We start from the raw sequence: 57,671 nt of genomic DNA on the forward strand, positions 1-57,671 counted from the left end.
TGGACCGCGCCGCAGCGTTGCAGGGCGTCGTCGACCATGTCGAACGGCACAAGCTGGGTCAGCTCACCCAGATGGCCCGGCGCGAACCGGCCCGCCGCGACGGTCCTGGTATGGGTTATGGCAATCTGATCAGGCAGCGGAGCTCCCGGTGTCAAGGGCGTCTTAGAGTGACCACCCTCTATACCGGAGCTCCGCTGTTTTCATGCCTATGACACGCCTTGACGATCGCCCCGTACCGCCTAACTGAACGGCGTTGCAGCTAGATCACGGGCGGAAAGGTCGAGCCGAGGCGCTGACACACCCGTGAAGGCGCAGTAGACGGGCGCAAGAGTCCTGGGCCCGGGCGACGGAGGGGGCATCATGGGGGCATGACCGCCTATTGGATCAACACGTTCACCGCTATCCATGACGATGCCAAGCTGGCTCGCTACGTCGAGCTGGCGGGGCCGGCGATAAGGGCGGCGGGCGGCGTGTTCCTCGCTCGTGGCAATCCGGTGCATGTGCTGGAGGGGTCCGGGGCGCTGCGTACGACCCTCATTCGCTTCGACAGCGCCGATGCAGCAGTCGCGGCGTACCACAGCCGCGCCTACCAGGAGGCCCTCGCGGCGCTCGGTGACGGCGCCGACCGTGACATTCGCATTCTGAATGCCGTGGAGGACTGACGCCATGGCTGGGTGCGGGAGGGCACCGACCGGCACCGTCACCCGGTCAGGTTACGTGTCCGCGAATCGTGTCCGGGCCGCCCTCGATCTCACTAGCCTCCCGTGATGAACGGGCTGTGTGGTCGTGCACCGCGGCAATGCGGCGCTGCCGAACTTTCTTCGCAACCGGCACCCAGCCCTTGACCGCTCCGGGAGCACCATGTCCAATCACTTCAGCGCCGACAACCTCGGGTTCCCCGGCGACGACCGCCGCCTCGAACTGACCGACCTGTACGTCTTCGCCTCGACCGAGGATCCCGGCAAGACGGTGCTGATCATCGATGCGAATCCGACCAGTGCCCCACCCCCGGTACCCGCGCCCACCACCGGCCCGGAGTTCTACCCCGGCGCGGTCTACCGGATCAACGTCGACACCGACGGCGACGCGTACGCCGACATCGCGTTCACGTTCACCTTCTCCGAGTACGACAACGGCAGCCAGACCGGCACCGTCTGGTACGCCACCGGCCCCGATGCCCGACAGCCGGAGCCGGCCGGCCGGGTGCTCGCCGAGTCCATTCCGGTCAGCTTCGACGGGACGGCCCGGCCGGTCGTTATCGACGAACCGGGGCCGATCCGGCTGTTCATCGGATTGCGCAGCGACCCGTTCTTCGCCGACGTCGAGGGTGCCCTGCACGGGATGAAGTGGACCGGGCACGACGACTTCGCGGGCAACAACGTCGACTGCATCGCGCTGGAGGTGCCCAGCGACCTGCTCGGCCCCGGCCCGGTGATCGGAGTATGGGCCTCGATCAGCCGGCGCCACGACGGCGTACTGGAGCAGATGGACCGCGGCGGGAACCCGACCATCAACCCGTTCATCAACCCCGACGGTGAGAAGAACCTGTACAACTCCCGGCAGCCCGCCGACGACGTCGCCAACTACCTGGGCCCGTGGTCCAAGATGCTGGAAAAGGGCGGCTACTCACCGGAGGAGGCCAGGAAGACGGCCCTGCAGTGTCTGCCGGACATCCTCGGCTACGACCGTGCCAAGCCTGCCTCCTACCCCAACGGCCGAGGGCTCGCGGACGATGTCTTCAGCTACCGCTTCGCGTGGCTGACCGATGGCAAGGTCCCCCCGACCGGCCTCCAGCCGCATGACGACCTGCTGTCGGGCTTTCCGTACCTCGGCCCGCCCAATCCCGGCCCGTAGCCCGCCCCGTCCACCGCTCGCATCCCGTACGGGGCCGCGGCGGACCCCTTCCTTGCTCGGCAGGCGTCACCGGACGACCTGTCAGAGCCGGACGTCAGCATCCCTGCACCGACCCGCGACGGGTAGCCGCCGCGTGATCCAAACGGGGGAACTCGGTCAGTCGAGCGAGGCCACGAACTCCTCGGCCCGGCGGGCGAAGAGGTGGGTCTCGCGCTCGGCGGACCAGGCTCGGGCCGCTTCGGCAGCGGCCCGGACGACGTCGACGGGCTCGCCCCGGGCCTGGAGCAGGCGCGCCCGCAGCAGGCGGACGAGCCCTTCGGCGTAGCGCTGGCCGTGGGCCTCGAGCGCCCGGGCCGCCCGGTCGAGGGCGGTGCCGGCCTCGTCCGGCCTCCCGGCGGCCAGCCACATCTCGGCGAGCAGCCCGTTGTGGTACGCGATGCCCCACCTCGGCGGGTCGACCAGCGTCGTGGCCAGCAGCTGTTCGGCCTCCGCCGCGATCCCCGCCGGATCGTCACCGGTGAGGGCCCGCGCCCAGTACCAGTTCAGCCGTACGTAGTGCTCCTGCTGGACGGCGGTGCGGCCGGTGCCCATGGCCATCCACCGCTCGATCGTGCGTATCACCCAGCCCGCGTCACCGGCCATGGAGGCGATGATGGTGATGTAGTAGGCCCAGGTCGCGACCCCCAGCGGGTCGGCCGGGCCGTTCCATTCGTCGATCATGGCGCCCGCCGTCCCGGCGTCGCCGCGCAGTGCGGTCACCACGGCACGCCAGCCGGGCCACTCACCCGAGACGTCACGCCGGACGGGGGTCTCGCTGTGCGATGAGACGGCGCCGTGCAGCACGGCGGGGTCGTTCGCCATGAAGTACCGGTATGCCTCACCGATGTTGCCGATGTCCCACTGGTGCAGGCCCCATGCCTGCCGGCCGTACACCCGCAGGATCGGGTCGGAGGACGCCTCCCCCTGCTCATACAGTCGGCGTACCAGAGATGCGCGGTCCGGCTCCAGGAAGGTGTAGGCCCCGAACAGGCGGGCGAAGAGGAGGCCGGCGGCCTCGACGTCGCGGCCGAGCTGGCGGGCCAGGTGTTCGGCACGCTCCAGCAGATCGAACGTCGTGCCGCCGAACCCGGCCTGCCGGCGCGGGGCGATGGCCAGCAGCGAGAGGGCGGACAGCTCCAGCTCCGGCAGGCCGGCGTTCCGCGCGACCTGGGCGGCCGTCTCCAGGTGCCGGTCGGCGGCGGCGAACGCGAGCTTGGTCGCGGCGCGATGGCCGGCACGCTTGAGCGCCTCCGCGGTCCGGACCGGGTCGGCAAGGGGGCCGGCGGACCACAGGTGGTAGGCGAGGCGCTCGGTGATGGACTCGTCGTCCGCCCGGCTTGCTTCGAGCGCGTCCGCGACGCGCAGGTGCAGCCGGATCGCCCGCTGCTGCGCCGTCGTTTCCGTGATCGACTCGCGGACCAGGTCGTGCGCGAAGCGCAACGAGAACGGATCCTCGGGTCTCGTTTCGAGCAGACCCAGCGCCTGCAACGGTTCGAGGCGTTCGAGGCAGTCCGCGGGATCGGCGTCCGCGGCCCGGGCAAGCAGGCCGAGGTCGACGTCGCGACCGATGAGCGCGGCGATCTGGAGCAGATCGCGGGCGCCGTCGTCGAGCCCGGCCATCCGGCCACGGACGACGTCCCGCACCGTCGACGGCACCCCGCCCCGCACCGGTGCCTCGTCGTCGGCGAGCGCGCCACGGTCGTTGAGCAGCCGGGACAGTTCCCGGACGTAGAAGGGATTGCCGGCGGTACGGGCGTGGATGCTGCGGGCAACGTCGGCGCCGGGCTCGTGTCCGGCTTCGCGGCGGATGAGTTCCGCCACGTCGGCCAGGCTGAGCGGGCCGAGTCGGATCCTGCGGTGGCTGGGCAACCGGCTGGCGACGGCAAGCGCCCGCGAGAGGTCGGAGCCCGGGGTGGGCGCCCGATCGCGAAGGGCGCCGATGATCGCGGTGCCGGTCGGCAGCCGGCCCACCAGGTGGCCGAACAGCTGGAGCGAGGCGGTGTCGGCCCATTGGAGATCGTCCAGGACGAGCAGTATCGGCCGTTCGGCCGAGGCCTGACCGATGACGGTGACGACCTGCTCGAACAGGCGGAACTGGGCGCGACCCCCGGCGACCACCGGCGACCCGTCGTCGTCCCGCGATTCGAGGAGGCTGCCGAGCTCGCTGGACAGCCACTTCTCCCGCGCCGACGCGGGCAGGCTGTCGATGACGATGGTGAGCGCCTGCTCCCACGGCCACATCGAGGGGGTTCCGTCGCCTTCCAGGCAGGAGGCCCAGACGACGCGCGCGCCGTCCTGCTCCGCCCCGTCGGCGGCCTCCTCCAGCAGGCGGGTCTTGCCGACGCCCGGCTCGCCCTCGACGACGGCGAGCCCGCTGCCGCCGGTGAGTGCCGCCTCCATGGATTGCCGCAGCACGGCGAGTTCCTCGGCCCGGCCGATCAGCCCGGCCGCCTTCCGCGCGGGCGCGCCACCGGCCTTACCGGTGGTGACCGAATCGGGCGGGGATGTCGGGGCCTGCGTCAGCACCCGCAAGTATGCGGCCTGCAGCGCCGGGCCGGGGTCGATGCCGAGCTCGTCGGCCAGGCGTTCCCGGAGTAGGCGGAACGCCGACAGTGCTTCGGCCTGGCGTCCGGCGGCGCCCAGGGTGGCGATGAGGCTGGCCTGTACGGGTTCGTGGAACGGTGCCATCTTGGTGGCGAGCTGCAACGCGGGCAGCACCAGCTCCGGTCGGCGTAGTGAGACGGCCAGGTCGGCCGCGGCCGTGCAGGCGGCGTGGAACTCGTCGTCGAGAGCGGCGAAAATCGCCATCGCCGGTGTTGCGTGCGTGAACCCCTCCGCCGCGGGGCCGTGCCAGAGGCCGAGCGCGTCGACGTAGTGCTCGAGTGCCGCTTCGTGATGCTGCTGCGTCAGGGCAGCCCCGGCGGCGGCGAGCAGTTCCCGGAAGGCGACCAGGTCCAGCGTGCCGGTGCCGGCGCTGAACAGGTACGCGTTGCCGCGACGGTGCAGGTACGAGCCGGTTTCCCGGGCGGGGATCCCGGGCTCGAGCAGGCGCCGCAGCGCGCCGACGTACTTCTGGATGATGTTGAGCGCGCTGGTGGGGACGTCGTCGCCCCAGATCAGTTCGATCAACTCGCTCGTCGTGATCGGCTGGCCGGTCCGGGCCAGGAGCAGGGCCAGCAGATACGCCTGTTGCCGGGGGCCCGCATCCAACTCGGCAGCGCCGCGCCACATCCGCAACGGGCCGAGGATCCGCAGGCGCAGGGGATCGGCGCCGGCCGGGGGCATGGGTACGTTCACCCGAGCCCGACCGGCGTCTGTTCACCGGGTACGGACTCCTGGGCCCGGCGACGGGTGAGCAGCCAACCGAACGTGACCGCGGTGAAGAACATGATGATGCCGTACACCGCGCCCGGAATGGCCATCTCGGGGTTGTTCAACAGCGCCGGGCTCAGCGCGATGGTGATGGTGAACGCGGTGTTGTGGATGCCGATCTCGAACCCGGCCGCGATCGCCGCGCGGCGGTCGACGCCGGCGAGGCGCGGCCCGGCGTAGCCGATCAGCAGGCTCACGACGTTGAAGGCCAGCACCGCGAGCCCGACCGAGACGAAATAGCCGGCGAGGTTGGCCCGCTCCCCGTACAGCACGGCGCCGATGACCACGAGCAGGACCACGACGGACAGCGCACGGACCGGGCGGTTGAGCCGCTGCGCCACCCCGGGCGCCCGCGTGCGCAGGAGCATCCCGACCGCGACCGGAACGACCACGATCACGAAGACCTGCACGATCTTGTCGAACTGCAGCCCGAGGCCGGCACCGTCAGGCAGGAAGTACCCGGCCGACAGGTTCACCACGATCGGCATGGTGACCACGACCAACCCCGAGTTGATCGCGGTGAGCGAGACGCTCAGCGCGACGTTCCCGCCGAACAGGTGGCTGTACAGGTTGGCCGTGGGACCACCGGGCGACGCGGCGATCAGCATCATTCCCACCGCCAGCTCCGGCGGTAGCCGGAACGCGAGCACCAGGCCGAAGCAGATCACCGGCATCACCACGATCTGGCACAGCAGTGCGACCACGGCCGCTTTCGGATACCGCACCACCCGCCGAAAGTCGTCCACCGTCAGGCTGAGGCCCAGGCCGAGCATGACAACGCCGAGAGCAAACGGCAGGCTGGATATGATCAACGCGGAACCCACGGTGAATTCTCACCGGGCTACCACAGCCGGTCAATAACCCGTTCCGCCGCTTCTGTGTGGGTTCCTTCACCCTCCTGCGGCTCGGATCGGGTGGCCGATGGTTTTCAGCGCCGCCGGGTACGCAGGACGCCGGTCAGCATCGGCAGGGTGAACTCGCCGCTGGCGGTCTCCGGTCTGCTCGCGAGGAAGGCGCGGATCCGGCCGAGCGTGGCCTCTCGTTCCTGTCCGGCCATGACGAGCATCCCCGCGCGGGTCGCGATGGTCGCGACGAGGGAGTCGGCGGTGCGACGCTGCCCGTGCGGGAACTCGGCCTGCTCCGGCGAGCCGAACCGGGCGACGCCCGTCCCGGGAAGGTGCAGGCCCGCCGTCGCGGCCCGCCAGTTGCCGAGGGTGTCACGTGGGCCGATGGCCGCGCTTCCGCTGACCCGGTCGAGTCCGGCCACCCAGTCGACCCGGTTGTCCATGACGTTCCACAGGCCTGCCAGGATCCCGCCGGGTACGAGGACCCTGGAGATCTCGGGTCCCGCGACGGCCATGTCGAACCAGTGCAGGGCGTTGCCGGCCAGCACGGCATCGACGGACGAGTCCGGCAGCGGTATCGCCTCGGCACTACCCGACAGGGCCCGGACAGCCGGCTGCGCGCGGCGCAGTTCGGCCAGCATCGCCGGGTCGGGCTCGACCGCGATGACGTCGACGCCCAGCGCGACCAGCGTGGCGGTCAGCTTGCCGGTTCCGGCGCCGAGATCCAGCACTCGTGGGCCGGACGCGGGCTCCAGGGCCCAGCGCACCGCGGCCGGCGCGTAGTCCGGGCGGTGCTCGGCGTACGCGACTGCCGCCGCGCCGAATGACGATGCCTCACGTAGCCGCATGTCCCGTTCCATGGGGGACACCCTACTGCGGGTGATCAAGGGATTCGGCCACCCTCGGTGACCTCCGGTGGCTGTACCTCGGCCATTCGAATGGTCGTCACCGGCAGGGCGTCGACGGGAGCGGTGGGCTGAGGGTGACGTTACCGGCGGAATCGAACGAGGCGTAGGCGACCTCGGCAAGCAACGTCCGCAGTCCTTCGAGGATGACGCCGGAGTCGGCAGTGCCGGGCAGACGAAAGGCTATCTGCAAGGCGGTCCATGGGCGCGACAGTAGAAAATTCCGGGAACTCTGACCAGCATGTACCGTGTGCGTCTCCTATGCGGAGTGCTTGTTAGCGAGTGCCGAGCGGGTCGCGTGCAACGACGCCAGGAGTTGTAGCCGGTCCGCGTCGGGGCTGCCCGGCTCGGCGGTGAAGACCAGCATGACCGGACCGGGATTTCCCGGCAGTGCGTACGTGTCCCAGGCCAGGACGATGTCGCCGACCTCGGGAACCCGGAAGGTCTTGGTGCCGCTGACCGACTCGCGTACGTCGTGCCGGGCCCACAGCCGCCGGAACTCGGCGCTGCGGATGCTCAGCTCACCGACGATCGCGGTGGCGCGGGGGTGGGTGGGGTCGGTGGCGACGGCGGCGCGCATCATGCCGATGTAGTCCAGGGCCTGGCGCTCCCAGTCCGGGCAGGTTCGACCGCCGGTCAGCGGGTCGTCGAACATCAGCAGGAGCATATTGAGCCGGTTGGCCGGGTAGGCGTCCGGGGCGCCGAGCAGTGCCTCCGCCAGGGGGTTCCAGGCGAGCAGGTCGAGGTGTCGGCCGAGCACGACCGCCGGGGTGTCCATCACCCGCAGCAGCCGCCGGGTGCTGTCCGGCACCTGTTCCGGACCGTGGTCCGTCCGGGCGGGCATCGGCCGGCGGGCGGCGTGGGCCAGCGTGAACAGGTGCCGGCGTTCCTCGTCGTCGAGGCCGAGCGCGCCAGCGAGCGCGTCCAGGACGTCGTCGGACGGGCGTACCTCCCGGCCCTGTTCCATCCGCTGGTAGTAGTCGGTGCTCAGCCCGGCGAGCAGGGCCAACTCCTCGCGTCGCAGCCCGGTGACCTTGCGTCGGCCGCCCGGCACCAGGCCGACGTCGTGTGGATGCAGCCGGTCGCGTCGGGCGCGAAGGAAATCACCGAGTTCACGCGCGTACGGATGGGTCATGCCGCAAGTGTGGCGCCTCGCCGGTTGCCCAGGGTAGGTCCGGCAGACCTGGGTAACGGGGAACGACCGAACCCGGTCGCGTTGCTCCTAGCGTCGTCGGTCTACCGCCGACACCCCCAGGAGCAGCAGATGACCGGATGGACCGCCGACCGCATTCCCGACCAGCACGGCCGGGTCGCCGTCGTGACCGGCGCGAACTCGGGCCTCGGCCTGGTCACCGCCAACGAGCTGGCCCGCCACGGCGCCCACGTCGTGCTCGCCGTCCGCAACACCGCCGCCGGCGAGGAGGCCGCCCGCCGGATCGGCGGCGACGTCGAGGTGCGGGAGCTGGACCTGGCCTGTCTCGATTCGGTACGGGCGTTCGCCGCGAAGGTGGGCGCCGACCACCCGGCGATCGACCTACTGGTCAACAACGCCGGCGTGGTCCTGCTCGGCCCGCGCCGCACCTCCGCGGACGGCTTCGAGCTGCAGCTCGGCACCAACATGCTGGGCCACTTCGCGCTGACCGGTCTGCTGCTCGGCAACCTGGCCGCAGCCCGGGAGGCCCGAGTGGTCAGTCTCAGCTCGATCACCCACAGGAACGCGCACCTCGACCTGGACGACCTGATGTTCGAGCGCGGCTACCGGGGCGCTACCGCCTACGGGCGGTCCAAGCTCGCCACCACTGTCTTCGGCATCGAACTGGACCGCCGCCTGCGCGCCGCCGGATCGTCGATCGTCAGCGCGTTGGCCCACCCCGGTCTCACCCGCACCAACCTGACTCCGCGTGCCTGGGCGCACCGTGGTCGGTTCGGGCAGGTGATCGCGTCGCTCGGCCTGCTCGTCACCCAGTCGGTGGAGCGGGGGGCGCTGCCGCAGTTGCGCGCCGCGACCGAGCCCGGTGTGCGGGGCGGCCAGTTCTTCGGCCCGGCCGGGCTCTGGGAGACGCGGGGCCCGGTCACCGAGGCCCGGCTCAGCCGGGAGGCCGCCGACCCGGCCGCCGGCAAGCGGCTCTGGGCGGCAGCCGAGGCACTGACCGGCGTCAGCTACCTCTGAACCCGAGTCACCGACCGGCCGCCGGCACCCGAACCGCCGTCGTTGGACGCTCCCCGGCATCAACGTCGGCTGCGGCACGGAGAGGTCGGTGGCGGCCGCAGAGAGGTTGGTTGCGGCGCGGCGAGATCGGTTGCGGCGCGGCGAGGTCGTCGGGGGCCGGCGACCTGGTTCAGTGCCGACCGACGAGGTCGCCCACCTCGGTCCGGGACGAGACGCCGAGCTTCCGCAGGATGTTCGAGACGTGAACGGCGGCGGTTTTCGGCGAGATGTAGAGGCGCCGGGCCAGCTCCGTGTTGGTCAGCCCGTCGCTGATCAGCACCGCCACCTCCCGCTCCCGGGGGGTCAGGGCGGCCGGGCCGGTGACCGCCGGTGCCGCGTCGACCGGCGCCATCCCGAGCCGGACGCGTACCCGGGCGAGCTGGGCCACCCGCCAGCCACGCCACTGCGCCAGCAGGGGAGCGGCGGCCTCCACCTGCGCGGTGGCCTCCTCGCGCCGGTCGTCCGCGAGCAGACAGCGGGCGACGTTGACGCGTACGGTGCCTCGGGTCGCCGGCCCCAGGATGTGAGCCTCGGCGATGGACAGGTAGCCGGCCAGTGCGTCGGCGTGCTGGCCGTGCGCCTCCGCGAGCTGGGCGTCGACCAGTGTCCGGTAGGCGTCCCACACGTTGGAGTCGAGTAGCGCGGTGGCCATCTGGTCGAGCCGGTCCGTCGGCAGGCCGATCTCCAGCGCGGCGGAGATCAGGTCGTGAGCCTGTTCACCGCTGCGCCACGCCTGCTCGTCCATCGCCGCGATCAGCACCTCCAGGCTCGCTTCAGCAGCGGGAAGGTCGGCGCGACGGCAGGCGAGGTGGAACGCCAGCCCGGGAATCGTGGTCGACGGGTTGTTGGGCAGCGCCGCCAGGTCGGTGATGAGCTGCTCGACCTGGTCGAGTTCGCCCGCCTCCAGGTAGAGCCCGGCGAGGAAGACCCCGTGGTAGTCGGCCCAGCGGCCCCGGCGCCGGTAGCTGCGGTCCTGTTCGCGCCCCTCCTCCAGGGCCGCGATCGCGGTGCCCAGGTCGCCGGCCCGCAACGCGAGCCGGGCTCGGCCCTGGAAGTACGTGGCCACCGCGAGTGACTCGAAACCGGCCCGTTCGGCGTTGACCCGCATCCGTTCCAGGGTCTCGGCGTGCTCGACCGGCGAGGTGGGTGGCTCGCCGTGCACCAGGGCGTTGAGGGCACGGGCGGCCAACACCCACTCGCCCGCGGCTTCGGCCTCGTTCACCAGGGTGGACAGGATCCTGCGGCCGTCGGCGGCGGTCTGTGGGCGCTCGGTGAGCGTCGAGCCCTTCTCGATCAGCGCGGCCAGGCGTACGGCTGGCAGGTCGAACTCGTCCGCCAGCGCCAGCGCGCGATCCGACCAGACCAGCGCGGCATCGAGATCGTCGCGCAGGTACGCCGACTGCGCGATCGCGGTCATCGCCCGTGCCTGGTCGGCGCCGGGCGGGAGTTGGGCGATCAGGGTCCCGATGTCGTGCGTGAGGGCGCGCATCTCGTCGGTCTCGCGGGACTCCCACGCGATGCGGACCAGGAGGTAGAGCGACTCGGCCCGGTCGGTCGTGCTGTCGGCGAGGTCACGCCAGCGTCGGCCGTACCGCAGGGCGTCGTCGAGCAGTCCGGCCAGCCAGGCCGCTCGGGCGGCGGAGGCGAGCAGGTCGGTGTCCTCGGGCACCTCGTCGAGGCCCATCTCCGCCAACTGGAGGGCCTGGTAGGCGGAGCCGATGGAGAGGTAGAGGGCGGTCCCGCGCCGGGCCGCGGCGACCAGGTCGTCGTACCGGCCGGCGCCTCGGGCGTGGTGCGCCACCATGGCCGGGTCGGAGGCACCGCCGCTCAGGAGCACGTCGAGCGCCGCCTCGTGCAGCCGGCGGCGCTGCCGGCCGAGCATCTGGTCGGCGATCGCCTCGCGGACCAGGGCGTGCCGGAACGCGAACTCGTCGTCGCCGGACTCGACCAGGACGCCCCGGGTGACCAGGTCGCGCAGCACGGCGATGAGCTCGTCCTCGCCGGCGCCGGTCACGTCGGCGAGCAGGTCGAACGGGATGCGGTGGCCGAGGACGGTGGCCGCTTCGACGATGCGGTGGCTGACCGGGTCGAGGTCGTCGACCTGGCGGCGCAGCACGTCGGCGAGGCTCCACGGCAGCGGTTGCTCGACCAGCGCCTCCACGTCGTAGCTGGGCAGCGCACGCAGCAGTTCCTCCAGGAAGAACGGGTTGCCGCCGGTGCGGTGGTGCAGCGCCGTCGCGGCGCGCAGTGGCGCCGGGGCGCCGGTGGCCGCCGCCAGCAACGCCGCGGTCTGCGCGGGGGTGAGGCGATCCAGGCGTACGTGGGTGACGGTGTGCCGGCGTTCCATCCGGGCCAGCAGGCCGGCCACCGGTTGGCGGCGGGTCACCTCGTCCGGCCGGTATGTTCCGACGAGCAGCCGCGGCCCACGCTGGTCGGCGATCCGCTCGAACAACGCCGCGCTTTCCGAGTCGGCCCAGTGCAGGTCCTCGAAGACGATGACGGCGGGGGAGTCGCCGATCAGGTCGGCCAGGATGGCCAGGCCGGTGTGCAGGCGCTCGACCGGGCTGAGCCGCGGGTCCGCGAGGGCGGTGAGCTGTTCCTCGTCGACCTCCGGGCGTCCGTCGATGGCGTCCAGGAGCACCTCGTACGGGCGGGACAGCGAGCCGGGTTCGGCCTGGCCGACGAGGACCACGGTCTCCGCCGGCACGGTCGTCAGCAGCTCGTGCACGAGTCGGGTCTTTCCGATGCCCGGCTCGCCCGCGATGATCGCGACCGCCGGCTCACGCGCCGAAGCGAGCTGCGCCAGCCGGCGCAGCTCGCTTTCCCGCCCGATCATCACCGGGCTGGCACCGCCGCGGATGGTTCGCACGAGGCCAGGGTACCGGCGGGCTGTCCGCGTACCGCCGTGGCTTTGCGTGCCCGGCGGACCCGGCGGGCGCTGGTGAGCAGACGCCCCCGGTCGGCCTCGGCGATCAACTCACGGCGACGGTCGTTGGCCAGAACCAGCAACGTGTCCGGATGTACAAACATGACGTGCCTCCCTGTCAACCGCTGATGGATCAATCCTCGGTTGACGGAGGTGCTGCCACATCGGAAGCGCTTACCTATCTTCACCGGTCAACGGGGTTCAGACAGGTCGCGGGCCGTCTAGGCATACCTAGACCGGTGCCGTGCGCGCTCCTTCGGGTGGGCGCCGTACTCAGGAGAAGTAGTGGCCCTGCCGGAGGTCGGCGATCAGTCCGGGGCCGTCGGGTTCCCATCCGAGAAGGTCACGGGTGAGCTGTGCCGAGGCGGGCCCGTCGACTGCCCAGAGGCCCCCGAGCCAACCGACGTGGTCGCCGGCTTCCTCGGGGGTGACGGAGACTGCGGGTAGGTGCAGATGTGCGGCGATGGTCTCGGCGACCTGACGGATCGGCACACCCTCGTCGCCGACCGCGTGCAGCACGGAGCCGGCCGGCGCGGACTCGACCGCGAGGCGGAACAGTCGTGCGGCGTCGTCGCGGTGGACGGCCGGCCAGCGGTTGCCGCCGTCGCCGACGTACGCCGCGGCGCCCTTCTGGCGCGCGAAGCCGATCGCGGTGGTGGTGAAGCCGTTGTCGCCCCTGCCGTGGGTGGCGGGTGGGAGCCGCACGATCGAGGAGCGGACGCCCCGGTCGGCGAGCGCGAGAGCCTGGCGGGCGTTCGCCATCCGTCCGCCGGCCCCGCTGATCGGGCCCGTGTCGTCGGAGTCCAAGTCCAGCCCGTCGTTTTCGGTGGCGACGACCCCGGACGGCAGCCCGAGTACGCCGAGCATGCCGGAGGCCATCACGAACGGCTTGCCGGTGCCGGCGAGGGTTTCGCCGAAGGCGTCGATCGCCGCGCGATCGGCGTCGGTGGCCCCGGCGAAGTCGCCGGCGAAGAACATGTCGTGCTTGAACGCGAGGTGGACGACGCCGTCGCTGGCGGTGGCCGCGTCGCGCAGGGCGTCGAGGTCGTCGAGGGACCCCGGATGGATCTCGGCTCCCAGCTCCCGCAGGGATCGGGCCGCCGAGTCCGAGCGGGCCAGCCCGGTGACCTTGTGGCCGGCGGTGATCAGCTCGGGGACGAGCCCTCGACCGACCCAGCCAGACGCTCCGGTGACGAACACGTGCATGAGGACCTCCCAGATCCTAGAACGATCGTACGAGAAACAAACGTAGTACGATCGTTCTAGAAATCGCAATGCGAGAGGGATCACGAGGCAGCGATGACGGGACGGCCGGTCAATCACCAGCGGCGAGCGGACCTGCTCGACGCCGCGGTCGACTACGCGGTGGAGCATGGGTTCGCCGACCTGTCGTGGCGGCCGGTGGCCCGCGCCCTAGGGGTGTCGACGACGACGCTGGTGCACCACTTCGGCACCAAGGAGCAGATGCTCGAGGCCATACTCGGGCGGCTGCGGGAACGGGCGTTCGCGGCCACGAGCGAGGCGGTCGGCGACCAGCCCGACCTGGCCACGGCCGCGCGTGCGGTCTGGACCCGAACCTCCGACCCCCGCCAGGGGGCGGAGTTCCGACTCTTCTTCGCGGTCTACGGACGCGCCCTGCAGTCGCCGCGCCAGTTCGCGGAGTTCCTCGACCGCGTCGTGGCCGACTGGATGAGTGCCCTGGTCGACGCGCAGGGACCGGACACCGACGTGGCGACCGCGGAGCGCACCGCGACCCTGGTGATCGCGACCATCCGCGGGCTCCTGCTCGACCTGCTGGCAACCGGCGAACGAGACCGCGTCCAGGACGCGGCCGACAGCTTCCTGGCGACCCTCGAACACGGCCCGCGACCACGGGGCGGCGTGCATTCACGCTGACCCGGGTCCTGGCGGTCAGCTACGCGTGGCCAGGAACCGGGTCAGGTGGGCGATCACCTCACGGGCGTCGTCCTCGATGCCGTGGATGAACGTGGACTTGCGCCGCCGCAGTACGGGTAGGCCCAGGGCGTACATGCCGGGGCTGTCGACCGCACCACCGTCGTGGCGCAGATGTCCTTTGGCGTCGACCACCGGTACGTCGAGCCACCCGTAGTCGGGCCGGAAACCGGTGGCCCACACGATCGCCCGGATCTCGCCGCTTCCCAGATCGAGCCGCAACCGCGGCGACTCGGGGATGCGGGTGGACGGGAAACGCTCGACCGGGCCGAACCCGGTGTCGGGCCCGTGCGTGTGCGCCCACCCGTCGAACGTGTCCAGCAGGCGTTCCATCTTGAGGTCGGCGAGGGAGAACACGTTGCGCAGGCCCCCGGAGAAGAGTGCGTGACCGTCGCGCAGGGCCGCCCACCGGCCTACCATCTCGACACCCGACGCGGCGAGGGCGTTGAGATCGAGGGTCCTTCGCTCGGGCGTCCCGACGAGCTGCGGCGAGGGTAGACGGCGGGCCCGTACGAGGTCGTCCACCTCGTCGTACCGCTGGTCCCACACGCCCGACGCGTCCATCCACCACAGCACGTCCCGTCCGCGGTACGTACGCGGCAGCCGTACGTGTTCGCCCACCGACAGGATCACCGGCCGTCCCGACCGCCTCAGCTCGGACGCCAGTTGTACACCGGTCGCCGATGCTCCCACGACGAGGACGCCGCCGTCGGGCAGCTTGGTGGGATCGCGGTAGTCGAACGGTGTCAGTTGCTCGACGGACGCCGGCACCGCGTGGCTGAGCTGTGGCACCACCGGCCGGTTGCAGGCGCCGCTCGCGATCACCACCGTCCGGCAGTGGATCTCACCTCGGCTCGTCGTCAGGTGGTATCCGTCGTCGATCCGCCGTACCGAGGTGACGTTCGTGCCGGTCCGGACGGGGGCGCGGGCGACGGCGGCGAAGCGCTCGATGAACTCGACCACCTCGCCGGTTGTCATGTACCCGTCGGGATCCGAGCCCTCGTAGCGATGGCCCGGCAGGCGGCTCTGCCAGTTGGGAGTGAGCAGTCGCAGGGAGTCCCAGCGTTCGTACCGCCAGGAGTTCGCCACCTCACCCCGCTCGAGCACCACGTGGTCGATCGACTGTTCGGTGAGGAAGTGGCTCGCGGCGAGGCCCGCGTGCCCCGCCCCGACGACCACCGTGGTGATGCGCTCGATGGCTCGGACCCCCTCAGGCGACCTCGACGGTGACGTCGGTCGGGTTCGTCAGGGCGTCGAAGACGGCGGAGCGCTTCTGGGACTGGGCCACCAGCGCCTCGATCTCCTGCTTCGACGCGTCCGCGTCGATGTTGAACGTGACCTTGATGTCGTTGAAGCCGTTGCGGACGTCGCTGTCGACGCCGAGGATGCCCCGGATGTCGTGCTGGCCTTCGACCGTCGCCTCCACCGAACGCAACTGGATGCCGCGGTTCTGCGCGACCGACGCCACACCCGCGGTCAGGCAGCTCGCCAGGCCGACGAGGAGGTACTCGATCGGGGTGATGCCGTTGTCCTCGGCCGCGAAGACCTCGGGGTGGTCGGCGTCGAACACCGTCTCGGACTTGTGGGCCTGCTCCTGCCCGAGGCCGAAGAAGTTCCCCACCGTCGTGGTGCTGTGCACCCCGTTCTGCCACTTCGAGGACGCCCGCCAGGTGAACTGGGCGGCCTCGGGTGCGCCCTTCAGCGCTTGCCGTGCGTCGAGCAGTGCCTGGACGTTAACGCCGTTGTCGACAGTCGTCATAATGCGTGCTCCACCTTCCACGCCCCGTTCGCCTAATTACCTACGAAGGTGGTAGACAATACCCCGAGGGGAGGAGATTGGCTATGAGTACACCCGTGGCACCAGCGCGGTCCGCCTCGGTCGGCGCCGTCGAGACGCGGTACCTCGACCTGCCCGAGCCGGTGCGACTCGACTGTGGCCGTGAGCTGGGCCCGATCCGGGTGGCGTACGAGACCTACGGCCTTCTCTCGCCCGAGCGTGACAACGTCATCCTGGTGTGCCACGCGCTCAGTGGCGACGCCCACGCGGCGGGTCTGTCGCAGACACCGTCCGAGGAGAGCACCCGCGACGGGTTCGCGGCGACCGATCGTGACGGCACGGCCGGACGAGGGCTCGGCTGGTGGGACGGGATGATCGGGCCGGGCAAGGCATTCGACACCGACCGGTACTTCGTCATCGCCACCAACCTGCTCGGCGGCTGTCGCGGCACCACCGGGCCGTCGTCGACCAACCCGGCGACAGGCAGGCCGTACGGCGCCGACTTTCCGGTGGTCACCGTGGCGGACATGGTACGGACGCAGCGCGCGTTCCTGGACGTTCTCGGCATCGACCGACTCGCCGCGGTGGCCGGCGGATCACTCGGCGGCATGCAGGCGCTCGAATGGGCGGTCCTGTTTCCCGACCAGGTCGACGCCGTCGTGGCGATCGCCAGCACGCACGCCCTCCACCCGCAGGGCCTGGCCTGGAACGCGATCGCGCGGGACGCGATCCTGCGCGATCCCGCCTGGCAGGGCGGTCACTACTACGGCACGGGCCGGGCGCCGGACGGCGGCATGGGTGTGGGCAGGATGGTCGGCCACGTCACGTACCTGTCCGGGCCGGCGCTGGACGACAAGTTCGGCCGACGGCTGCAGTACGCCGACGACATCCGCTACACGATCACCGAGCCGGAGTTCGAGGTCGAGAACTACCTGCGCCACCAGGCAGACTCGTTCGTCCGGCGCTTCGACGCCAACACCTACCTCTACCTCTCGCGGGCGCTGACATACTTCGACCTCGGACGGCAGCACGGCGGCGGATCACTCGTCCGGGCCCTCGAAGGCATGTCGGCGCGGACCCTGCTGATCGCCTTCAGCTCGGACTGGCTCTATCCGCCGTCGGCGTCGACGGAGATCGAGGACGCGCTTCGCACCCTCGGCAAGCCGGTCGAGTACCACCTGATCGACGCGCCGTACGGGCACGACTGCTTCCTGCTGGAGGAGGCACGGCAGACCCCCATCATCCGTCAGTTCCTGGCCCACGGGCGGGCTGTCGGCGTACACCCAGGAAAGAGGCCTTCGTGACCGACAAGCCCCTGCGGACGGAGGAAGACCACGCGTACGGATTCGAGACCCGGCAGTTGCACGCCGGGCAACGACCCGACCCGAACACGGGCGCTCGCGCGGTGCCGATCTTCCAGACGACCAGCTACGTCTTCGAGGACCCGGAATCGGCGGCGGCCTACTTCAACCTGCAGGAGTACGGGAACACGTACTCGCGCATCATGAACCCGACCGTCGCGGTGTTCGAGGAGCGGATGGCGAACCTCGAGGGCGGCAGCGGTGCGGTGGCGTTCTCCAGTGGCATCGCCGCCCAGGCGGCCGCGCTGTTCACCCTGCTGCAGCCGGGCGACCACGTCGTGTCGTCCACGGCGCTCTACGGCGGGACGGTGAACCAGTTCAAGCACCTGTTGCGCAAGATGAGCGTCGAGCTGACCTGGGTCGACCCCGATGATCCGGACGCGTGGCGGCAGGCGGTCCGTCCCAACACGAAGGCGTTCTTCGGTGAGACGATCGGCAATCCCGCCGGGAACGTCCTGGACATCGAGACCGTGGCGGCGATCGCCCACGAGCACGACCTGCCGTTGGTCGTGGACAACACGTTCGCCACGCCGTACCTGTGCCGCCCGATCGAATGGGGCGCCGACATCGTCATCCACTCGGCGACCAAGTTCATCGGCGGCCACGGTACGAGCATCGGCGGAGTGGTCGTCGAGGCGGGTACGTTCAACTGGTCCAACGGGCGGTTCCCGGTGATCGCGGATCCGTCTCCGGCGTACCACGGCCTCCAGTTCCACGAGACGTTCGGCGCCTACGGTTACCTGATGAAGCTGCGGGCGGAGACCCTGCGCGACCTCGGCGGGGCGCTCGCGCCGTTCAACGCGTTCCTGTTCCTGCAGGGGCTCGAAACGCTGTCGCTGCGGATGCAGCGCCACGTCGAGAACGCGCGTACGGTCGCGGCTTTCCTCGAGTCGCACGACCTGGCGACGAACGTGACCTACCCCGGCCTGCCGACGAGCAGGTACCGGTCACTCGTGGAGAAGTACCTGCCGAACGGGGCGGGCGCGGTGTTCTCGTTCGACTGCGCTGGCGGCCGATCCGGCGGGCAGGACCTCATCCGGGGCGTGACCCTCTGGTCCCACCTGGCGAACGTGGGCGACGCGAAGAGTCTGATCATTCACCCCGCCAGCACCACGCACCGCCAACTGAGCGATGACGAACTGCGGGCGGCCGGCGTCGGACCGGGTACCGTACGCCTGTCGGTCGGCACCGAATCCGTCGAGGACCTGATCTGGGACCTGGAACAGGGTTTCGCCAAGGTCGCCGCAACGGCGGGGGCAGTCGCCGCAACGGCGGGAAATGAGGTATCGGCGGCATGACCACGACAGATCTCGCTCGGTACCAGGACCCGTCGACGATCCAGCGCGTGCTGCACACCACCCGGACCATCGCGATCGTCGGTCTGTCGAACAACGAGCTTCGGGCCAGCTACTTTGTCGGCTACTACCTCAAACGACACGGCTACCGGGTCATCCCCGTGAACCCCCGCGAGACGACGATTCTGGGTGAGACCAGCTACCCGAGCCTGCTCGACGTACCCGGGCCGGTGGACGTCGTGAACGTCTTCCGTGCGCCGAGCGCGCTGCCGGCGATCGCCCGGGAGGCTGTCGCCATCAATGCCGGCGCCCTCTGGTGCCAGTTCGGGGTGATCAACGCCGAGGGCGGGCAGATCGCGGAGGACGGCGGGTTGACGGTGGTCATGGACCGCTGCCTCAAGATCGAGCACGCCCGCTATCGGGGCCGGATGCACTGGCTCGGCTTCAACACCCACCGCATCACCTCGGTCCGCACCGGGCTCCAATAGCCAACGGTCAACGTCGGGACAGGGGTAACCGAACGGGCGGCGGAAGCGGCATCGGGACGGGCTTCGCCTGGAAGGACTGGATCATCAGGGCCGCGAAGCGGCGCGACGCCGCCACCCTCATCTCGGGCGTCTCGGCCTGGATGCCCTCGTTCGCCATCAGCGCCAGGCTGAAGTCCTCCAGCACGAAGTCCTGCCGCAGGGAGCCGGCGTCCTTCGCCCGTCGCACCAGTTCGAGCAGCAGACGCAGCGTGCGGTCGCGGTCGGCGGCGAAGTCGACCGCCTGGGGGAGCTGCGAGGTGAAGGCGCGGGCGAAGCCCCGGTCGAGGGCATGCATCTCCATGAGTTTCCGGATCACCAGGCCGAACCCGCGCCAGGGGTCGTCGGCGGCCAGACCCTCCCGTACGACCGCCGAGCAGAGGGCCAGCTGCTCGGCGAAGGCCTCGGTGAGCAGCGCTTCCTTGGTCTGGAAGTGCCGGTAGACGGTCGCGACACCGACCTCGGCGCGCCGGGCGATCTCCCGGATCGGCACGTCGAGGCCCTCGGTGGCGAAGGCCGCGCGGGCGACCGCGAGGATGCGCTCCCGGTTTTCCCGGGCGTCCGCACGGAGCTGCGTTATCACTTGGGCCGTCACCGCTCTCACTTTAGCCAAACGGACGGGGTGCTCCGTTACGGTCGCCGCATGAGAGCGATCCAATTCACCGAGTACGGCCCGTCCAGCGTCCTGCACGTCGCCGAGGTGGAGGCCCCGCACGCGGGACCGGGCGAGATCCGCGTTGCCGTACGGACCTCCGGGATCTCGCCGGGGGAGGTGTCCATCCGTTCCGGGGCGTGGCGCGAGATGGTGCCCGTGACCTTCCCGTTCCGGACCGGGTTCGACGCCGCGGGCGTGGTGGACGAGATCGGCCCCGCCGTCACCGGCGTCCGGATCGGTGACGAGGTGTTCGGTATGACCAGATCGGCCGTACGCGGTGCCAACGCCGACTTCGCGGTCCTGGCTGCGTGGGCACCGAAACCCGCCGGGTGGAGTTGGGAGGAAGCCGGCGGCGCCGCGGGCAGCGTCGAGACCGCCACCCGTGTCCTCGACCGGCTCGCGGTCGACGCCGGGCACACCCTGCTGGTGCAGGGCGCGGCGGGCGGGGTGGGCACCATCGCCGTCCAGTTGGCGGTCGCTCGCGGTGCCACCGTCATCGGTACGGCGAGCGAGCACAACCACGACTTTCTCCGTGTCCTCGGCGCCGAGCCGACGACGTACGGGACGGGGCTGGTGGAACGGGTCCGGGCACTGGCACCGGCCGGAGTGGACGCGGTGTTCGACTGTGCCGCAGGGGCGTTGCCGGACCTCGTCGCCATTGCCGGCGACCCGGCGCGCGTGGTGACGATCGCGGATCGGACCGCTGCGGCACACGGCGTACACATGTCACACGGTGCGCCGGCAGACGACACGGGCGTGGCCGTGGGAGCACCAGCCGACCCGCTGGCGTTGCACGGCCTCGCGATCGCGGTCACGCTCGCCGACGAGGGCCGGTTGCGGGTGCCGGTCGCGGCGGCGTTCCCGCTTACCGAGGCCGCGGCCGCACACGAACTGAGCGAAGGCCGGCATGCGCGTGGAAAGATCGTGCTGGTGAACTGATCGGGACGGTGGCGAGCGCCACAGGCGCCGTTTCTGGCTGGAACAATTCCGCCCGCATTCAGTAAGCTGACGCAGCCCATCCAGAGCGACTGAGAGACCTGGCTCGTTGACGTCGCAGCAACCCCCCATCGGGTGCGGGTGCTACCGCCAGGACCGATGGAGGTTTGTTCCGTGGGTACGCGTGCCGAGCGAGTGAGTCGGCTGCACGTCACGTGGCATTGGTGGCGTCGGCATGTCGACCTGTGCCGTACCAGCACCATGCTCTGTCGCCAGCACGGCTGAACCCGACTGCCGGTCGTCACACCGCGCCGGCATCTTTTCCCACCATTCCTGAAACGGCTGTAACACGCCGTCCGGGTCAGGCTGTCGCGCCACCATTCCTGCCGGTACTCCGGCGGCGATGCCGCGCGCATTTTTCTGGAGTTCCACACATGCGTCTGTCATCTGTCCTCGCACGTCTGCTGCCCGCCGCCGCGGCCCTCGCGCTGGTCGGTGCTGCTGCCGGCTGCGGTTCGTCGTCGTCCACCGACTCGGCCGACAACCCGTACAAGCTGCTCCAACCCGGTGTCCTCCGGGTCGGTACGCTCAGCGACGCCCCGCCCAACGTCTACCTCAAGGACGGGAAGTTCACCGGCTTCGACAACGACCTGCTGAGCGCCGTTGCCGGCAAGGTGGGGCTGAAGGTCGAGTTTGTCGGCACCGAGTTCTCCTCCTTGCTCGCGCAGGTCAACAACCACAAGTTCGACGTGGGCAGTTCCTCCATCACCATCACCGAGGCCCGTAAGAAGACGGTGGACTTCGGCAACGGGTATGACTTCGGCTACTTCGGTCTCGACGTACCGGCCGGGTCGCCGATCAAGAGTTTTGCGGATCTCAAGGGCACCCGGGTGGTTGTTGTCCAGGGCACGGTCCAGGATGACTATGCCACCAAGGAAGGGCTCGATCCGGTACGCGTCCCGGACTACAACGGCGCAATCAACCAGTTGAAGGCAAAGACCGCGGACGCCTGGATCTCGCCGGCCGAAATCGGGGAGAAGTCCGCCCAGGACAGCGCCGGAAAGATCGTCCTGGTGGAGAAGCAGCTCAGTTCCGCGCCGACCGCGTTCGCGGTCGCGAAGGGCAGCGACGCGCTGCGCGAGGCCCTGAACAAGGGTCTCGACCAGGTGATCGAGGACGGCACCTGGACCCGGCTGCAGGAGCAGTACTACCCGGGACGTCCTGTCCCGGACACCTTCAAGCCCGGCAGCGGCAACGTCGCGTACCCGGCGGTCAGGACGAGTCCCGCCGCCACCCCCTCGGCCTGATCCGAGGGTGACCGGTCAACGGGTTCGAGACAGGTAAGGCGATGGATACCCTCAAGACGTTGTGGGAGACGTTCTTCGACCTGGAGTCGATGCGCGAAGCCCTGCCCGAGATGCTCACTGTCGGCCTGCGCAACACCCTGCTGCTTGCGCTGATCTCGGCCACCCTGGGCACCCTGGTCGGCATGCTCCTCGCTGTCGCCGGACTGGCTCGGACCCGTTGGCTGCGCTGGCCGGCACGCATCTACACGGATGTGTTCCGGGGTCTGCCGGCGGCGGTCACCATCCTGCTCATCGGGGTCGGACTCGCCCCGCTCGGAATGGCCTGGTGGGGTCCGAACCCGTACCCGCTCGGCATTCTCGCGTTGTCGCTGATCGCCGCGGCCTACATCGGTGAGATCTTCCGGTCCGGCATCCAGAGCGTCGAGGCCAGTCAACTGGAGGCATGCCGGGCGCTCGGCCTGTCCTACCGGACGTCGATGCGGCTGGTGATCATTCCGCAGGGGGTCCGGCGGATCCTGCCGGCGTGGGTCAACCAACTGATCGCGCTGATCAAGGACTCCAGCCTGGTGTATTTTCTCGGCCTGCTCGCGAGCCAGCGGGACCTGTTCCGGGTCGGCCAGGACTACGCCGCGAACACCGGCAACGAGTCCGCGCTCCTCCTGGCCGGCCTCTTCTATCTGGTCATCACGGTGCCGCTGACGCACGTGGTGAACGGAATCGACCGGCGGCTGCGGCACGCAGGCGTGAGTGGCCCCGACCAGGAGGAGCCCACCACGCTCGGCACCGGTACGGCGAGTTCTGCGACTGCGGGAGGGGCAGCACGTGTCTGAGCATGATCAATCAGTGGTCACCGCAATGGACCCACATCCCGCCGTGAGCGGGTCGGTGAGTCTGTCGACCCGTGACATCCACCTGGCGTTCGGCCGTCACCAGGTGCTGCGCGGAGTGGATCTGGACGTCGAGCGGGGGCAGACCGCGTGTGTCATCGGCCCCTCCGGGTCGGGAAAGTCCACCCTGCTGCGAACCGTCAACCGCCTGCTGGAGCCCGACCGCGGCGACGTGCTCCTGGACGGGGAGAGCGTGCTGCGGCGCGACCCCGACCGGCTGCGTCAGCAGATCGGCATGGTCTTCCAGCAGTTCAACCTGTTCCCCCATCTGACCGTGCTGCGGAACGTGACGCTCGCACTGCGACAACTCAGGCGACTGCCGGCGGACGAGGCGGCAGAGGTCGCGTTGCACCACCTTGATGTGGTCGGTCTGCGCCACAAGGCCGATGCGCGCCCCGCGCAGCTTTCCGGCGGCCAGCAGCAACGGGTGGCGATCGCCCGTGCGTTGGCGATGTCCCCGCAGGTCATGCTCTTCGACGAGGCGACCTCGGCGCTCGACCCCGAGCTCGTGAAGGGCGTCCTGGCCCTGATGGCGGATCTGGCGTCACAGGGGATGACCATGGTGGTCGTCACCCATGAGATGGGCTTCGCGCGGCAGGTCGCGGACCTTGTCGTCTTCATGGACCGTGGCCGGGTGGTCGAGGCGGGCCCGCCGGCGGAAGTGTTCGACGCCCCCCGCAGCCAGCGGCTCCAACAGTTCCTCGCGCAGGTCCTCTGACGCCGCGCACCGCCAATTCCCGGTGCGGGCGCGGAGAAGCCCCGCTGCCGCCGTCGGCACTGCGGTGAACCGATCACCGACCGGTTGCGGCGCCTTCGACGTCCTGCTCCTGCTCCAGTTGGTCCACCCGACGCATAGCGATCCGCAGGATCGGCGGCGCCATGAAAGATGTCACGATCTGACCCTTATGGACTGGGCGGTGGGCCCGATTGTCCGGCCTTTCCGTACCATTTTCGATTTTGGAAAGGGGTGGGACCGCGCTACCAGTAAGAGTGATCCTGCGGCGGTACGTCCAGTCGGGCGCCAGAGGCCGTCCAGTGCGCCTCGCTAGGTTGCGGCCAGCCGGTCTTCCGTCTTCCCCGATGGGTGACCGCCACCGACTCCGGAGGAGGACACGTGCCCCATTCCCACGTACGAAGGCGCCTGCTCACGCTGGCCGTGGCCGTGACATGCGCCGTGGCCCTACTGCCCGCGCAGCCGGCCGCGGCGGCACCCGCCGATCCGGCCGCGCGCACGCTGTCGCAACGGGCGCTGCCGGACGCCTGCGCACCGGTGCTGGCAGCCGCGACCCGGAAGGCCGCGGGTAAGGGCGGCACCGCGACCTGTGTCGAGATGGGCAAGCCGACCCGCACCACAGCGCCCGCGCAGGCCGCCCCGGACAAGGCCGGTACCGCCGTCACCTGCGGCAACGGAGCGTGGGCGTACGAGCGGTTCGGGGCCTGCGCCACGGCACCGCTCACGCTGTACGTCTACCTCATTCCGTCCGGTCAGTTGATCGGCATCATCGACATGACCGCGACCTTCATGGCGGACCTCGGCTCGATCGACGGGCGGCCACGGTACAACGTCACGGTGCGGGCCACCGCCCTCCTGGGTCAGGTCATCGGGACCTTCGTCTCGCACGAGGGCTACTGCGAGTACGGCTGCAACGGGTTCACCGGCGGCGGGCTCCAGCGCTTCGACTACGTCGGGGCGCAGGCGAACTTCATCCTGAACGCCGGGACGACCGCCACCGCCCCCGGTGCCGTCCACCAGGCCCGGATGATGCTGTACTTCTGGTTCCTCAACGCCACCTGGAGCCCGCCGGAGTCGAACGCGGTCGGCGCGTCGAGCCCGGAGTTCCGCTGCGACAACGCCGTACCCGGGTTGAACCAGCCGGGCTGCGTCTACCCGTCGATCCGGCCGGCCTACCGGCCGAGCCCGGCCAACGGCAGCTATGTGCAGCACATCCGGATGGCCCTCGCCCATAACCTGCCCGGGACCCTGACCCGGATGACCGACTCCTTCAACCAGACCCAGAACCACAACCGGGCCTGCCCCGGCATGTACACCGCCCCGAGCGGATACAGCTGCGACGAGTATCCGTTCGCCTCCACCCTGCAGGGCGCGTTCACCGGTGGGCACTCCTACGGGCGTACCTTCGCCGGCTGCCAGATCGACTGGGTGCAGGTCCGGCAACCCGGCGACAACGGCGGGTGGAACGTCTGTTACATCCCGGCGTTCGAGAACAGCAGCGGGGGCGGTGAGCTGAACCGCTTCTACGTGAACAACCGCGTGATCAACAACGACGTGTTCGACGTCGTGCCCTGAGCGTCCGGCCGGGCGGCGCCTCCCGGGCCGCCCGGCCACCGGTCCGGATGCCCTGCCGGCAACTGCCGCTCAGCAGCACCCGAGAGAGCATCACTGGTCCGCCGGGCGGCCTCGATCGAGGCTCGCGAGGGCGGCAGCGGCACGGCCCCGCTCGTCCTCGTCGCCCGTTTCGGTGGCGATCGTCAGGGCGAGCCGGTGCCGTTCGATCGCTTCGTCGCCCAGGTCCATGGCACGCAGCGCTTCTCCCATGGCGTTCAGGGCGCTCGCCTCGCCGTAACGGTGCTTCATGGCGCGGAAGATGCGGAGGGCGTCCTCGAAGTACCCGAGGGATTCCCGGTGCCGGCCCTGATGGCTCAGTGCGGCCCCGAGGTTGCTGAGCGCCGTCGCTTCGCCCTCGCGGTGGTCGATCTCGCGGAAGAGGTCCAGCGCCTCACCCAACCGGGCGGTGGCAAGGGTCGGCTCGCCGAGCGTGGTGTGGATCCCGCCGAGGTTGGTCAGCGCGATGGCCTGCCCGGAGCGTTCGCCGAGCGCGGCGAAGAGATCGTGCGCTTCCTGGAACCGGTGTGCCGCCCGCCGCTGCTCGCCGACCGCCGATTCGACGTTGCCGAGGTTGGTCAGCGCCGAAGCCTGGCCGAAGAGGTCGTCGATCTCCTGATAGAGCGTGATGGCCCTGCTGTGGCGGGCGATCGACGAGACGAAGTCGCCCGTCCGTTCCTCGATGATGCCGAGATTGGACAGGGCCCGCGCCTGGCCGTGCCGGTTGCCGGTACGGCCGTACAGCGCCAGAGCCTGCCCGAGCTCCGAGGTTGCCGCCGGGTACCGGCCGAGCAGGCGTTGGATCACTCCGGCGTTGGTACGCAGGTGCGCCTCGGCCGCCGGGTCGCCCAGGTCCCGCGCGGCCCGGATGGCGTGTCTGTGGATCGACTCGGCCTCGACACCGTGGCCCGCCTCGAGATATCGATAGAGGGCGGAGGCGATGTTGACGGCGTACTCCGGCCGACCGTTGTTCAGGGCGAACTGACAGATCGTGGCGAACGACAGCAGTTCACTGTCCAACCACGCCAGAGCCGCGGCCGGGGAGATCGTCGTACCGCCGGGTTTGAGGGCAAGACCGGCACGCTGCCAGCTCGCGCTCCACCCCGGGTAGAGGACGTCGCTCGTGGCGACGGCGGTCCCGAGATAGTGCTCCAGCAACCGGTCGACCGTGGCCGCACGCTCGGATTCGCCGTCCACGGCCACGCTCAGCTCGGCGGCGTACGCGCGCAGCAGGTCATGGAGTGTGTACCGTCCCGACGAGTCGCACCGCAGCAGGTGCGCCCGGGTCAGTTGGTCGAGCAGTCGTGCCGCGGCGATGTCGTCCAGGTCGGCCAGCGCCGCCGCGCAGGCCAGCGTCGAGTACGGCGCGGGGTTCAGGCTCAGCAGCCGGAACAGACGCTGCGCCCCGGCGCCCAGGCGCTGGTACGAGCAGCCGAACACCTGCCGGATCGCCGCACCGCCTCCTCCGTCGTCCAGCAGGTCCAGCGGACTGGCCCGCCGTAACCGCGACACGACGCCGGACAGCGGAAGGTGTGCCTGCGCTCCCGCGTACTCGGCGGCCAGGCGCAGCGCGAGGGGGAGCCGGGCACAGATGGCGGCGAGCGAGTCGACGCTGTCCGGGTCCGAGGCGGCTCTCTCCCCGAGCAGCCTGCTGAGCAGTTGGGCGGCGTCCGGTGGCGGGAGCAGGTCGAGCTCGATCCGGCGTGCCCCGTGCAGGGCAACCAGCGCCGCCTGGCTGTCGCGGCTGGTGATCACGACAAGGGTGTCGTGGCTGCCCGGCATCAGCGGTCGGATCTGCCCGGCCGAGGCCGCGTTGTCGAGCAGCACGAGCAGCCGGCGCCCGACGGTCTCGGTCCGCCAACGAGCGGCACGCGACTCGATGTCGGGCGGGATGTCCTGATCGGGCACCGCGACGGCGGTCAGCAGGCGACCCAACGCCTCCTGCGCGGAAATGGCCTGTCCGGGGTCGTCGCCACGCAGGTCGAGGTAGATCTGGCCGTCGGGGAAACGGTCGCGACGGAGCTGGTTCCAGTGCACGACGAGCGCGGTCTTGCCCACACCGGCCGTGCCGCAGACCACGACCACACCGGGGGAGCCGGTGCCGTGGGCGGCGTCGAGCAGGGCGAGCTCCCGCGTACGGCCGACAAAATCCGGCACCGGCGCCGGAAGCTGGTGCGGAATTCCCGACGGGCGGTGGTTGACCGGTTCGTCGAGCAGGTGACGGTAAGCCTGCGCCAGCTCCGGCCCGGGATCCACGCCCAGATCGTCGGCGAGCGCCCGGCGGGTCGCCTCGTAGCGCTCGAACGCGATGGTCCGTTGCCCCATGGCCTGGTACGCCCGGATCAACATCGCCTGTACGGTCTCGTCGAGCGGGTGCGCGGCCCCCTCGACCACCAACGTGGCGATGATCTCGGCCGCGTCGCTCGTCCGGAGCATCAGGTTCCAGTAGGCGAACTGGGCCCGGCGCCGCTCCGCCCGGAGACCCGAGACCGCCGGGTGGGTTTCGAGTGCGGGCACGTCGCAGAGCGGATCGTCCTCCCACAGCCGCAACGCCTCGCTGAGGACGGCCGCCGCTCGGCCCGGGTCACCGTTGCCTTCGGCGGCTTGTGCGGCGCTCACCATCCGGCGAAAGCGATGCAGGTCCAGGGCGTCGTCGGGCAGCCGCAACAGGTACCCGTCGCCGACGGTCGACAGCACGCCGTCCTGGCCGCGCGGGCTGCGCTGCGGATCCAGCAGCCGGCGCAGGTGCTTGGCGTGGGTGTGCAACACGTTGACGGCGCTCGACGGTGGCCGCTCGCCCCACAGTGACTCGATCAGCTCGCGTCGGGTCGTCAGCCGCCCGGCGTTGAGCGCCAGGACGCCCAGAACGAGGCGGCGCGCGGGTGGGCCGGTGTCCAGCTCACGATCACCGTGCCACACCCGCAGGCGGCCGAGCACCTGGACCACCAACACCGCTGACATTGTAGTGGCGGTGGTCGATGAATCACCACGCGCGGCGGGACGCCTACCGCAGGAAATCCAACAGTTGCCGGGTGGTTTCCTCGGGAGCCTCCTCCGGGATGAAGTGGCCAACCGGGACCGGCCCGCCGCGGACGTCGTCGGCCCATCCCCGCCAGATCCCGAGCGGGTCGTCATAGAGCTTCGCGACCGAGCCGCGTTGACTCCAGAGAAACAGCACGGGGCAGGCGATCCTCCGCTTTCCCCGGTCCGCCTCGTCCTGCTCGTAGTCGAGCGTCGAGGCGGCCCGGAATTCCTCGCAGATGGCGTGCACGGTGGCGGGATCGCTGAACTTCCTGACGTACTCGGCGCGTACCTCGGGCGGGAAGGCGTCCTTCACCTCCGGCCACGTGTCGAGCATGAAGTCGACCAGGACCGCCGGTGCCGCGTCGATGAACCGCTCAGGCACCGGCTCCGGTGCGGCCAGGAACGACCAGACCCAGTACGCGAGGCTGAACTTCCGCTCGGCGCGGCCGTACGCGTCCCCGATCGGGACGACGTCCATGACGGAGAGCCGGGTGACCGCACCCGGCTCGTCGAGGGCGAGCCGGTACGCGCACCGGGCACCCCGATCGTGTCCGACGAGCCTGAACTGCTCGAAGCCCAGACTCCGCATGACCTCGACCTGGTCGCGAGCGGTCGCCCGCATGCTGTACGGCTCGTGGTCGGCGGTGCTCGGCGGCTTGCCGCTGTCGCCGTATCCGCGCAGGTCGGTGGCGACCACCGTGTAGTGCTCGGCGAGTCGCGGCGCCACCCGGTGCCACATCAGGTGCGTCTCGGGAATGCCGTGCAGGAGAAGGACGGGTGGACCGCTGCCGCCACGGCGGCCGTGGATCGTCGCCCCCGACGTGGGAATGTCGAACTCCTCGAATCCGTCGAACATGCCGTCGACCCCCCTGAGGTTCCGCGGGATCGTCCGCCCCGCCGTCCGGTGAGAGGGATCGGTCACCACCCCGCGCGACTATCCGGGCATTCGTCCCAACCGTAGCAAGAGAAGGGGGACGGACCGGACCATCGGTGGAATCCGGACGCCAGCCTTCCGGATCCCGAGCGAGGGCCGAAACCGCGGTCTCGTTTTGTCACCCGAAGTTGGCTCATCGGCCAACGTTCGTGATGGAGCGATGTCGGGTTGACGGCGAAAGATCATGATCATGACTTCGTACAACCCCTCGGCATCCCCGTTCCGCCGGGCCGGAGCTATCGCGGCGACCGTCGTCGCGGCGGTCGGCCTCGGTCTGGTTCCGGGCAGTCAAGCCATGGCCAGCAGCGACGTCCTACCGCTGGGCGATACGAACCTCACCGAAACGCGCGTCATCACGCCCCTGACCAGCGGCGTCACGCTGACCCACGTCGTACGCGGGACCGAGCCGGCGCCGGCTGACCAGATCAACACCACCACCCGTGGTCCCTGGGTCGTCAACGTCCTCACCATCGATCCGAAGAAGACCAGCGGGCACCTGGCGGCGACGTACGGGCCGGACTTGGCGGGTGTCGAGACGACCACCGACCTCGTCCGCTCCGCGGGTGCGCTGGCCGGCGTCAACGCCTCCTTCTTCACCTTCACCGCGAGCGCGCAGTACCCCGGTGACCCGGTCGGTCTGGGCCTGTTCGACGGGAAGCTGCTCAGCGAGCCGGGAACCGACGCCGCCGAGGTCGACGTGGTGGTGGACGCCAACACCAACAAGGTCGTCCTCATGGGTCGGCTGCAGTGGACCGGCACCGTCAAGAACGTACGGACCAAGGCCACGCTGCCACTGGAGTTCATCAACCACCCGCCGGTGGTCCCGGCGGGATGCGCCGCCCTCACCGACCAGACCCGGTGCACCGTGCCCGGTGACGTGGTCCAGTTCACCCCGGAATTCGCCGCCGCGACCCCGTCCGGGCCCGGTGTCGAGGTGGTCCTCGACGAGCGCGGCTGCGTGGTTCGCACGTCGACGACCCGTGGCACCGCGCTGACGCCGGACCAGACGTCGCTCCAGGCGACGGGCCAGGATGCCCTGACCCTGCTCAACGTCGCGAACGGTTGCGTCAAGCAGACCAACACCCTGATCAACGAGAAGGGCAACAAGCTCAACCTCCGTCCGGGACTGTTCGGGGTGAACGGCCGCTACCGGCTCACCGCCGGCGGTGAGATCGTGGTGCCGGTCGGCTCGCCCTCGGACAGCTTCTTCGCGCGCAACCCCCGCACCATCGTCGGGACGACCCGCGACGGCAGGATCGTGCTCGCGACGATCGACGGCCGGATGACCTCGAGTGTCGGCACCACGATGGCCGAGACGGCGGTGGTCGCCGACGCGTTGGGTCTGCGCGACGCGATGAACCTCGACGGTGGCGGTTCCACCACCATGTCGGTCGAGGGTGAACTGGTCAACCAGCCGAGCGGCGGCAGCCAGCGGGGCGTCGGTGACGCCCTCGTCTTCGTCAACGGCCCGGTCGGCGCCCAGGCCCGGTAACGCCGTCAGCATCGTTCGAGTGGCCCGGGTCGCGACGGCCCGGGCCACTTCCGTCGGTGGTCGATCCACGCTGGCGCACGAGGATGACGGAACAGCGAGGGAGCGTCACGACGGGGCCCGTGGTCCTCGATAGGGCAGGGGCTGGCTGTAGACGAGATTGGTGGTGGTGCTGCCGAACTGGGCCAGCTCGTCGATGAGCCGTTCGAGGTGGGCCATGGAGGTGGCGCCCACCTTCAGCACGTAACAGTCGTCCCCGGTGGTACGCAGACACTCGAGGAACTCGGGGCGCTCGCCGAGCAGCCGGTGCAGTGGCTGGTGCTGGCTGCCCGGGTACTTCAGACGTACCACGGCGAGGATCGGGAAGCCGGCTCTCACCAGGTCGACCTCCGCACGGTAGCCGGTGATCACCCCGGCGGTCTCCAGCCGCTTGACCCGTTCGGTGGTCGCGGAGGCACTCAGGCTCACCCGTCGCCCCAGTTCGGTGAGCGGGATGCGACCGTCGCGTTGCAGCTCGACCAGGATCGACCAGTCCGTTGCGTCGATATTCTCGGCCATCGGGCAAGAGTACCGGGACACCCACGGCCGATCTTCCCGTACGCCGTGAGAAGTCTCTTCAGTCGCCGGCCGCGCCTGGATAGGCTTTCCGAGCCATCCCAGGGTTGCCCGGCGCCCCCGCAACCGTGGCTCCGCCCGTCGCGACCCGTGGATCCGGTGAATCGACAACCGCCCAACCAGGACAACGGAGCAACCATGAGCCAGGACGACAAGCGGCATCTCCACCGGGCGATCGAACTCGCGGCCGAGGCGAGAACGGGCGGCAACCCGCCGTTCGGCTCACTGCTGGTGGGCCCCGACGGTGCCGTCCTGGCCGAGGAACGCAACACCTCGCTGACCGACGCCGACATCACCGCCCACCCGGAGTTGAAACTGGCCAGGTGGGCGGCCCGGGAACTCGCGCCCGACACGGCGGCGGGTACGACGATGTACACCAGTTGCCAACCGTGCAACATGTGCACCGGCGCGATCGAACGCTCCGGGCTCGGCCGCGTCGTGTACGCCCTGTCCAACGAGCAACTCCTGGCGCTGAAGCCGTCCGGCGGGTTCCCGTCCGTGCCGCACGAAGGACCGGCCCTCCTCGACGAGGCGCGGATCCCGGTCGAGGGCTACTACCGGTAGGGCGTCGGCGAGGGCTGCCGCGACGGTCCCGTCCCCGCACCCGTGGCATGCCACCGGGGCTACTTCAGCCTGGTCGCGACCTCTGCCTGCCCGTCACCGGTCAACCCGGTCAGCCCCGCCCGCCGACCGGTGATGACGAGGAGCAGATCGCCGGCTGGTCCGCGTACCTCTCCGGGGCCGTCGCCCGCCGACCAGTCGGCGTCGGTGGCCACGAACCGCAGCCCGGTGAAGCGTTTCCGGGCGCCGTAGAAGAAGCTCCGCCACACGTGTTGCAGCACCGGACGCGCCCGCTCGACGGGTATCGGGCGCTCATGCCCGAGCGGTCGGGCGATGTCCTGTCCGTGCACCAGGATGTCGGTCAGCGGGTCCAGCGGGCTGCTCATGGGGAACAGTCGGGGCCGCCCGGCCGTTTCCCGCAACTGCGCGACGAGGTCGCCGGGGCTGTACCGCAGGGCCCGTTCGCGGGCCATCTCGGCGGTCACCCGGTCGAAGTCCCCACGGGCCGGGATCAGCCGCAGCATCGTGCTGGTGAACTCGCGGTCGGCGAGTGTGAGGTGGGCGACCACCTCGCGTACGGACCAGCCGGCGCAGAGCGACCGGGCCTGCCACTGGTGGTCGTCGAGGGTGTCGAGGAGATCGGCCAGGTCGAGCCGTTCGGCTTCCACGTCGGACACCATGGCAACCCGGCTGCGGCGGGTGGACGTGGTCATCACGGATCCTCCTCGGTCGAATCCTGCGCGTGCCCCCGAACGAGGCGTGGCCACAGGTCACACTCGCCCGTGCCCCGCGTAGACCCGTTCGGGCACGGGGACCCGGCGTGGGTGGCACGTTACAGCGGGTGCCCGACACTTTTCGATCCGGTGATCAGGAGTACGTCCAGCCGCTGGTCCGCCGGCCTGTTCGGTCCCGTGGTCACCCGACCACCCGGTCCAGGAACCCGGCCAGGTTGGCCGAGGTCCGTTCGATCTGCTCCTGCTGCGTGAGCGACTCGTGCAGCCGCCCGCCGGGCGCGGCCGACTTCTTCCCGCGCAGGTAGAGCGAGCAGGCCAGGTCGGCGCAGATGTAGATGCCCACCGAGTTGCCCTGCTGCCCGCCCGGCCCCGCCTTCCGCGCGGTCATCAGCGAGACGCCGCCGCCCGGGTGGGTCGTCAGGCACAGCGAGCACATGCTGCGTCGTGCCTGCCCGGCGTGCGATGACGCCAACCGCAGCGCCACGCCCGTCACCCCGTCTCCGGATCGGGTGACCAGGTAGGCCCGCTGGGGCGCCGCCTGGTCCCGCCAGCCGAGGAAGTCCAGGTCGTCCCAGGGCCGCTCGGCCAGATCCCGGGGCATGGCCAGGCGTTTCACCTCGCCCTTGGTGCAGTTGACGAACGACGCGCGGATGTCCCGCTCGGTTAGGGGTTCCATAGCCAAAAAGCTACACTCGTTAGAGAAAACCAGCGAACCAATAAGCGGAAACCTAGAGGCTCTAGGTAAGGGAAGAGGCGCATGGCACGCGCGGGGGTGACCGTCGAACGCCTGACGCAGGCGGCGGCTGACCTGGCCGACGAGGTTGGCCTGGAGAACGTGACCGTCTCGGCGCTCGCGCGCGGCTTCGGGGTCAGGGACGCCAGCCTCTACTCACACATCAGGAACGCGCACGACCTCCGGGTGAGAGTGGCGGTACTGGCCCTGGCGGAACTCGCGGACAGGGTCGCCGTCGCCCTGGCCGGGCGCGCGGGCAAGGACGCGCTGGTCGCCTTCGCGAACGCCTACCGGACCTACGCGAAGGAGCATCCGGGTCGGTACGCCGCGATGCAGGTCGAACTCGACCCGGTGACCGCGGCCGGCAGCGCGGCACGCCGGCACTCGGAGATGACCCGGGCGATCCTGCGCGGCTACGAGCTGTCCGAGCCCGATCAGACGGACTGCGTACGGCTGTTGCACAGCACCTTCCACGGGTACGTGAGCCTGGAGAGGGTGGGCGGGTTCCGGCACAGCCCGCGCGAGGCGGACGTCTCCTGGTTGAGGGCACTGGACGCCCTCGACGCCGTACTCCGCAACTGGCCACCGGCCTGACGAGCGGACCTGCGGGCGGGCGTGTGCGGGAAGGTCAGAACGACATCAGCCGGAACGTGCCGACCGTACGGAAGCCGATGCGGCGGTAGACCGGCTCACCGGGCGGGCTGGAGGTGAGGGCGGCCACCCGTACGCCTCGTTCCCGGGCCAGGTCGATCGCGGCCACCGTCATCGCGGTGCCGATGCCCCGACGCCGGAACTCGGGCTGGGTGCCGACGAAGTACAGCGTGAGCAGGTCGTGGCTCAGCCAGGCGACGGCCGTCCCGGCGATCCGGCCGTCATCGAGGCGACCGGCCAGCCTGACCACCGTGCCGTCGCCGGCGAACGTCCGCTCCCGGTCGATCGCGGTTTGCATGCCCGCCGGGGGGATTCCGGACACCCGGCCGTACGCCGGGACGAACTCGTCCAGGTCGGTTGTCTCGCTGATGTGCAGCCAGGCCGGCGTGGGGACGGCGGCGGGCCGGTCGATCTTCATGGTCATGATCGGCAGGTCCGCGAGGTGGACGGCGTCGAGCGAGAGCAGGCCGTCGGCGGTGCCGGCATCGCTGTCCGGCCCGGCCCACCACACCCGGGGTACGCCGTCGAGGCGGTCGCGGGCCTCGGCGAGCGCGTCCTTCGGCGTACGACCGGACACCCGGACCACACCGTTGAGGGTCGCGTGCGGCACCTCGCTGCGGTACGTCAGCAGCTCCGGGTCCGCGGATGTGCCGACGTTCCAGCCGAGCAGGTACGCGCGGTGCGCGGCGAGCAACGTGTCGAGCGACTCCACGGACTTGATCTTAACTGCGCCTGGTCAGGGCCGGGTACTCGCCGGCGAACCCGGCGCGGGCGGCGTCAGCGGCCCGTACCGGATCCGTCGGGGGAGTGCCCGGCCGTCGGCTACGGCAGGACGTAGTTCTCGTTGAGGGCCGCGCCGCGGTTCGGCTTGTACTGGTCGAAGCCCCGGGGGTCACACTGCAGGCCGCCGTTGATGCAGTGCGACGAGAGCGCGGCGAGGGTGGGCGGGTCCCACGCGTTGTATACGTCGTAGTGGAACGAGTAGCCGCGCCCGCTGGCGAAGCGGACGTTGGACATGTTGCCGCTGACCGGCCACGCCATCTTGAACTCGATCATCGGTACGGCCACCGGGTGCGACGACGGGCAGACCCCGATCACCGGGTAGGCCATGTGCGACTTGTGGTCCGGGGTGTCCAGGTACCGGCCGTCCCAGCAGCTCGGGGCCTGGAACCGGAGGTTGAGTTGGCTGCCGGCGACACAGTTCGCCGGGATGTCCCAGTTGCGGACGCTGTCGCCGCACTCGAAGCCCTCGACGGCGCCGGGTGAGTTGCGGAAGTCGTCCAGGGTGGCGGACGGGCTGCCGACCACGTACCGCAGGCCCGGGGGGAACGGTCGGACGCTGCGGTAGTCGATGACACCGCTCTTGTAGTAGATGACCTGGCGTCCGACCGGCTGGACGGCGGCGTCACCGTTGTAGAGCGTCGGCATCCAGTAGCCGGTCTTGTCGCCCGGGGTGATGCAGGAGGTGCCACCGGCCTGCAACGACGGGAGCGTCGTGTTGGCGTTGGTGGTGGTGTTGCCCATGAAGGTGTGCGAGTGCGAAGCGCCGGGCAGGCCGAAGAACACGATCGGGTCGTCGTTGAGGTTGCCGCGGCTCACCGAGCAGTTCGCCTGGAACTCGTGGTGGGTGGTCGGCGGGTTGGTCGGCGGCGGGGTCGCCGTCGACGGCACCACGCCGGTGACCGGTGGATTGGCCGGTACGTAGCCGGGGCCCCCGGTCGGCGGGGGAGTGGTGCTCAGCGTTCCGTAGACCTTGAACTCGTACAGCGAGTAGCCGTAGCCGGTGCCGCGCTGGGTGCCGTACATCCGTACGTAGCGTCCGCTGCCCGTGACGGTGAGGGTCTGCGTGCCGCCCGTGGCGTTGGTGGTGCTGTAGACGGTGGTCCAGGCGTTGCCGTCGGGTGAGGTCTGGATCTGGAAGGCCCTGGCGTACGCGGCCTCCCACTGGAGGACCACCTCGGAGATGCTGGCGGTTGCGCCGAGGTCCACCCGTAGCCACTGTGGATCGCTCCAGGAGCTGCCCCAGCGGGTGGTGCCGTTGCCGTCGAACGCTGCCGCCGCCGGTGACTCGCCCAGCTCGGTCGAGGAGGCGAGGGCCGGTCGGCCCTGCGAGAGCGGGGTGCCGACGGCGGCGCCGGCGGCCTGGAGCTCGATCGCGCCGACGGCCAGGGACGCGATGAGCATGGACATGATGACCCCGGCGACGCCGAACGGGGTGGTGAGTCGCCGGAGTCGGTTTCGGAGTGCGTGTGGTGTTCTCAACGGAACTCCCAGGATTGGACGGGAGCCGTCGCAGGCAGGGGTCGCGACGGCGTGCGGGGGCACGCGTCGCCGGTGCCGTCGAGGGAACCGGTGGCGCGGGTACCACGTTGGAGAGCGCTCTCCCATATGTTGCGAACAGATGACCGGTCTGTCAATATCTACGCCAACCGATGGGTGCTAATTACCCCGAAACGTCATCAAGTCAACCGTCGCCCGAAGGTGACCTGGATGAACCGGTGGGGCGGCTGGTTGACGGCGACCGGCGGACGGGCCACCTGGCTACCATCCACCAATGAGATCAGCCGAGCCGAAGTGTTGTGCCGTGTCGTGTTCCGCCGCGTCGGTCCCGAGCGGTGTCGACAATGGGAGAGCGCGTACCCGCGACGACGTCGCGCGCGGCGGTAGCCGCTCCTCGGCTCCGTACCCGTTGTGACCGGACGGTCGGTGCCTGCCCAGCGGGCCGTCCCGCCGGGAAGCCCGGCCCGGCCCTCGCCGCTGGCGCGGCGATGTACGCGGATCGCCGAATCACGGGCGTTCGACGTGGTGATCATCGTCGTGATCGGGGCCAACGCCGTCGTGCTCGGCATCGAGACGTACGAACACCTGGGGTCGGCCGGGCCGCTCCTGCACGCGCTGGAGTGGCTCTTCCGTGCCGTCTTCGTGGTCGAGATCGTGATCCGGGTGCTGGCGTACGGCCGCCGCCCGCAGGACTTCTTCCGCCAGGGCTGGAACGTCTTCGACTTCGTGGTCATCGCCGCGGTGTTCATCCCCGGCCTGCACGGCGACACCACCGCCCTGCGCGTCATACGCATCGCCCGGGTCCTACGGCTGGTGCGGTTCTCGCCGGGGCTCCGCACGATCGTGACCGCGCTGCTGCGCAGCCTCCCCGGCGTCGGTGGTTTCCTCGCCCTCGCCATCGTCACGCTGTACGTCTACGGTATGACGGGCTGGCTGATCTTCGCCAAGGAGCAACCGGAGCAGTACGGCACCATCGGGCGCGCGGTGCTCACCCTCTTCGTCCTGCTCTCCCAGGAGAACCTGCCGGACCTGATCGCACAGGGCATGGCGGTGTCGCCCTGGACCCTGATCTACTACGTGAGCTACGTGCTGATCACCGCGAACCTCCTGCTCAACATCCTCATCGCGGTCATCGTCAACTCCATGGAGGAGGCGCGCCGGTTGGAGGCGACCGAGCGCCTGGCCGACGGCTACGACGAGGACGGCGACGGCGTACCGGACGAGGTCGACCGGATCGCGATCGCCCAGCGACTCGACGACCTACGGGATCTGGTGGCCGATCTCGAGCGGGAGTTGCGCATCGAGCGCAAGGTGGGCCCGACCAGGTCGGAGCAGCGGAGTACCCGCCCGTCCGGGGAGCACTGACCGGTAGGGTCGCATCCCATGGACACGGGGGTGGGGGCGGCGATGGTGACCGTCCCGTCGGGACGGGTGACCCTGTCGGACCGGCGGACGCAGCGGAGCTGGTCGGTCGAGCTGGCGGCGTACCAACTCGCGGCGTTCCCGGTCACCCGGTCCCAGTACGCGCTGGTCACCGGCGAGCGGCCGGACACGACATCCGGGGATCGACTGCCGGTCGAGGAGGTCACCTGGTGGGACGCGGTCCGGTTCTGCAACGCCCTGTCGGTACGTGAGGGGCTGGTGCCGGCGTACCGGTTCCCAGCGGACGGCGACGATGAGGGCGTCGAGTGGGACCGCACCTCCGACGGGTACCGGCTGCCGACCGAGGCCGAGTGGGAGTACGCCTGTCGAGCCGGTACGACCGGCCCGCGTTACGGGCCGCTCAACGAGATTGCCTGGTACCGCGGCAACTCGGACGAGCGGATCCACGACGTCGGCGGCAAGCAACCCAACGCCTGGGGCTTCTACGACATGCTGGGCAACGTCTGGGACTGGTGCTGGGACATCTACGACGCCGAGGTCTACGGCACCTATCGGGTGCTGCGCGGCGGCGGGTGGTTCGACGAGCACTGGAGTTGCCGCGCCTCGGTGCGACGGCGCAGCCACCCGACGTACCAGATCGACGACGTGGGGTTCCGCCTCGCGCGTTCCGGTCCGCGTTGATCGGTCGGCCGCCGGGCCCCCTCCGGTGCCGACGGCGACCGGAAGGGGCCCGCGATTCTCAGGCCGAGGTGAATTCGCAGCGCGTGCCGTTGAGAGTGACCATGTCGGGTGCGGGGTTGTCGCCGGCCCGCGAGCCGATGAAGCCGAAAGCCGCGCTGCCGTTCGGGGCGATCCGGACGTTCCAGTGGGCATTGCGTACGGTCAGGGTGGCGTCGGTCTGCGGGTCGGCCACCGCGTTCCAAATGTGGCGTATGCCCTGGCCGGAGGCCGGGAAGATCCAGTGGAGCGTCCACCCGTCCACCACCGACGAGGTGAGGTTGTGCACCGTCACCTCGGCCTGGAAGGCGCCCGGCCACTGTCCGAGGACCCGGTAGTCCACCCGGCAGGCCGGTGGTGGTTCGTCGGGTGCGGTGAGGGTGAGCGGCTCGGAGCCGGCCGACCGGTTGCCGCCGGTGTCCTCCGCGTAGACGACGAAGGTGTACAACCGCCCGGGACCAGCGGGACGTAGTCCCAGTTGGTGGAGGTGCGACCGACCTCCGCCGGTCCACCGGGCGCGGCCTGGTCGAACACGATGTATCGGACCACACCGCCCACGTCGGTCGACGGGTCCCAGGTGAGCATGACCTCGCTCGGGCTGAGCGTCGCCGCCACCGGTGTGCCGGGTGCGGTCGGCGGCGTACGGTCCGGGGGCAGGGTCGTCACGGTCACCGAGTCCGAGGGCGCCGAGTAGTTGCCGGCCTCGTCACCGGCGCGTACGGCGAGGGTGTACGAGGTGTCGGGGGTCAGCCCGTGCAGCGTGGTGGTGGTCCGTGGCCCGTACGGCACCACCTGCGGGACGACGGCCAGCACCTCGATCCCGGCGGGGGTGAGGGAGAGCACTTCGTACCGCCCCAGGGTGATGTTGTCGGTGGAGCGACCCCAGGACAGGGTCAACGAGGTGTCCGCCAGATTGGTCACGACCGGGGGACCGGGCACCGTCGGCGGTTGGGCATCGCCCGGTGCCATGGTGACCCTGAACTCGGCGGTACTCGGTGACCTGTTGCCCGCCGCGTCCAGGGCCGCGACGCTGAAGTAGTAGGTCCGGGACGGTTGCAGCCCGGACCAGGTGATGCTGTTCGTCGGGGTGGTCTGGCTGAAAATCATGTCGGTCTCGCGGTGGTACACGACGTACTGCTGGACGGCGACATCGTCGGTCGAGGGACCCCAGGTCAGGGTGACGGACGTGGTGCCGAGGTCGACGATCTCGATCGGGCCGGGCACGGTTGGCGGCTGGGTGTCGGCCGCGGCGGCCCGAGCCGTGGCGACCGGGAGGGCCAGCGTTGCGGCCACGGCGACGGCTACCAGCGGGGACAGCAGTGCGCGGCCGGGGCGGCGGGTGGTTCGGGGTGTTCGGTGGCGGGTCTCGACCATGGACATCTCACTTCCCCGTACGGGCGCCGCAGCGAAGGAAAGGGCGCCACACATATCCATGGTGACCGATGGGTGGCCGGGTCCGTGCCCCCCGATCGGTCGGTCTGAGCGCCGCCCGGCGTCAGGCCGTTCCGTCCGTCGGCGGCAGCACGTTTCCGGTGAGCGCGGCGAGTTCGGCCACCCGGTCGGTCCCCGTACGGGGCCAGCCTGGTGCGTCCGGTCGGCGCTGCCAGGGTTGTGGACCGTCGGGCAGCCGGTACTCGACGCCCAGCGCGTCGAGGCGGCGCAGGTGCTCCCCGAGACGCTGGTCGAAACCCTGCCAGGGCGGCGGACCCGCCGGTGACCAGACCGCCTCGGCGAACGCGGACAGGCGCGGGAAGGCCAGGTAGTCGACCGCGCGTGGGTGGTCGGCGTGCTCGGTCCAGATGTTGCACTGCGCGCCGAGGACGCGGCGCCGAAGGTCGGCCGGAAGCGCGGCGGGCTCCGGATCGAAGGCACGGACGTCCGCGACGGTGAGCACCGTACCGACGGGGACGGGTTCGGCGGGGTCGTCGGACTGGCGGTAGTCGAGGTAGGCGGCGCTGTCCCAGCAGGCGACCACGTCGTGCCCGGCACGGGCCGCCGCTACCGCGAGCGCGGGGCCGCGCCACGCCGCCACCGTCGCACCGGGCGGCAGGTCACCCTCCAGGATCTCGTCCCAGCCGAACAGGGTGCGTCCGTTGGCGCCCAGGTGGCGCTGGAACTGCGCCACGAACCAGCTCTGCAACTCGTCGGCGTCCCGCAGGCCGAGTTCGCGCATCCGGTCCCGGGCAGCCGGGCTGGCCCGCCACTCGTCCTTGTCGCACTCGTCCCCGCCGATGCCGATGTGCCTGCTGGGGAAGAGTTCCATCACCTCGTCCAGCACGTGCCGGAAGAACGAAACGGTCTCGTCGGAGACGTTGAGCACCCGGCGCGAGACGCCCCAGCGGGTCGAGACGCGTACCGGCTCGTCGGGGTTGTTGCCCAGCTCGGGGTATGCCGCGATGGCCGCCTGGGTGTGGCCCGGCAGGTCGATCTCGGGCACCACGGTGACGAACCGCTCGGCCGCGTACGCGACGATCTCGCGGATGTCGTCCCGGGTGTAGTAACCGCCGTGCGGGCGGCCGTTGAACCGCTCGTGCTGACGTGACCCGACCATCGACTCGTGCCGCCACCCGCCGACCTCGGTCAGCCGGGGATAGCGCCGGATCTGCACCCGCCACCCCTGGTCATCGGTCAGGTGCAGGTGCAGCACGTTGAGCTTGTGTACGGCGAGCAGGTCGATCAGACGCAGCACCCCGGCGACCGGCATGAAGTGCCGGGCCACGTCGAGCATGCAGCCCCGCCAGCCGAAACGCGGCCGGTCGGAGATCTCCACCCCCGGCACGGTCCACGGGCCGCTGACCACCGGCGCCCGGCGGAAGATCGCCGGTGGGAGCAGTTGCCGCAGGGTCTGCGCGCCGTAGAAGACCCCGGCGGGGGAGCCGCCGGTGATGGTGATCCGGTCCGGGCGTACCCGAAGGTGGTATCCCTCGTGGTGCAGCGCCGGGTCGACGGCGAGGCGGATGGTGGGGTCGGCGGCGGTCGGCAGGGGGAGTCCGGTCGGGCGGGACAGCGCCTCGCCCAGCCAGCGGGCGACTCCGGCACAGGCCGGGTCCGCACCGATCGTCGTGGCACCGGTGAGGGTGAACGAACCGGCAAGGGTACGGACGTCGACCGGCAGCGGGAGCATCAGTCCTTCACCGCCCCGCCGAGCCCGGAGACCAGCCGGCGCCGGACGAGGATGAAGAAGACCAGCACCGGGATGGTCATCAGGGTGGAGGCGGCCATGATCCCGCCCCAGTCGTTCTCGTCCGGTTTGAAGAACACCAGCAGCGCGGCGGGCAGGGTCTGGTTCTCGGTGGCGCTGATGATGAACGTCTTGGCGAACAGGAAGTCGTTCCACGCGGTGATGAAGGAGAACACCCCGGTCGCCGCAAGACCGGGTGCGACCAGGGGGAACAGGATCCGCCACAGGATCGTGAAGCGTCCGGCCCCGTCCAGGGTGGCCGCCTCCTCGATCTCCTGCGGCACCGCCGCGACAAAACCGCGCAGCATCCAGATCGCGAACGGGAGGCTGAACGCCAACTGCACCAGGATCAGCGACCCGAGGGTGTTCAGCCCGACACCGGGCACCGTCCGGCCGAGGTCGCGGATCTGGAAGAAGAGCGGGATGCTCAGTGCCTCCACCGGAACCATCTGCGCGACCAGGAACATCACCAGGATGGTGGTCCGGGTGCGGAACCGGTAGCGGGTCAGCGCGACCGCGGCCAGGAACGAGATCAGCGCGCTCAACGCGACCACGGTCAGCGCGACCACCGCGCTGTTGAGGAAGTAGCGGCCGAACCCGCTGACCCCCAGCGCGGAACCGAAGTGCTCCAGGGTCGGGTGCAGGGTCCAGGGGCGGGGATCGGCGGACCGGATCTCGCCGGTCGGTTTGAGCGCCGACAGCACCATCCAGTAGATCGGGAACACCGTCACGGCCGCGATCGCGATCGCCACGGCATCCGCGACACGGCGGCGGATCACAGCACCTCCCCGGTACGGCGCAGCGCCCGCAGGTAGAACAGGGTCACCACGAGCAGGATCACCGTCATCACGATGCCGATCGCCGACCCGAGGCCGTACTGGGACGAGGCGAAGGCCTTCTGGTACGCGTACACGTTGAGCACCAGGTTCTGCCCGGCGATGCCCCCGCCACCGGTCATCACGTAGATCTGGGTGAACACCTTGAAGTCCCAGATGATCGACTGGATCACCACGATGATGATCAGTGGCCGGAGGATCGGTGCGGTAACCCGGCGGAACGCGGTGAACGCGCCCGCGCCGTCCAGCGCGGCGGCCGCCAGCACCGAGGCGGGGACCGCCTGGATGCCGGCGTACAACGTGATCATGACGAACGGGAACGAGTGCCAGACCACCACGGCACCGACCAGCGCGAACGCCACGCTCCGGTCGTAGAACCAGTTGTAACCGTCGAGCCCGAGCACCTCGTTGACCAGCCCGAGGTTGCTGTCGAACAGGAACGACCAGACCACCGAGCCGGTCATCGCCGGTGCGGCCCAGGCGGTCAGCGCGGCGAACGACAGCGCCGCCCGCGCGACCCGGCCGATCCTGGTCAGCAGTACGGCCAGCGCCGCGCCGACGGCGAGCGTCACCACCACGCAACCGGTCGCGAAGACCACGGTCTGGGCGAGCACGGTCCAGAACGTCTGGTCGTCGAACAGCGCCCGGAAGTTGCCGGCGCCGACGAACCGGGCCGGTTCGCCCCCGCTCACCTGCGGTTGCCCGTACTCGAACAGGGAGAGCAGGCCCAGTTGGTAGAGCGGGTACGCGAACATCGGCACCAGTACGGCGAGCGCCGGCAGCAGCAGCCACAGTGGGGTCAACCGCTGCCGGCGGATCGTCACGGACACCGTCACTACCTGCCGAACGCCGTGGTGATCCGGGTGTTCGCCTCGGCCGCCGCCGCGTCGACGGTCGCCTGTTTGGTGATCACCTTCTGGAGCAGGGTCGGCAGGATCTTCTCCGCGTCGATGGTGGTCCACGCCTTGTCCACCGGCACGAACCTGGTTCCCGCCTCCATCGTGTCGATGAACGGCTTGAGCTGCGGGTCCTTCGTGATGACCTCGGTCCGGGCGGACTTCATCGCGGGCACGAAGCCCATCGCGTCGTAGAGCTTCAGCGTGTACTTGCGGCCGGCGAGCAGTTGCATGAACTCGACCGCCAGGCTCCGGTGCCCGGTGGACCGGAAGACCCCGAGGCTGCTCCCACCGGCGAAGGCGGGGGCGATCGAGCCGGGCTTGGCGCCGGGCAGCGGTACGACGGCGTACTTACCCTTGACCGCGCCGGCCTCGACGGCGGAGCGGTTGAAGTTGCCCAGGATGCCCATGCCGGCCCGTCCGGCGGCGAACGCCTCGACGGTCCCGCCGCCGGTCAGGTCGACGCACTGCTGCGCCGGGCAGATGTCGTCACCGAACAGGCTGGTGTACGCGGTGATGCCGGCCTTCGACGCGGCCGAGTCGATGGTGGCGGTGTACCCACCGGCCGAACCGGTGGCGATGTCACCACCGGCGTCCCAGACGAACGGCAGGGCGCCGAAGACGTAGAGCCCGCCGACCGCGATCCCGAGCATGTCCTTGCGCTCGGCCCGGATCTTCTTCGCCGTGGTGACCAGTTCGGCGTACGAGGTGGGTGGGGTCAGGCCGAGTTCGGTGAAGACGTCGGTGCGGTAGTAGAGCGCCCGTACGCCGATCCACCACGGTACGCCGTACGCCTTGTCGCCGACCGTCACCGTGCTCACCAGGTCGGCGGGCAGATCGGTGGCCTCGGGCCAGGTCTTCAGGTCGGCGCTGACGTCGGCCATCCCGTTGGAGGCGACGAAGCCGGCCAGGTCGGTGTTGCCGACCTCGGTCACGTCCGGGGCGCTCGCCGGATCGTTGAGCGCTCCCTTGTACTTCTCCGCCCGGGTGTCGGTCGCCAGGTAGCTGACGTCGACCGTCACTCCGGGGTGGGCGGCGGTGAACTCGGTGACCGCCTCCTTGACCACGGCCTCCTTCGCGGCGCGGTTCGCCTCGTCGAACAGCCAGACCCGCAGCGTGCCGGTCTTGGCGTCGGCGCTGTCCGTCGGCGTGCCGGTCGACGGCGCGCAGGCGGCGGCGCTCAGGGCCACCGCGAGCAGCGCGGTGAGTGCCAGGGGTTTCCGCACAGACTCTCTCCCCTCGAATAACGAGCCAGGTTCGTAATTAGGTCGGTATCGATGTCCCCTAGGTTGGGCTCCCCGAGGTGTTCCGTCAAGCCACGTTTTCGCAGGTGGGAGCGGGTCTCCGGGCATGCCGGTCGAGCCGCCCCGGCGGCTGCGGGGGCGGCGGCTGCGGGGGACCGGGGATCACTCGCCCAGGTACAGCACCGCGTCGATCTCGATGTCGAACCCCTCCAACGCCACCGGCAGGGTGGTACGGGCCGGCAGGTTCTCGGTGCCGAAGAACTCCACGTAGACCTCGTTCATCGCCGGGAAGTCGGCGAAGTCGCGCAGGTAGACACCGACCCGTACGGCATCCGTGAGGTTGCCGCCGGCCGCCTCGGCCACCCGGGCCAGGTTCGTGAACGCGGCCCGCGCCTGCTCGACGAAGTCCCCGGTGACCCAGGTCCCGTCCGGGCGCACCGGGCACGCCCCGGCGAGGTACGCGAAACCACCCGCCACCACCGCGTGCGAGTACGGACCGCCGGGCGGCGCCGCCCGGTCGGCCACGACGACCTTCTTCGGCATGGATCAACCTCCGTGTCGGGGGAACTGTTCGGCGAGCCCGTCCGGACCCACCAGGGGCGAGGTCAGCAGTTGGCGTACCGCCCGTTCGCGGTGGCGCAGGGCGTCCCGCTGGGCGCCGGTGAGCGGGATCCACGGCGGTACGGGGGCAGGCAGGCGCGGTGGCAGCGGCCGACCGGCCCGGTACGTGGTCTCGTTGACCAGGCGCAGCGGCGACGTACGACGCTGCCCGTGCACGTCGACCAGTTCGAACCGGCCGTGCTCGACGGTGAACACAGCGATGTCCGCCGGTGCGCCCGGTGCGAGCGTGCCGACGCCACCGGCCAGGCCCAGCGCGCGGGCCGGTCCGATCGTCGTCGCCGCCACCACCTGTTCCAGGGGCATGCCGGCGGCGAGCATCTTGGCCATGGTGGTGGGCAGGTCGAACGCCGGGCCGTGCAGCGACCGGCTGTGCAGGTCGGTGGAGACGGTGTGCGGTGGCATACCGGCGGCCAGTTGCGCCTCCAGGACGTCGAACGCGAACCCGCCGGAACCGTGCCCGACGTCGAACAGGACCCCGGCGTCGTACGCCTCCTTCGCCGCCGGATCGAACCCGGTCGGCCCGGCCGCGATCCCGCTGGCGCAGTGTGTGATGAGGTCACCCGGACGCAACAGCGGCAACATCTGCGCTATCGAGGGCGGTGCCGCTCCGATGTGGACCATCACCGGCAGGTCGCACTTCTGAGCCGCCTCGACCGCCCGGCGCAGCGGTTCGGTGCCGTGGGCGCCGACGTTGTGCCGGTCCATCCGTACCTTGATCCCGACGATCGTCCCCCGGTACGCCCGGACGGTCGCCACGGCCAGGTCGACGTCGCAGTTCGCCAACTCGCGTGACTCGCCGACCGGTGCGATCAGTCCCACGGCGGAGATGTTCAGCAGCGCGGGCACCCGTACCGTGTAGCCGGCGATGGCGGTGGCGAACGCCGGGAACGAGTAGGCACCGGCCGATCCGGCGTCGACCCAGGTGGTCACCCCGGAGTGCCAGGCGACCGGGTCGGGGTCGATCCCCCAGTACGTGGCGCCCCCGTACACGTGGGTGTGCAGGTCGACCAGCCCCGGCGTGACGAGCCGGCCGGTCACGTCGACCACCTCGGCGGCGTACCCGCGCGGCAGTGACGCGCCCACCTCGGCGACCCGCCCGTCCCGTACGGCGATGTCGTACCGACCGCTGCGGCCACCGCCCGGATCGAGCAGGTCCCCGCCGGTGAGCAGCAGATCCCAGCGCACCGGCCCGCTCACGGGCGCTCGATCGCGGCGCCGATGCGCAGCCGGTACAGCCGGGCCGGACGGCCCTTGCGGTGTACCTGGGTGCTGCCCTCCACCTCGACCAGCCCGGAGTCGCCGAGCTTGCGGATCAACCGTCGGCCGCTCGGGTCGGTGATCCCGAGCTGCTGGGCGAGGTCGCTGGGAGAGATGGCCCGGCCCATCTGGCCCCGCTCGATCGCGGCCAGCCGGGACAGGGTCGCCGCGCTGAGCCCGACCTCGCCGGCCAGCCGTTCCAGCTCCGCGCCGTGCTCCCGGTAGGTGAAGGTCAAGGCCGCACCGGCCGGGCTCATCGGGCCGATGATGACGCCACCGTCCTCGATCAGGAACGCGCTCGGGGACTCCTCCTGCTCGGCCCGGTTGGCGGCCCGTTCCGCCAGGTGCACACAACTGCGCGCGGACGCACCGACACCGAAGCCGGCGGCGACCCGGATCCCGAGCGCCTCGAGTGCCTGGCTCAGCGCCGGAAGCGACACCCAGCTACTCGTCGCCTTCTCGAACAGGGCCTGGTGGGCGAAAACGACCACTCCCCGCCGGCCCCGGTTCTCTATCCACGCGTCGGCGAACTCCGGGGTGTTCAGCAGCAGGTTCATCAGGCCCACCCGGGCCCGGTCCAGGTCGAGTTGCGGGCCCGCCTTGGCGACCAGGAACACACCGGCGGCGAACCGCAGCGCACTGGCCTGCTTGGACTGCACCCGCAGGGCCAGCTCGTGCAGTTGGGCGCGCAGTGTCGCCGGTCCGGGCAGGCCGCCGAGCACGTGGGTCTCCCCGCCCAGTTCCGCCGCGACCGCCGTACGCAGGCTGATCACGTAGTCGGCTCCGGTGCGGGCGAGGGCCTCGCGGTGGAACGCGACGATGCCCGCGACGCTCTGTTCCGGGTCGTACGGCAGGCAGGTCACCCGGGCCGGGTCCAGGTCCAACGCCCCCGTGACCTCGTCCACGGTCTGCGCGTCGAAGGTGTCGATGCTGACCGGTGTGGGTCGCCACCCTCGGGCCGCCGCCTTGAACAGGGCCAGCGACAGGTCGAGGCCGGCCGAGCGCAGGATGGCGACCGGCAGGTCCGCGGGAAGGAGGTGTCGGCACTTCGCGTACGGGACCGGGCCGAGCAACAGCCCGTCGACCCGCTGCCGGGCGAGCAGCCGGTCGACCCGTACCTGGACCTCGTCCTCGTGTTCGTAGACGACCCACTCGAGGCTCACCCCGGCCAGCGTCCGCGCGGCGTCCTCGAACACGGCGCGGTGACTGGTGTGGATGACCAGACCGATCACCATCGGCCCTCCAGGTTCGGAAGTAGATCGTTGAGGTAGGGCGTCGATAGCCTGCTGTCTCTGCCCCGCTCCCGTCAACCCGTTGACGGTACGGGCCTGATCGGGCAGGCTGTGCGTCCATCAGCGAGCCACATCCGAACCTGTGGGAGGGCCCGTGCGGCACGACCCGTTCGACGAGCGAGTCCTCGACTGGCGGGCGAAGGGGTTCTGGCAACCCGGCCCACCGGTGCCCGACACCGAGTTCGTCGAGGCCGGCCACCACCTCTTCGACGGCGCGGTCACCTGGCCGGTGCTGGTCGCCCGCCGGGACGCGATCGACCACAACATCGCGACCATGGCCGCCTTCTGTACCCGGCACGGCTTCCTGTTCGCCCCGCACGGCAAGACCACCATGGCGCCGTCCCTGTTCGCGGCGCAGTTGGCCGCCGGTGCCTGGGCGATCACCGTGGCCACCGCCAACCAACTGCTCGCCGGCCGCGCCTTCGGGCTACCCCGGGTCCTCCTGGCCAACCAGCTGCTGGACCCGGTGCCGCTGCGCTGGCTGGCGGGTGAACTCGACCTCGGTTTCGAGGCGCTGATCTTCGTGGACTCGGTCGCCGGTGTCGAGGCGATCGGCGATGCACTCGCGGACCACCCCGGTCGCACACCTCTGCGGGTCCTGGTCGAGCTCGGGCATCCCGGTGGTCGTACCGGGTGCCGCACGGTCGAGCAGGTCGTCGAGGTCGCCGAGGCGGCTGCCGCCGCACCCCGGGTACGTCTCGACGGCGTCACCGCGTACGAGGGTGGCCTGCCGGACGTGACCTCGGTGGCGGCGTACCTGGACCGGACCAGGGCGGCGGTCACCGAGTTGGCCGGGCGGGGACTGCTCGCCGACGAGGTGATCGTCAGTGCCGGTGGCAGCGCGTACTTCGACGTCGTGGCGGATCGGCTCGGCGGCGCCTGGCTGCCCGGTCACCAACTCCGGGTGGTCCTGCGCAGCGGCGCCTCGGTCACCCACGACCACGGCTTCTACGCCGACCGCACCCCGTTCCGCCGCCTGCCGGGCGACGCCGCCCTGGATCCGGCGTTGGAGCTCTGGGCACAGGTGACCTCCACCCCGGAGCCGGGGCTGGCGATCGTGGGGATGGGCAAGCGCGACGCCCCGTACGACGAGGGGTTGCCGGTGCCGCTGCGGATCCGGCGTCGATCCGGCGCGGTCGGCGCCGCCACCGGGTTGGGGGTGACCCGGCTCAACGACCACCACACCTACCTCGACGTGGCTCCCGGTTTGGAGGTCGCCCCCGGCGACCTGGTCTGCTTCGGCATCTCCCACCCGTGTACGGCGTTCGACAAGTGGCGGTCCATACCGGTTGTCGACGATGGACACACCATCGTGGACGTCCTGCACACCTACTTCTGATCTCGGGGACCGGCTCCGGTCATGTCTGCGCGGGTTCGGGTCGTCGCGCGGTGCGACCCGAGGCTCGCGGTCAGTTGTTCGGAGGGGGTTGCAAGTGATCAACCAGGGGTCTTTTGTCGCAGCGGATGAAAGTGTGGCCAATCCTGTCGAAAGATGTAGACACGCTGATGCCAAGCCCGTTAGTGTCGGTCAACATCAAGATGTTTCGTCGAGGTAACCGGCGGCGCGGTTAGCTCACCGTCCGACCAGGGGAGAGGCACTCCCTGAGGTCGGTGTTGCCCGCAGACCGAACCGGCGCGGCGGCGCGCGCCACGCCCGCTACCACGCCATTCCTCCACGCCCGGTGACACGCGGACGGCCTCCGGCCGGTCGCGGGTCCGACCTCGACCAACGTCCACTTCGTCCCAGACCTCAGACTCGTGTGCCCACATGTCGGACCGGGTGGCCTCCGCCACGCCGGTGCAGCAGCGCGGGCCGGACGAGGCTGCCGTCTGCCGCCATGGCATCCATCGACTCTCGCGGAAACCCCGACGGGAAACCGAAAGTTCAAGGAAGACTCGCGAAAGGCACACGCGACATGCCAACTATCCCTGTGCGACGCGGTTCGCCAAGTCGCCTGCGCCGGCTCACCCGGCGCACCACGGGTCGGCTCCGCCGCCCGATGACGGTGCTTGCGGCAGCGGCCGTCCTCCTCGTCAGCTCCACACTGGCCTCGGTTCCGGTGAACGCCCAGCCGGTCGACACCGCCTCGGGCACGCCCGGCACCCTCGCGTCGGCCCCGCAACTACAGGCCCAGGTGCTCACCTGGACGGCGAACAACAACTTCCAGGCGTACGCCTCCGTACCCACCACCGCCGTCGCGGGTGCGACCACCCTCGTCTTCGAGAACAGCGCCGCGACCGGCAACACGACCGGTATGCAGCACACCCTCACGTTCGACACGGGCAACCCGGCGTACAACAGCGACGTCAACGTGAACATCCTCGCCGACCCGTTCGACAGCAACCAGGGCCGGTGGACCGTCGACGTGACGCTCACCCCCGGCACCTACCGGTACTTCTGCGCCATCCCCGGGCACGGCGCCATGACCGGGCTGCTCGTCGTCACCGGTGGGAGCGAGGACACGACCCCGCCCACGGTGACCGCCGCGGTGACCGGTGAGCGCAACGAGGACGGTGCGTACGTCGGCGCCGCCACGGTGACCCTCTCGGCCACCGACAGCGGCTCGGGCGTCGGCCGGGTGGAGTACGCGCTCGACGGTGGCCCGTACGGCACGTACTCGGGTCCGGTGACGGTCAACGCCGCCGGCGAGCACACGGTCAGCTACCGCGCCACCGACGTGGCGGGCAACACCTCGCCGGTCCAGTCGACCGCGTTCGAGGTGGTGGCCCCGCCGAACCCGGACACCACCGCACCGACGGTGACCGCCGCGGTGACCGGTGACCGGGACGAGGACGGCGCGTACGTCGGCACCGCGACGGTGACCCTGTCCGCCACCGACACCGAGTCCGGCGTCGAGCGGATCGAGTACTCCCTCGACGGTGCCGCGTACGCCACGTACACCGCGCCGGTCGCGGTGAGCGCGGTCGGCGCGCACACGGTCACGTACCGGGCGACCGACGTGGCGGGCAACACCTCCCCGGTCCAGTCGACCGCGTTCACCGTGGTCGGTACCCCGGACCCGGACACCACCGCACCGACGGCGACCGCCGCGGTGACCGGTGACCGGAACGAGGACGGCGCGTACGTTGGCATGGCGACGGTGACCCTGTCGGCCACCGACGCCGAGTCCGGCGTCGAACTGGTCGAGTACTCCCTCGACGGTGCGGCGTACGCCGCGTACAGCGCGCCGGTCATGGTGCACCAGCCGGGTGAGCACACGGTCAACTACCGGGCCACCGACCGGGCCGGCAACACCTCGGCTCCGCAGTCCGTCGCCTTCACCGTGGCCGGCACGTCGGATCCGGACACCACCCCGCCGACGGTCAGCGCCGGTGTCACCGGTGACCGCGACGGCAACGGCGCCTACATCGGTGCCGCGACCGTGACCGTCTCCGCCACCGACACCCAGTCGGGCGTCGAGCGGATCGAGTACGCCGTCGACGGGCAGGCGTACGCGGAGTACACCGCCCCGGTGACGGTCAACACCCCGGGCCAGCACACGGTCACGTACCGGGCGACCGACGTGGCGGGCAACACCTCGCCGGTCGGGTCCGCCGCCTTCCAGGTCGTCGGGGCGCCGAACCCCGACACCACCGCTCCGGACGCGACGGCCGCCGTCACCGGTACGCAGAACAGCGCCGGTGCCTACGTCGGTGCCGCCACGGTGACCGTGACCGCCACCGACGCCGAGTCGGGCGTCGACCTGGTCGAGTTCTCCCTCGACGGGCAGGCGTACGCGGAGTACACCGCCCCGGTGACGGTCAACCAGCCCGGCCAGCACACGGTCGCGTACCGGGCCACCGACGTCGCCGGCAACATCTCCACCCCGAAGTCGGTCGCGTTCACCGTGGTGACGCCGCCGAACCCGGACACCACCGCGCCCACCGTGACCGCCGCGATCACCGGTCAGCAGAACGGAAGCTGGGCGTACGTCGGCAGCGCCACCGTCACGCTCACCGCAGCCGACACCGAGTCCGGTGTCCACCGCCTCGAGTACGCCCTCGACGGGCGGGGTTACACGGTCTACTCCGGGCCGCTCACGGTCAACACCGTCGGCGCGCACACCGTCAGCTACCGGGCCACCGACCGGGCGGGTAACACCTCCGGCACCGCGTCGACCACCTTCACGGTCGTGGAGAGCGCACCGCCCGCGCCGGTCTGCCGGGTGACCGACACCCGGCCGACGGTCTGGACCGGCACCCTGAACAGCGGCGTGACCAACCGGGTCGTCGAGGGCCGCTGCTCGATCAACGACCTGATCGAGGACGAGCGGGCCTGGCCGACCCACGCCGAGTTCGTCGACCACGTACGCGCGGTCGCCGAGCGGCTGTACCACCGGGGTCTCATCCTGCTCAAGGAACACAACATCCTGATCCGCACGGCCGGCGACTCCGGTGTCGGCAAGGCCGAGGACAAGGCGGGCTACCAGCCGCTGCTCGACCGCTCGGTCGCCTCGTTCAAGCAGTGGGAGCAGGTCGGCGCGGGTGGCTTCGGCCGCAACGCGGACGGCTCGATCACCAGCCGTTCCGTCGACGGTCTGGGCATGCTCTGGTTCCCCATCCGCTCGTACGGCGACTTCTCGCTGAAGCTCCAGTGGCGCGACGACGCCCCCGGTGACGGCCGCGCCAACAGCGGGGTCTTCGTCCGGTTCCCGCAGGTGCACCAGCACCCGACGGAGTCCCGGCCGGAGTGGGTGGCCATCAAGTACGGCCACGAACTCCAGATCAACGACCGGACCGACGGCGACGCGTACAAGAGCGGATCGGTGTACGGCTTCGACCGGGTCGACCTCGACGGTGCACAGGTCACCCCGAAGGGCACCTGGAACGACTACGAGATCCGTGTCGTCGGCCAGCACTACTCCGTGTTCCGCAACGGTGTGCTGATCAACGAGTACGTCAACGTACCCGGAGCTGTTTTCGACCCGCCGCGGTCGGACGATCCCGGCGGTGCCGGGCGCCAGAACGCGACCGGTTACGTCGGCCTGCAGAACCACGGCGCCGCCGACATCGCCAGCTTCCGCAACATCCGGATCGCCCCGCTGACCCCGTGACGCCGGTACCGCACGCCGTCCTCTCCCCTTCCACCGCCGTCGACGGTGGTAGGCGCAGCGATTGGATAGAACCTTGGACAGGGAATTGAACGACACAGGTGAGTTTGTGCAGCCGCCACCGGCCGACATTCCGCAGGGCCGTCCGGCGTCGCCGGTCCGGTTCCTCGGGTCGAGCGCGGGCCGTGCGGTGATGGTGGTGGGGGTCCTGGTGGCGACGCTCGTCGGCGCCGGTGGGTTGGCCCTCGCCGGTGGCACCACCGAGCGGCCGGCCGAGCTGGCCGCCGGTGCCGGCGTCGCCGCAGTCCGGTCGGCCGAGCGGCCCGAGGGCTGCATCGCCCCGGACCGCCGGATCCAGATGTACGCGGTGGAACTGCCGAAGGATCCGGTGACCAACCAGGTCCGGCTCGGTTACGGCCTCACGCCGGAGACGGCCTCCTACCCGGGGCCGACGATGGAGATGATCGAGGGTGAGTGCCTGGCGATCACCGTGCACAACCAGGTGCCGGCGGCGACCCTGGAGGCACTGCGTACCGACCCGGCGCACCCGATCGGTGTCTCGCTGCACGTGCACGGGGTCAAGTACACCCAGATGTCCGACGGTACGGCGCACAGCAACTCGTTCGTACCGCCGGGCGGCTCGCGTACGTACATCTGGTTCGCCAAGCCGCGCAGCGCCACCTCGCAGGGCACGGCCGGCTACTGGTGGTACCACGACCACGTGGTCGGCGGACCGCACGGCACCCAGGGCCTCAGCTCCGGGCTGTTCGGCGGTCTCGTGGTACGCCGGCAGGGTGACCCGAGGCCGGACCGGACCTACGTGACCGCCTTCGGTGACCGGCAGACCATCAACCTGCGGCGCAGCGCGGACGCGGACACCTGTGATCCGGTGAACCCGGTGCCCGGTCCGACCTGCCTGGTCGCCAAGCTCGGGGAGCGGGTCGAGTTCATCGTGATCGGACTCGGCAACGACATGCACACGTTCCATGTGCACGGGCACTCCTGGGCGGACACCCGGACCGGCATGGTCGCGGGGGAGAACAAGGCCCTCGTCGACTCGATACCGGTCATCGACAACAAGACCCTCGGGCCCGGCGACACCTTCGGGGTGCAGTTCGTCGCCGGCGACTCGGTCGGTCCGGGTCACTGGATGCTGCACTGCCACATGCAGTTCCACTCCGACCTGGGCATGGCGACGACGTTGCACGTCCTCGACGAGAACGGGGCGATGCCGCCGCACGGTAATTCGATGCCGACCGCACCGGCGCAGGGTGCCCCCGCAGCGCCGGCGCAAGGTGCCGCTGCGGCGCAGGGTGCCGCCGCACCGGCCGCCCACGCCAACCACCGCTGACCGGCGGCTCCGTCGCACCGGTTCCCAACCACGACCGGCTTTCCCACCACCCGAAGGACTTTCCGTACCTCTGGAGGAGGAGAAATGGCCCAACGCCATTTCCAGCTGTCCCGATCGGTCGGACGACTCCGTTCCGACCCCGCCGACCCCCTGCCACCCGTACCTGCCCGCGTACTGCGGTCGCGGCGTCCCGGCGCCGGACCGTTCCGTCGCGCGGTCGCCCTGGCGTCGGGTGCCCTGCTCACGCTCGGCCTGCTGACCACACCGGTGTCGGCGGCCCCCGACCCGGGCGTGGGCGGGTCGGCTGTCGCCCCCGCCTGGGGTAGCCAGGTGGTCAACGTGCTGGTGTTCCACGGGCCGGCCGCGTCCCAGGACGACCCGGTCGTCAAGGCCGTGAACACCATCCGCAAGCTGGGCAGCGAGAACGGCTTCTTCGTCCACGATTCCGACGACCCGTCGGTGTTCACCCCGGATAACCTGGACCGCTACCGCAGCGTGGTGTTCCTGTCGGCCAACGGGGTGACCTTGAACGACGCGCAGGAGGCGGCGTTCCAGGCGTACGTCAAGGGTGGCGGCGGCTTCGTCGGCATCCACGACGCCGCTCGCGCGCAGCCCACCTCGGAGTGGTTCACCGGCCTGATCGGCACCCGCCCGGCGGCGAGCCTGCCGAACGCGGAGAAGATCCAGAGTGTCACCGCCAGCGGCAGCAACCCGCCGAGCGAGGTCGAGGCGAACCTGATCGACGGGCTGACCGGCACCAAGTGGCTGGTCCGTACGCCGGCGGCGTGGGTCACCGCGAAGCTCGCCGAACCGAAGGCGGTCGCCCAGTACGCCCTGACGTCGGCGAACGACTTCCAGGGACGCGACCCGAAGGACTGGACCCTCCAGGGGTCGACCGACGGCAACTCCTGGACGAACCTGGACACCCGCAGCGGGGAGACGTTCTCCGGGCGGTTCCAGACCAAGCAGTACACGTTCACCAACACCACGCCGTACCAGCACTACCGGCTGAACATCACCGCGAACAGCGGTGAGCCGCTGATCCAGCTCGCCGAGATCTGGCTGATCGGCCCGAACGCCGGGCCGGCGCCGGAGAACACGGTGCAGCAGGCGGTGGTGGACGTCGTCGACCGGCAGCACCCGGCGAACAAGGGTCTGCCGCTCAACTGGACCCGCTCGGACCAGTGGATGAACTGGAACCCGAGCCCGGTCGGCCGGGTCCACACGATCGCCCAGGTGCAGGAGAAGTCGTACAACCCGGGGCTCGCCGGCAACGGCGCGTTCCATCCGATCTCCTGGTGCCGCGACTACGACGGTGGCCGGTCGTTCTACACCGGCATGGGCCGTACCGAGGCCAGCTACACCACCGACGCGCAGTTCCGCAGCCACCTGCTCGGCGCCCTCCAGTGGACGACCGGCCTGGTACGCGGTGACTGCCAGGCCACCATCGCCTCGAACTACAAGATCGAGCGGCTGACCGCGACCAACCAGTCCGGTCAGCTCGACCAGATCGGCGAGCCGCACGGCCTGACCATCGCCCCCGACGGCAAGGTCTTCTACATCGGCAAGGCCGCCTGCGCGACCGGGCCGGTCACCGACTGGGCCAACCCGAACGTGGGCCTGGGCTGCGGCACCATCCACCAGTGGGACCCGAAGAACAAGCAGGTCAAGCTGCTGACCACGCTCAAGGTGATGGGCAACCGGGGCAGCGGCAGCGAACTGGTGAAGAACGAGGAGGGCCTGGTCGGCATCACGCTCGACCCCAACTTCGCGGAGAACGGCTGGTTCTACGTCTACTGGATGCCGCACGAGTCGATCGACCGGGAAAAGCGGATCGGTCAGCGTACGGTTTCCCGGTTCACGTACAACCACGCCCAGCAGTCGATCGACCAGGGCACCCGCAAGGACCTGCTGCACTGGGACACCCAGATCCACAGCTGCTGCCACGCCGGTGGCGGTATGACCTTCGACGAGTCCGGCAACCTCTACATCGGTAGCGGTGACAGCAACTCCTCCGGCGGTTCGGACGGTTACTCCGGCAACAACTGGACCCAGGAGTACGCGGGCACCTCGTTCCAGGACGCCCGCCGTACCTCGGGTAACACGAACGACCTCAACGGCAAGATCATCCGTATCCACCCGGAGGCGGACGGGACCTATTCGATCCCCGAGGGCAACCTCTTCACCGGCGAGGAGCAGGGCGGCGGCAAGACCCGTCCGGAGATCTACGTGATGGGCGTACGCAACATCGCCCGGATCGCCTGGGACCCGGTGAACGACTGGCTCACCGCCGCGTGGGTCGGCCCGGACGCGGGTGCGCCGAGCCCGGAGCTGGGTCCGGCGAAGTACGAGACCGCCACGATCATCACCTCGGCGGGCAACCAGGGTTGGCCGTACTGCATGGGTAACCGGCAGCCGTACCGGGACCGCAGCACCACCGACGCCACGGTCCTGACCGGCTGGTACGACTGCGACAACCTCAAGAACGAGTCGCCGCGCAACACCGGTCTGGTCAACATCCCGCCGGCCCGGGACAACATGATCTGGTACTCGCCCCAGGGCGGTGGCCCGGTCTTCCCGAAGCGCACCGACGGCAGCGGCCTGCCGACGTACGTCACCAGCCAGACGACCTACACCCAGCCGTACCTGAGCGGTGGCGGTCAGGCCATCATGGACGGCCCGACCTACCAGCGGTCGAAGGTCGACGTCAACAGTGGCGTCGCGTGGCCGGCGTACTGGGACAACAAGTGGTTCATCGGTGACCAGTCCAACTCCAACAACCGGATCGCCGTCACCGTCGACCCGACCAAGGTCGAACAGGCGGGCGCCCCGGCGTTCGCCGAGGACCTGCGCAGCATCATCCAGGGCGGTAACGGCACCACCCAGCTCCAGTCCTGGATGGACGCGAAGTTCGGCCCCGACGGCGCGCTGTACCTGCTCGACTACGCCGGTGGTTTCTTCAGCCTGCACCAGAACCAGAAGCTGATCCGGATCACCTACCAGGGTGGTCAGGCCACCCCGAACCCGAGCCTGGCCGAGGCGCGGTCGGTCACGCCGAGCCAGCCCCGTACGGTCGCGTTCTCGGCCGCGAAGGTCGGCGGCGTGGCCTGGGAGTGGGACTTCGGCGACGGCAGCAAGGTGTCGACCCAGGCCCACCCGACGCACACCTACAAGCGGTACGGCACCTTCCAGGCGACGGTCAAGGTGACGTACGCCGACGGCGAGGTTGTCACCGGGAAGATCGACGTCAACGCCGGTTGTGCCGCGGCCGACGCCCGGCCGACGGTCTGGATGCTCGACACGGACACCGGTGTGGCCAACCGTCAGGCCGGCGGTGGCTGCACGATCAACGATCTGATCGACGACGAGACCACCTGGCCGAACAAGGGTGCGTTCGTCAGCCACCTCGATGCCGTCCTCGCCGAACTGAGTGCGGCGCACGTCATCGACAACCGTGAGGTGACGAAGCTACGCCGGGCCGGGGCACAGTCCCCGATCGGTGTCACCAACGGGTACGAGCCGATCTTCGACGGTTCGGCGAAGTCGCTCGCCGGCTGGCGTCAGGCACCCAGCGGGTCGTTCTCGCTGCGTCCCGACGGCTCCATCCGCAGCTCCGGTGGCCTCGGCATGCT

At 70.2% G+C, this 57,671-nt stretch carries 47 protein-coding genes and 1 riboswitch (1 of these 48 running past the window's edge); of the genes, 21 read left to right on the forward strand and 26 right to left on the reverse strand.

The window, feature by feature from the left end; translation table 11 throughout:
• The first annotated feature begins 368 nt into the window (after positions 1-368).
• Complete coding sequence (locus ACWEFB_RS33235; RefSeq protein WP_326559249.1) at positions 369-662, forward strand: DUF1330 domain-containing protein; 294 nt, start codon at positions 369-371, stop codon at positions 660-662.
• Positions 663-861: 199 nt separating this feature from the next.
• Entirely contained in the window at positions 862-1,854 is a 993-nt protein-coding gene (locus tag ACWEFB_RS33240; protein WP_452291832.1) for a DUF4331 family protein, read from the forward strand.
• Positions 1,855-2,010: 156 nt separating this feature from the next.
• Here ACWEFB_RS33240 and ACWEFB_RS33245 read toward each other — a convergent pair whose 3' ends face one another.
• The 4 genes from ACWEFB_RS33245 to ACWEFB_RS33260 form a co-directional block, all read right to left on the reverse strand.
• Positions 2,011-5,190: an ATP-binding protein gene (locus ACWEFB_RS33245; protein ID WP_452291834.1), complete on the reverse strand. Its 3,180-nt coding sequence runs from the start codon at positions 5,188-5,190 to the stop codon at positions 2,011-2,013.
• A complete protein-coding gene (locus ACWEFB_RS33250; protein WP_452291836.1) occupies positions 5,187-6,089 on the reverse strand; it encodes a bile acid:sodium symporter family protein in 903 nt (300 codons plus the stop codon). Before ACWEFB_RS33250 ends, ACWEFB_RS33245 begins: the two co-directional genes overlap by 4 nt.
• Positions 6,090-6,193: 104 nt before the next feature.
• A complete protein-coding gene (locus ACWEFB_RS33255; protein WP_452291838.1) occupies positions 6,194-6,970 on the reverse strand; it encodes a class I SAM-dependent methyltransferase in 777 nt (258 codons plus the stop codon).
• Between the two features lie 304 nt (positions 6,971-7,274).
• The gene (locus ACWEFB_RS33260) at positions 7,275-8,150 is read right to left on the reverse strand and encodes a helix-turn-helix transcriptional regulator (RefSeq protein ID WP_452291840.1); all 876 of its coding nucleotides are present in this window, start codon (positions 8,148-8,150) and stop codon (positions 7,275-7,277) included.
• Positions 8,151-8,279: 129 nt separating this feature from the next.
• On the opposite strand from ACWEFB_RS33260, the gene ACWEFB_RS33265 reads away from it, so the two are divergent.
• Complete coding sequence (locus tag ACWEFB_RS33265; RefSeq protein ID WP_452291842.1) at positions 8,280-9,185, forward strand: oxidoreductase; 906 nt, start codon at positions 8,280-8,282, stop codon at positions 9,183-9,185.
• Positions 9,186-9,354: 169 nt separating this feature from the next.
• Here ACWEFB_RS33265 and ACWEFB_RS33270 read toward each other — a convergent pair whose 3' ends face one another.
• The 3 genes from ACWEFB_RS33270 to ACWEFB_RS33280 all read right to left on the reverse strand — a co-directional run bounded on the left by ACWEFB_RS33270 (position 9,355) and on the right by ACWEFB_RS33280 (position 13,356).
• On the reverse strand, positions 9,355-12,093 hold the full coding sequence (locus ACWEFB_RS33270) for a helix-turn-helix transcriptional regulator (RefSeq protein WP_452291844.1): 2,739 nt from the start codon (positions 12,091-12,093) through the stop codon (positions 9,355-9,357).
• On the reverse strand, positions 12,060-12,254 hold the full coding sequence (locus tag ACWEFB_RS33275; protein WP_326559241.1) for a hypothetical protein: 195 nt from the start codon (positions 12,252-12,254) through the stop codon (positions 12,060-12,062). The genes ACWEFB_RS33270 and ACWEFB_RS33275 overlap by 34 nt, the downstream gene beginning before the upstream one ends.
• 169 nt (positions 12,255-12,423) lie before the next feature.
• On the reverse strand, positions 12,424-13,356 hold the full coding sequence (locus ACWEFB_RS33280) for an SDR family oxidoreductase (protein WP_452291846.1): 933 nt from the start codon (positions 13,354-13,356) through the stop codon (positions 12,424-12,426).
• Between the two features lie 93 nt (positions 13,357-13,449).
• Between ACWEFB_RS33280 and ACWEFB_RS33285 the strand changes: the two genes are divergently transcribed.
• Positions 13,450-14,046, forward strand: coding sequence for a TetR/AcrR family transcriptional regulator (locus ACWEFB_RS33285; RefSeq protein ID WP_452291848.1), 597 nt, complete (start codon positions 13,450-13,452; stop codon positions 14,044-14,046).
• A gap of 15 nt (positions 14,047-14,061) precedes the next feature.
• Here ACWEFB_RS33285 and ACWEFB_RS33290 read toward each other — a convergent pair whose 3' ends face one another.
• Together ACWEFB_RS33290 and ACWEFB_RS33295 are read right to left on the reverse strand one after the other, a co-directional pair.
• Positions 14,062-15,282, reverse strand: a complete 1,221-nt coding sequence (locus ACWEFB_RS33290; RefSeq protein ID WP_452291850.1) for an NAD(P)-binding domain-containing protein — start codon at positions 15,280-15,282, stop codon at positions 14,062-14,064.
• 31 nt (positions 15,283-15,313) lie between these two features.
• Positions 15,314-15,862, reverse strand: coding sequence for an OsmC family protein (locus tag ACWEFB_RS33295; protein ID WP_326559237.1), 549 nt, complete (start codon positions 15,860-15,862; stop codon positions 15,314-15,316).
• 83 nt (positions 15,863-15,945) lie between these two features.
• On the opposite strand from ACWEFB_RS33295, the gene metX reads away from it, so the two are divergent.
• Genes metX through ACWEFB_RS33310 form a run of 3 tightly spaced genes read left to right on the forward strand, consistent with a single transcriptional unit; the run spans position 15,946 to position 19,024 of the window.
• Positions 15,946-17,184 carry a homoserine O-acetyltransferase MetX gene (metX, locus tag ACWEFB_RS33300; protein ID WP_452291852.1) on the forward strand — a complete coding sequence of 413 codons (1,239 nt, stop codon included), beginning with the start codon at positions 15,946-15,948 and terminating at the stop codon, positions 17,182-17,184.
• Positions 17,181-18,539: an O-acetylhomoserine aminocarboxypropyltransferase/cysteine synthase family protein gene (locus tag ACWEFB_RS33305; RefSeq protein ID WP_452291854.1), complete on the forward strand. Its 1,359-nt coding sequence runs from the start codon at positions 17,181-17,183 to the stop codon at positions 18,537-18,539. The genes metX and ACWEFB_RS33305 overlap by 4 nt, the downstream gene beginning before the upstream one ends.
• The gene (locus ACWEFB_RS33310; RefSeq protein ID WP_452291856.1) at positions 18,536-19,024 is read left to right on the forward strand and encodes a CoA-binding protein; all 489 of its coding nucleotides are present in this window, start codon (positions 18,536-18,538) and stop codon (positions 19,022-19,024) included. The genes ACWEFB_RS33305 and ACWEFB_RS33310 overlap by 4 nt, the downstream gene beginning before the upstream one ends.
• A gap of 7 nt (positions 19,025-19,031) precedes the next feature.
• Here ACWEFB_RS33310 and ACWEFB_RS33315 read toward each other — a convergent pair whose 3' ends face one another.
• Positions 19,032-19,655, reverse strand: a complete 624-nt coding sequence (locus ACWEFB_RS33315; protein WP_452291858.1) for a TetR/AcrR family transcriptional regulator — start codon at positions 19,653-19,655, stop codon at positions 19,032-19,034.
• 48 nt (positions 19,656-19,703) lie between these two features.
• Here ACWEFB_RS33315 and ACWEFB_RS33320 point away from each other — a divergent pair, with 48 nt between their 5' ends.
• The 5 genes from ACWEFB_RS33320 to ACWEFB_RS33340 all read left to right on the forward strand — a co-directional run bounded on the left by ACWEFB_RS33320 (position 19,704) and on the right by ACWEFB_RS33340 (position 25,153).
• Positions 19,704-20,654: an NADP-dependent oxidoreductase gene (locus ACWEFB_RS33320; RefSeq protein ID WP_452291860.1), complete on the forward strand. Its 951-nt coding sequence runs from the start codon at positions 19,704-19,706 to the stop codon at positions 20,652-20,654.
• Positions 20,655-20,727: 73 nt separating this feature from the next.
• Positions 20,728-20,817, forward strand: a riboswitch (SAM riboswitch).
• Positions 20,818-21,085: 268 nt separating this feature from the next.
• Positions 21,086-21,958, forward strand: a complete 873-nt coding sequence (locus ACWEFB_RS33325) for an ABC transporter substrate-binding protein (protein WP_326559231.1) — start codon at positions 21,086-21,088, stop codon at positions 21,956-21,958.
• A gap of 41 nt (positions 21,959-21,999) precedes the next feature.
• On the forward strand, positions 22,000-22,788 hold the full coding sequence (locus ACWEFB_RS33330) for an amino acid ABC transporter permease (protein ID WP_452291862.1): 789 nt from the start codon (positions 22,000-22,002) through the stop codon (positions 22,786-22,788).
• A gap of 25 nt (positions 22,789-22,813) precedes the next feature.
• On the forward strand, positions 22,814-23,563 hold the full coding sequence (locus ACWEFB_RS33335; RefSeq protein WP_452291916.1) for an amino acid ABC transporter ATP-binding protein: 750 nt from the start codon (positions 22,814-22,816) through the stop codon (positions 23,561-23,563).
• A gap of 396 nt (positions 23,564-23,959) precedes the next feature.
• The gene (locus tag ACWEFB_RS33340; protein ID WP_452291864.1) at positions 23,960-25,153 is read left to right on the forward strand and encodes a NucA/NucB deoxyribonuclease domain-containing protein; all 1,194 of its coding nucleotides are present in this window, start codon (positions 23,960-23,962) and stop codon (positions 25,151-25,153) included.
• Between the two features lie 90 nt (positions 25,154-25,243).
• Here the strand turns inward: ACWEFB_RS33340 and ACWEFB_RS33345 are convergent, their stop codons facing one another.
• Together ACWEFB_RS33345 and ACWEFB_RS33350 are read right to left on the reverse strand one after the other, a co-directional pair.
• Positions 25,244-28,141: a tetratricopeptide repeat protein gene (locus ACWEFB_RS33345; RefSeq protein WP_452291866.1), complete on the reverse strand. Its 2,898-nt coding sequence runs from the start codon at positions 28,139-28,141 to the stop codon at positions 25,244-25,246.
• 52 nt (positions 28,142-28,193) lie between these two features.
• Positions 28,194-29,069 (reverse strand): alpha/beta fold hydrolase, encoded by an 876-nt coding sequence (locus ACWEFB_RS33350; protein WP_452291868.1) that lies wholly within the window; start codon positions 29,067-29,069, stop codon positions 28,194-28,196.
• A gap of 316 nt (positions 29,070-29,385) precedes the next feature.
• On the opposite strand from ACWEFB_RS33350, the gene ACWEFB_RS33355 reads away from it, so the two are divergent.
• Complete coding sequence (locus ACWEFB_RS33355; protein ID WP_452291918.1) at positions 29,386-30,639, forward strand: phosphodiester glycosidase family protein; 1,254 nt, start codon at positions 29,386-29,388, stop codon at positions 30,637-30,639.
• A 105-nt stretch (positions 30,640-30,744) separates the two neighbouring features.
• On the opposite strand, the gene ACWEFB_RS33360 is transcribed toward ACWEFB_RS33355, so the two are convergent.
• On the reverse strand, positions 30,745-31,194 hold the full coding sequence (locus ACWEFB_RS33360) for an Lrp/AsnC family transcriptional regulator (RefSeq protein WP_326559227.1): 450 nt from the start codon (positions 31,192-31,194) through the stop codon (positions 30,745-30,747).
• A 195-nt stretch (positions 31,195-31,389) separates the two neighbouring features.
• On the opposite strand from ACWEFB_RS33360, the gene ACWEFB_RS33365 reads away from it, so the two are divergent.
• The gene (locus tag ACWEFB_RS33365; RefSeq protein ID WP_452291871.1) at positions 31,390-31,815 is read left to right on the forward strand and encodes a nucleoside deaminase; all 426 of its coding nucleotides are present in this window, start codon (positions 31,390-31,392) and stop codon (positions 31,813-31,815) included.
• 59 nt (positions 31,816-31,874) lie between these two features.
• Here ACWEFB_RS33365 and ACWEFB_RS33370 read toward each other — a convergent pair whose 3' ends face one another.
• Together ACWEFB_RS33370 and ACWEFB_RS33375 are read right to left on the reverse strand one after the other, a co-directional pair.
• The gene (locus ACWEFB_RS33370; RefSeq protein ID WP_452291873.1) at positions 31,875-32,525 is read right to left on the reverse strand and encodes a maleylpyruvate isomerase family mycothiol-dependent enzyme; all 651 of its coding nucleotides are present in this window, start codon (positions 32,523-32,525) and stop codon (positions 31,875-31,877) included.
• Positions 32,526-32,727: 202 nt separating this feature from the next.
• Complete coding sequence (locus ACWEFB_RS33375) at positions 32,728-33,222, reverse strand: FBP domain-containing protein (protein WP_452291875.1); 495 nt, start codon at positions 33,220-33,222, stop codon at positions 32,728-32,730.
• Between the two features lie 81 nt (positions 33,223-33,303).
• Between ACWEFB_RS33375 and ACWEFB_RS33380 the strand changes: the two genes are divergently transcribed.
• Positions 33,304-33,873, forward strand: coding sequence for a TetR/AcrR family transcriptional regulator (locus ACWEFB_RS33380; RefSeq protein WP_452291877.1), 570 nt, complete (start codon positions 33,304-33,306; stop codon positions 33,871-33,873).
• A 34-nt stretch (positions 33,874-33,907) separates the two neighbouring features.
• Here the strand turns inward: ACWEFB_RS33380 and ACWEFB_RS33385 are convergent, their stop codons facing one another.
• Both ACWEFB_RS33385 and ACWEFB_RS33390 read right to left on the reverse strand, forming a co-directional pair.
• Positions 33,908-34,642 carry a GNAT family N-acetyltransferase gene (locus ACWEFB_RS33385; protein ID WP_452291879.1) on the reverse strand — a complete coding sequence of 245 codons (735 nt, stop codon included), beginning with the start codon at positions 34,640-34,642 and terminating at the stop codon, positions 33,908-33,910.
• A gap of 110 nt (positions 34,643-34,752) precedes the next feature.
• Positions 34,753-36,114 (reverse strand): DUF1996 domain-containing protein, encoded by a 1,362-nt coding sequence (locus tag ACWEFB_RS33390; protein ID WP_452291920.1) that lies wholly within the window; start codon positions 36,112-36,114, stop codon positions 34,753-34,755.
• 618 nt (positions 36,115-36,732) lie between these two features.
• On the opposite strand from ACWEFB_RS33390, the gene ACWEFB_RS33395 reads away from it, so the two are divergent.
• Together ACWEFB_RS33395 and ACWEFB_RS33400 are read left to right on the forward strand one after the other, a co-directional pair.
• Positions 36,733-37,575 (forward strand): ion transporter, encoded by an 843-nt coding sequence (locus tag ACWEFB_RS33395; protein WP_452291881.1) that lies wholly within the window; start codon positions 36,733-36,735, stop codon positions 37,573-37,575.
• A gap of 18 nt (positions 37,576-37,593) precedes the next feature.
• Complete coding sequence (locus tag ACWEFB_RS33400; protein WP_452291883.1) at positions 37,594-38,274, forward strand: formylglycine-generating enzyme family protein; 681 nt, start codon at positions 37,594-37,596, stop codon at positions 38,272-38,274.
• 58 nt (positions 38,275-38,332) lie between these two features.
• Here ACWEFB_RS33400 and ACWEFB_RS33405 read toward each other — a convergent pair whose 3' ends face one another.
• The 9 genes from ACWEFB_RS33405 to ACWEFB_RS33445 form a co-directional block, all read right to left on the reverse strand.
• A complete protein-coding gene (locus ACWEFB_RS33405) occupies positions 38,333-38,653 on the reverse strand; it encodes a cellulose binding domain-containing protein (RefSeq protein ID WP_452291885.1) in 321 nt (106 codons plus the stop codon).
• Positions 38,602-39,690 (reverse strand): fibronectin type III domain-containing protein, encoded by a 1,089-nt coding sequence (locus tag ACWEFB_RS33410; protein ID WP_452291887.1) that lies wholly within the window; start codon positions 39,688-39,690, stop codon positions 38,602-38,604. The genes ACWEFB_RS33405 and ACWEFB_RS33410 overlap by 52 nt, the downstream gene beginning before the upstream one ends.
• Positions 39,691-39,805: 115 nt before the next feature.
• Entirely contained in the window at positions 39,806-41,434 is a 1,629-nt protein-coding gene (locus tag ACWEFB_RS33415) for a beta-N-acetylhexosaminidase (protein WP_452291889.1), read from the reverse strand.
• Entirely contained in the window at positions 41,434-42,270 is an 837-nt protein-coding gene (locus ACWEFB_RS33420) for a carbohydrate ABC transporter permease (protein ID WP_452291891.1), read from the reverse strand. The genes ACWEFB_RS33415 and ACWEFB_RS33420 overlap by 1 nt, the downstream gene beginning before the upstream one ends.
• The gene (locus tag ACWEFB_RS33425; protein ID WP_452291893.1) at positions 42,267-43,157 is read right to left on the reverse strand and encodes a carbohydrate ABC transporter permease; all 891 of its coding nucleotides are present in this window, start codon (positions 43,155-43,157) and stop codon (positions 42,267-42,269) included. The genes ACWEFB_RS33420 and ACWEFB_RS33425 overlap by 4 nt, the downstream gene beginning before the upstream one ends.
• A gap of 5 nt (positions 43,158-43,162) precedes the next feature.
• Positions 43,163-44,449, reverse strand: coding sequence for an extracellular solute-binding protein (locus ACWEFB_RS33430; RefSeq protein WP_452291895.1), 1,287 nt, complete (start codon positions 44,447-44,449; stop codon positions 43,163-43,165).
• A gap of 180 nt (positions 44,450-44,629) precedes the next feature.
• Positions 44,630-45,010: a RidA family protein gene (locus ACWEFB_RS33435; protein ID WP_452291897.1), complete on the reverse strand. Its 381-nt coding sequence runs from the start codon at positions 45,008-45,010 to the stop codon at positions 44,630-44,632.
• Positions 45,011-45,013: 3 nt separating this feature from the next.
• Complete coding sequence (locus ACWEFB_RS33440; RefSeq protein ID WP_452291899.1) at positions 45,014-46,285, reverse strand: amidohydrolase/deacetylase family metallohydrolase; 1,272 nt, start codon at positions 46,283-46,285, stop codon at positions 45,014-45,016.
• Positions 46,282-47,580 carry a transcriptional regulator gene (locus ACWEFB_RS33445; RefSeq protein WP_452291901.1) on the reverse strand — a complete coding sequence of 433 codons (1,299 nt, stop codon included), beginning with the start codon at positions 47,578-47,580 and terminating at the stop codon, positions 46,282-46,284. The genes ACWEFB_RS33440 and ACWEFB_RS33445 overlap by 4 nt, the downstream gene beginning before the upstream one ends.
• Before the next feature lie 151 nt (positions 47,581-47,731).
• Here ACWEFB_RS33445 and ACWEFB_RS33450 point away from each other — a divergent pair, with 151 nt between their 5' ends.
• The 4 genes from ACWEFB_RS33450 to ACWEFB_RS33465 all read left to right on the forward strand — a co-directional run.
• Positions 47,732-48,976, forward strand: a complete 1,245-nt coding sequence (locus ACWEFB_RS33450) for an alanine racemase (protein WP_452291903.1) — start codon at positions 47,732-47,734, stop codon at positions 48,974-48,976.
• A gap of 577 nt (positions 48,977-49,553) precedes the next feature.
• On the forward strand, positions 49,554-52,691 hold the full coding sequence (locus tag ACWEFB_RS33455) for an OmpL47-type beta-barrel domain-containing protein (protein WP_452291922.1): 3,138 nt from the start codon (positions 49,554-49,556) through the stop codon (positions 52,689-52,691).
• A gap of 106 nt (positions 52,692-52,797) precedes the next feature.
• The gene (locus ACWEFB_RS33460) at positions 52,798-54,039 is read left to right on the forward strand and encodes a multicopper oxidase domain-containing protein (protein WP_452291905.1); all 1,242 of its coding nucleotides are present in this window, start codon (positions 52,798-52,800) and stop codon (positions 54,037-54,039) included.
• Positions 54,040-54,123: 84 nt separating this feature from the next.
• Positions 54,124-57,671 carry the 5' portion of a ThuA domain-containing protein gene (locus ACWEFB_RS33465; RefSeq protein ID WP_452291907.1) on the forward strand. It continues 532 nt past the right edge of the window, so only the first 3,548 of its 4,080 coding nucleotides appear in the window; it begins with the start codon at positions 54,124-54,126; the stop codon falls past the right edge of the window.

The organism is Micromonospora sp. NPDC004704, assembly GCF_053601675.1.

Coding starts and splice junctions, on each gene's coding strand:
- ACWEFB_RS33235 (WP_326559249.1), top strand. CDS start 369: ATGACCGCCTATTGGATCAACACGTTCACCGCTATCCATGACGATGCC.
- ACWEFB_RS33240 (WP_452291832.1), top strand. CDS start 862: ATGTCCAATCACTTCAGCGCCGACAACCTCGGGTTCCCCGGCGACGAC.
- ACWEFB_RS33255 (WP_452291838.1), bottom strand. CDS start 6,970: ATGGAACGGGACATGCGGCTACGTGAGGCATCGTCATTCGGCGCGGCG.
- ACWEFB_RS33260 (WP_452291840.1), bottom strand. CDS start 8,150: ATGACCCATCCGTACGCGCGTGAACTCGGTGATTTCCTTCGCGCCCGA.
- ACWEFB_RS33265 (WP_452291842.1), top strand. CDS start 8,280: ATGACCGGATGGACCGCCGACCGCATTCCCGACCAGCACGGCCGGGTC.
- ACWEFB_RS33275 (WP_326559241.1), bottom strand. CDS start 12,254: ATGTTTGTACATCCGGACACGTTGCTGGTTCTGGCCAACGACCGTCGC.
- ACWEFB_RS33280 (WP_452291846.1), bottom strand. CDS start 13,356: ATGCACGTGTTCGTCACCGGAGCGTCTGGCTGGGTCGGTCGAGGGCTC.
- ACWEFB_RS33285 (WP_452291848.1), top strand. CDS start 13,450: ATGACGGGACGGCCGGTCAATCACCAGCGGCGAGCGGACCTGCTCGAC.
- ACWEFB_RS33295 (WP_326559237.1), bottom strand. CDS start 15,862: ATGACGACTGTCGACAACGGCGTTAACGTCCAGGCACTGCTCGACGCA.
- metX (WP_452291852.1), top strand. CDS start 15,946: ATGAGTACACCCGTGGCACCAGCGCGGTCCGCCTCGGTCGGCGCCGTC.
- ACWEFB_RS33310 (WP_452291856.1), top strand. CDS start 18,536: ATGACCACGACAGATCTCGCTCGGTACCAGGACCCGTCGACGATCCAG.
- ACWEFB_RS33320 (WP_452291860.1), top strand. CDS start 19,704: ATGAGAGCGATCCAATTCACCGAGTACGGCCCGTCCAGCGTCCTGCAC.
- ACWEFB_RS33325 (WP_326559231.1), top strand. CDS start 21,086: ATGCGTCTGTCATCTGTCCTCGCACGTCTGCTGCCCGCCGCCGCGGCC.
- ACWEFB_RS33330 (WP_452291862.1), top strand. CDS start 22,000: ATGGATACCCTCAAGACGTTGTGGGAGACGTTCTTCGACCTGGAGTCG.
- ACWEFB_RS33335 (WP_452291916.1), top strand. CDS start 22,814: ATGGACCCACATCCCGCCGTGAGCGGGTCGGTGAGTCTGTCGACCCGT.
- ACWEFB_RS33350 (WP_452291868.1), bottom strand. CDS start 29,069: ATGTTCGACGGATTCGAGGAGTTCGACATTCCCACGTCGGGGGCGACG.
- ACWEFB_RS33360 (WP_326559227.1), bottom strand. CDS start 31,194: ATGGCCGAGAATATCGACGCAACGGACTGGTCGATCCTGGTCGAGCTG.
- ACWEFB_RS33365 (WP_452291871.1), top strand. CDS start 31,390: ATGAGCCAGGACGACAAGCGGCATCTCCACCGGGCGATCGAACTCGCG.
- ACWEFB_RS33370 (WP_452291873.1), bottom strand. CDS start 32,525: ATGACCACGTCCACCCGCCGCAGCCGGGTTGCCATGGTGTCCGACGTG.
- ACWEFB_RS33375 (WP_452291875.1), bottom strand. CDS start 33,222: ATGGAACCCCTAACCGAGCGGGACATCCGCGCGTCGTTCGTCAACTGC.
- ACWEFB_RS33380 (WP_452291877.1), top strand. CDS start 33,304: ATGGCACGCGCGGGGGTGACCGTCGAACGCCTGACGCAGGCGGCGGCT.
- ACWEFB_RS33390 (WP_452291920.1), bottom strand. CDS start 36,114: ATGCTCATCGCGTCCCTGGCCGTCGGCGCGATCGAGCTCCAGGCCGCC.
- ACWEFB_RS33400 (WP_452291883.1), top strand. CDS start 37,594: ATGGACACGGGGGTGGGGGCGGCGATGGTGACCGTCCCGTCGGGACGG.
- ACWEFB_RS33410 (WP_452291887.1), bottom strand. CDS start 39,690: ATGTCCATGGTCGAGACCCGCCACCGAACACCCCGAACCACCCGCCGC.
- ACWEFB_RS33415 (WP_452291889.1), bottom strand. CDS start 41,434: ATGCTCCCGCTGCCGGTCGACGTCCGTACCCTTGCCGGTTCGTTCACC.
- ACWEFB_RS33435 (WP_452291897.1), bottom strand. CDS start 45,010: ATGCCGAAGAAGGTCGTCGTGGCCGACCGGGCGGCGCCGCCCGGCGGT.
- ACWEFB_RS33445 (WP_452291901.1), bottom strand. CDS start 47,580: ATGGTGATCGGTCTGGTCATCCACACCAGTCACCGCGCCGTGTTCGAG.
- ACWEFB_RS33455 (WP_452291922.1), top strand. CDS start 49,554: ATGCCAACTATCCCTGTGCGACGCGGTTCGCCAAGTCGCCTGCGCCGG.